Annotated in this window: 48 protein-coding genes and 2 tRNA genes; 26 read left to right on the forward strand and 24 right to left on the reverse strand. The window is 57.3% G+C overall.

All coding sequences use genetic code 11. The features are described 5' to 3' along the window. From AC2FH8_RS03160 to AC2FH8_RS03170, 3 genes are all read left to right on the forward strand, one after another. Nucleotides 1-75 (forward strand) — tRNA-Asn (locus tag AC2FH8_RS03160). Between the two features lie 127 nt (nt 76-202). Next, nucleotides 203-277, forward strand: a tRNA-Asn gene (locus AC2FH8_RS03165). Nucleotides 278-594: 317 nt separating this feature from the next. Next, nucleotides 595-2058: a flavin-containing monooxygenase gene (locus AC2FH8_RS03170; protein WP_496688232.1), complete on the forward strand. Its 1464-nt coding sequence runs from the start codon at nt 595-597 to the stop codon at nt 2056-2058. An 83-nt stretch (nt 2059-2141) separates the two neighbouring features. Here AC2FH8_RS03170 and AC2FH8_RS03175 read toward each other — a convergent pair whose 3' ends face one another. The 4 genes from AC2FH8_RS03175 to zwf all read right to left on the reverse strand — a co-directional run bounded on the left by AC2FH8_RS03175 (nt 2142) and on the right by zwf (nt 7647). Beyond that, nucleotides 2142-3761, reverse strand: coding sequence for a long-chain-fatty-acid--CoA ligase (locus AC2FH8_RS03175; RefSeq protein WP_496688234.1), 1620 nt, complete (start codon nt 3759-3761; stop codon nt 2142-2144). Nucleotides 3762-3912: 151 nt separating this feature from the next. After that, nucleotides 3913-5526, reverse strand: a complete 1614-nt coding sequence (gene pgi / locus AC2FH8_RS03180) for a glucose-6-phosphate isomerase (protein ID WP_496688236.1) — start codon at nt 5524-5526, stop codon at nt 3913-3915. A gap of 4 nt (nt 5527-5530) precedes the next feature. Further along, on the reverse strand, nt 5531-6202 hold the full coding sequence (gene pgl / locus AC2FH8_RS03185; protein ID WP_142633575.1) for a 6-phosphogluconolactonase: 672 nt from the start codon (nt 6200-6202) through the stop codon (nt 5531-5533). Continuing rightward, entirely contained in the window at nt 6199-7647 is a 1449-nt protein-coding gene (gene zwf, locus AC2FH8_RS03190; RefSeq protein WP_271947306.1) for a glucose-6-phosphate dehydrogenase, read from the reverse strand. Before zwf ends, pgl begins: the two co-directional genes overlap by 4 nt. A 163-nt stretch (nt 7648-7810) precedes the next feature. Here zwf and AC2FH8_RS03195 point away from each other — a divergent pair, with 163 nt between their 5' ends. After that, nucleotides 7811-8764 carry a radical SAM protein gene (locus AC2FH8_RS03195; protein WP_496688239.1) on the forward strand — a complete coding sequence of 318 codons (954 nt, stop codon included), beginning with the start codon at nt 7811-7813 and terminating at the stop codon, nt 8762-8764. Here AC2FH8_RS03195 and AC2FH8_RS03200 read toward each other — a convergent pair whose 3' ends face one another. Together AC2FH8_RS03200 and AC2FH8_RS03205 are read right to left on the reverse strand one after the other, a co-directional pair. Further along, a complete protein-coding gene (locus AC2FH8_RS03200) occupies nt 8765-9460 on the reverse strand; it encodes a lipid-binding SYLF domain-containing protein (RefSeq protein WP_221929471.1) in 696 nt (231 codons plus the stop codon). A 103-nt stretch (nt 9461-9563) separates the two neighbouring features. Next, nucleotides 9564-9833: an usg protein gene (locus AC2FH8_RS03205; RefSeq protein ID WP_142633572.1), complete on the reverse strand. Its 270-nt coding sequence runs from the start codon at nt 9831-9833 to the stop codon at nt 9564-9566. A 224-nt stretch (nt 9834-10057) separates the two neighbouring features. Between AC2FH8_RS03205 and gyrA the strand changes: the two genes are divergently transcribed. Continuing rightward, nucleotides 10058-12754, forward strand: a complete 2697-nt coding sequence (gene gyrA / locus AC2FH8_RS03210; RefSeq protein WP_496688656.1) for a DNA gyrase subunit A — start codon at nt 10058-10060, stop codon at nt 12752-12754. A 140-nt stretch (nt 12755-12894) separates the two neighbouring features. On the opposite strand, the gene AC2FH8_RS03215 is transcribed toward gyrA, so the two are convergent. The 4 genes from AC2FH8_RS03215 to AC2FH8_RS03230 form a co-directional block, all read right to left on the reverse strand. Beyond that, nucleotides 12895-13389: a hypothetical protein gene (locus tag AC2FH8_RS03215; RefSeq protein WP_271947312.1), complete on the reverse strand. Its 495-nt coding sequence runs from the start codon at nt 13387-13389 to the stop codon at nt 12895-12897. A gap of 196 nt (nt 13390-13585) precedes the next feature. Beyond that, on the reverse strand, nt 13586-15055 hold the full coding sequence (locus AC2FH8_RS03220; protein WP_496688241.1) for a carboxypeptidase M32: 1470 nt from the start codon (nt 15053-15055) through the stop codon (nt 13586-13588). A gap of 5 nt (nt 15056-15060) precedes the next feature. Then, entirely contained in the window at nt 15061-16206 is a 1146-nt protein-coding gene (gene ctaA / locus AC2FH8_RS03225; RefSeq protein WP_496688243.1) for a heme A synthase, read from the reverse strand. Between the two features lie 62 nt (nt 16207-16268). Beyond that, a complete protein-coding gene (locus tag AC2FH8_RS03230) occupies nt 16269-17012 on the reverse strand; it encodes an RNA methyltransferase (protein WP_496688246.1) in 744 nt (247 codons plus the stop codon). A gap of 153 nt (nt 17013-17165) precedes the next feature. Between AC2FH8_RS03230 and AC2FH8_RS03235 the strand changes: the two genes are divergently transcribed. From AC2FH8_RS03235 to AC2FH8_RS03250, 4 genes are all read left to right on the forward strand, one after another. Further along, complete coding sequence (locus AC2FH8_RS03235) at nt 17166-17786, forward strand: thiamine phosphate synthase (RefSeq protein WP_496688248.1); 621 nt, start codon at nt 17166-17168, stop codon at nt 17784-17786. 56 nt (nt 17787-17842) lie between these two features. Continuing rightward, nucleotides 17843-18736 (forward strand): PfkB family carbohydrate kinase, encoded by an 894-nt coding sequence (locus AC2FH8_RS03240; protein ID WP_281972023.1) that lies wholly within the window; start codon nt 17843-17845, stop codon nt 18734-18736. Then, complete coding sequence (locus tag AC2FH8_RS03245; RefSeq protein WP_271947324.1) at nt 18733-19647, forward strand: pseudouridine-5'-phosphate glycosidase; 915 nt, start codon at nt 18733-18735, stop codon at nt 19645-19647. The genes AC2FH8_RS03240 and AC2FH8_RS03245 overlap by 4 nt, the downstream gene beginning before the upstream one ends. A 64-nt stretch (nt 19648-19711) precedes the next feature. After that, entirely contained in the window at nt 19712-20389 is a 678-nt protein-coding gene (locus AC2FH8_RS03250; protein ID WP_142633557.1) for a DUF502 domain-containing protein, read from the forward strand. On the opposite strand, the gene AC2FH8_RS03255 is transcribed toward AC2FH8_RS03250, so the two are convergent. Both AC2FH8_RS03255 and AC2FH8_RS03260 read right to left on the reverse strand, forming a co-directional pair. Beyond that, the gene (locus AC2FH8_RS03255) at nt 20390-21415 is read right to left on the reverse strand and encodes a patatin-like phospholipase family protein (protein WP_496688251.1); all 1026 of its coding nucleotides are present in this window, start codon (nt 21413-21415) and stop codon (nt 20390-20392) included. An 18-nt stretch (nt 21416-21433) separates the two neighbouring features. Beyond that, nucleotides 21434-22207, reverse strand: coding sequence for a 3-hydroxybutyrate dehydrogenase (locus AC2FH8_RS03260; protein ID WP_496688253.1), 774 nt, complete (start codon nt 22205-22207; stop codon nt 21434-21436). Nucleotides 22208-22497: 290 nt separating this feature from the next. On the opposite strand from AC2FH8_RS03260, the gene AC2FH8_RS03265 reads away from it, so the two are divergent. Further along, complete coding sequence (locus AC2FH8_RS03265) at nt 22498-24324, forward strand: extracellular solute-binding protein (protein WP_281972021.1); 1827 nt, start codon at nt 22498-22500, stop codon at nt 24322-24324. 564 nt (nt 24325-24888) lie between these two features. Continuing rightward, on the forward strand, nt 24889-25125 hold the full coding sequence (locus AC2FH8_RS03270; protein ID WP_142633552.1) for a hypothetical protein: 237 nt from the start codon (nt 24889-24891) through the stop codon (nt 25123-25125). On the opposite strand, the gene AC2FH8_RS03275 is transcribed toward AC2FH8_RS03270, so the two are convergent. Further along, the gene (locus AC2FH8_RS03275) at nt 25114-25737 is read right to left on the reverse strand and encodes a helix-turn-helix domain-containing protein (RefSeq protein WP_142633550.1); all 624 of its coding nucleotides are present in this window, start codon (nt 25735-25737) and stop codon (nt 25114-25116) included. The two genes, AC2FH8_RS03270 and AC2FH8_RS03275, sit on opposite strands and share 12 nt — an antisense overlap. A gap of 65 nt (nt 25738-25802) precedes the next feature. On the opposite strand from AC2FH8_RS03275, the gene AC2FH8_RS03280 reads away from it, so the two are divergent. The 5 genes from AC2FH8_RS03280 to AC2FH8_RS03300 all read left to right on the forward strand — a co-directional run bounded on the left by AC2FH8_RS03280 (nt 25803) and on the right by AC2FH8_RS03300 (nt 31644). Beyond that, nucleotides 25803-27320 (forward strand): class I adenylate-forming enzyme family protein, encoded by a 1518-nt coding sequence (locus AC2FH8_RS03280; protein WP_281994554.1) that lies wholly within the window; start codon nt 25803-25805, stop codon nt 27318-27320. Continuing rightward, nucleotides 27317-27976 carry a DsbA family oxidoreductase gene (locus AC2FH8_RS03285; protein WP_281994553.1) on the forward strand — a complete coding sequence of 220 codons (660 nt, stop codon included), beginning with the start codon at nt 27317-27319 and terminating at the stop codon, nt 27974-27976. Before AC2FH8_RS03280 ends, AC2FH8_RS03285 begins: the two co-directional genes overlap by 4 nt. Nucleotides 27977-28051: 75 nt before the next feature. After that, nucleotides 28052-29260: a multidrug effflux MFS transporter gene (locus AC2FH8_RS03290; RefSeq protein WP_496688255.1), complete on the forward strand. Its 1209-nt coding sequence runs from the start codon at nt 28052-28054 to the stop codon at nt 29258-29260. Nucleotides 29261-29317: 57 nt separating this feature from the next. Continuing rightward, nucleotides 29318-30982, forward strand: a complete 1665-nt coding sequence (locus AC2FH8_RS03295; protein WP_496688257.1) for a tetratricopeptide repeat protein — start codon at nt 29318-29320, stop codon at nt 30980-30982. Beyond that, a complete protein-coding gene (locus tag AC2FH8_RS03300) occupies nt 30979-31644 on the forward strand; it encodes an SH3 domain-containing protein (protein WP_496688259.1) in 666 nt (221 codons plus the stop codon). Before AC2FH8_RS03295 ends, AC2FH8_RS03300 begins: the two co-directional genes overlap by 4 nt. Here the strand turns inward: AC2FH8_RS03300 and mfd are convergent. Together mfd and AC2FH8_RS03310 are read right to left on the reverse strand one after the other, a co-directional pair. Beyond that, on the reverse strand, nt 31641-35096 hold the full coding sequence (gene mfd, locus AC2FH8_RS03305) for a transcription-repair coupling factor (RefSeq protein ID WP_496688261.1): 3456 nt from the start codon (nt 35094-35096) through the stop codon (nt 31641-31643). The two genes, AC2FH8_RS03300 and mfd, sit on opposite strands and share 4 nt — an antisense overlap. A gap of 18 nt (nt 35097-35114) precedes the next feature. After that, nucleotides 35115-35642: a component of SufBCD complex gene (locus tag AC2FH8_RS03310; RefSeq protein ID WP_142633539.1), complete on the reverse strand. Its 528-nt coding sequence runs from the start codon at nt 35640-35642 to the stop codon at nt 35115-35117. Nucleotides 35643-35761: 119 nt separating this feature from the next. Here AC2FH8_RS03310 and hemB point away from each other — a divergent pair, with 119 nt between their 5' ends. The 4 genes from hemB (at nt 35762) to AC2FH8_RS03330 (ending at nt 40612) form a co-directional block, all read left to right on the forward strand. Continuing rightward, nucleotides 35762-36760, forward strand: coding sequence for a porphobilinogen synthase (gene hemB / locus AC2FH8_RS03315; protein ID WP_496688263.1), 999 nt, complete (start codon nt 35762-35764; stop codon nt 36758-36760). A 141-nt stretch (nt 36761-36901) separates the two neighbouring features. Next, nucleotides 36902-37477 carry a lipid-binding SYLF domain-containing protein gene (locus tag AC2FH8_RS03320; protein ID WP_142633534.1) on the forward strand — a complete coding sequence of 192 codons (576 nt, stop codon included), beginning with the start codon at nt 36902-36904 and terminating at the stop codon, nt 37475-37477. A 173-nt stretch (nt 37478-37650) separates the two neighbouring features. Beyond that, nucleotides 37651-40113, forward strand: a complete 2463-nt coding sequence (locus tag AC2FH8_RS03325) for a penicillin acylase family protein (protein ID WP_496688265.1) — start codon at nt 37651-37653, stop codon at nt 40111-40113. A gap of 106 nt (nt 40114-40219) precedes the next feature. Continuing rightward, the gene (locus AC2FH8_RS03330; protein WP_142633530.1) at nt 40220-40612 is read left to right on the forward strand and encodes a nuclear transport factor 2 family protein; all 393 of its coding nucleotides are present in this window, start codon (nt 40220-40222) and stop codon (nt 40610-40612) included. A gap of 52 nt (nt 40613-40664) precedes the next feature. On the opposite strand, the gene hflX is transcribed toward AC2FH8_RS03330, so the two are convergent. The 4 genes from hflX to trkA all read right to left on the reverse strand — a co-directional run bounded on the left by hflX (nt 40665) and on the right by trkA (nt 45216). Further along, complete coding sequence (gene hflX, locus AC2FH8_RS03335; RefSeq protein WP_496688268.1) at nt 40665-41936, reverse strand: GTPase HflX; 1272 nt, start codon at nt 41934-41936, stop codon at nt 40665-40667. After that, the gene (gene hfq, locus AC2FH8_RS03340) at nt 41936-42175 is read right to left on the reverse strand and encodes an RNA chaperone Hfq (protein ID WP_010440340.1); all 240 of its coding nucleotides are present in this window, start codon (nt 42173-42175) and stop codon (nt 41936-41938) included. The genes hflX and hfq overlap by 1 nt, the downstream gene beginning before the upstream one ends. A gap of 126 nt (nt 42176-42301) precedes the next feature. Continuing rightward, nucleotides 42302-43840, reverse strand: coding sequence for a TrkH family potassium uptake protein (locus AC2FH8_RS03345; protein ID WP_282021921.1), 1539 nt, complete (start codon nt 43838-43840; stop codon nt 42302-42304). After that, the gene (gene trkA, locus AC2FH8_RS03350) at nt 43840-45216 is read right to left on the reverse strand and encodes a Trk system potassium transporter TrkA (protein WP_142633524.1); all 1377 of its coding nucleotides are present in this window, start codon (nt 45214-45216) and stop codon (nt 43840-43842) included. The genes AC2FH8_RS03345 and trkA overlap by 1 nt, the downstream gene beginning before the upstream one ends. 96 nt (nt 45217-45312) lie before the next feature. On the opposite strand from trkA, the gene AC2FH8_RS03355 reads away from it, so the two are divergent. After that, on the forward strand, nt 45313-45792 hold the full coding sequence (locus tag AC2FH8_RS03355; RefSeq protein WP_142633522.1) for a hypothetical protein: 480 nt from the start codon (nt 45313-45315) through the stop codon (nt 45790-45792). Nucleotides 45793-45803: 11 nt separating this feature from the next. On the opposite strand, the gene ntrX is transcribed toward AC2FH8_RS03355, so the two are convergent. The 5 genes from ntrX to dusB form a co-directional block, all read right to left on the reverse strand. Continuing rightward, nucleotides 45804-47213, reverse strand: coding sequence for a nitrogen assimilation response regulator NtrX (gene ntrX, locus AC2FH8_RS03360; protein ID WP_142633520.1), 1410 nt, complete (start codon nt 47211-47213; stop codon nt 45804-45806). Next, entirely contained in the window at nt 47210-49498 is a 2289-nt protein-coding gene (locus tag AC2FH8_RS03365; RefSeq protein WP_496688272.1) for a sensor histidine kinase NtrY-like, read from the reverse strand. Before AC2FH8_RS03365 ends, ntrX begins: the two co-directional genes overlap by 4 nt. 99 nt (nt 49499-49597) lie before the next feature. Further along, nucleotides 49598-50965: a response regulator gene (locus AC2FH8_RS03370; RefSeq protein WP_281994544.1), complete on the reverse strand. Its 1368-nt coding sequence runs from the start codon at nt 50963-50965 to the stop codon at nt 49598-49600. A 42-nt stretch (nt 50966-51007) separates the two neighbouring features. Beyond that, nucleotides 51008-52075, reverse strand: coding sequence for a two-component system sensor histidine kinase NtrB (locus tag AC2FH8_RS03375; protein WP_496675865.1), 1068 nt, complete (start codon nt 52073-52075; stop codon nt 51008-51010). Continuing rightward, a complete protein-coding gene (gene dusB / locus AC2FH8_RS03380) occupies nt 52072-53055 on the reverse strand; it encodes a tRNA dihydrouridine synthase DusB (RefSeq protein WP_425596233.1) in 984 nt (327 codons plus the stop codon). The genes AC2FH8_RS03375 and dusB overlap by 4 nt, the downstream gene beginning before the upstream one ends. Before the next feature lie 184 nt (nt 53056-53239). Here dusB and AC2FH8_RS03385 point away from each other — a divergent pair, with 184 nt between their 5' ends. The 5 genes from AC2FH8_RS03385 (at nt 53240) to AC2FH8_RS03405 (ending at nt 57479) form a co-directional block, all read left to right on the forward strand. Then, complete coding sequence (locus tag AC2FH8_RS03385) at nt 53240-54370, forward strand: bifunctional 2-C-methyl-D-erythritol 4-phosphate cytidylyltransferase/2-C-methyl-D-erythritol 2,4-cyclodiphosphate synthase (protein WP_281994541.1); 1131 nt, start codon at nt 53240-53242, stop codon at nt 54368-54370. Then, nucleotides 54367-54864, forward strand: coding sequence for a phosphatidylglycerophosphatase A family protein (locus AC2FH8_RS03390; RefSeq protein WP_142633508.1), 498 nt, complete (start codon nt 54367-54369; stop codon nt 54862-54864). The genes AC2FH8_RS03385 and AC2FH8_RS03390 overlap by 4 nt, the downstream gene beginning before the upstream one ends. Then, nucleotides 54861-55340, forward strand: a complete 480-nt coding sequence (locus tag AC2FH8_RS03395; protein WP_496688274.1) for a CinA family protein — start codon at nt 54861-54863, stop codon at nt 55338-55340. Before AC2FH8_RS03390 ends, AC2FH8_RS03395 begins: the two co-directional genes overlap by 4 nt. Before the next feature lie 148 nt (nt 55341-55488). After that, nucleotides 55489-56670: an ammonium transporter gene (locus tag AC2FH8_RS03400; protein ID WP_282027374.1), complete on the forward strand. Its 1182-nt coding sequence runs from the start codon at nt 55489-55491 to the stop codon at nt 56668-56670. Between the two features lie 128 nt (nt 56671-56798). Then, nucleotides 56799-57479 (forward strand): orotate phosphoribosyltransferase, encoded by a 681-nt coding sequence (locus AC2FH8_RS03405; RefSeq protein ID WP_142633501.1) that lies wholly within the window; start codon nt 56799-56801, stop codon nt 57477-57479. The last annotated feature ends 192 nt before the right edge of the window (nt 57480-57671 follow it).

Raw genomic sequence — 57671 nt, forward strand, 5'->3', positions numbered from 1 at the left:
TCCGGCGTAGCTCAGCGGTAGAGCAGTTGACTGTTAATCAATTGGTCGTAGGTTCGATCCCTACCGCCGGAGCCAATTTCCCCAAAACACACCGCAAATTATCATGGATGCCCGCCTTCGCTGTGCGCATGTTTTTTCGACGAAAAAACTCACGCCCCCCTCTGGACGCCGAAGAGTCGGGTTGCTATACGGCGCGAACCGTTCCGGCGTAGCTCAGCGGTAGAGCAGTTGACTGTTAATCAATTGGTCGTAGGTTCGATCCCTACCGCCGGAGCCAATCTTCCAAAATTTTCACGACTATAGAAACACCCTGCCTCAGGCCGTGCGCCATAACTCAGGGCAGATGATAAACGGTTTCAAAGGTTCATCCTCTAATTTTTTCATTCCATTCAACTCAAAGTTGAGGGATAAGTTCCCAATTACATTTGCATTGAAGGACTTAGTCTGGGCCCAAGTTATTAGCAGGCTCAGGTGAACTTGAGATAGATTGAAAGAAGATTTTATGCCGGTCACGCTTGTCCCAAAGCCAAACCAGGCAGATCAGAAACGCCACTGGTAAGTCGCGAAACGGACATACGAGCATAAGGAAGTATCATGAAGCAGGTGAACTGTTTGATCATAGGTGCTGGCTTTGGCGGCATTGGTATGGGCTACCAGCTCAGACAAGCGGGAATCGACAGCTTCGCAATACTCGACAAAGCCACTGAATTTGGGGGCACTTGGCAGCATAACACCTATCCCGGTGCGGAATGCGATGTGCCCTCGCATTTGTATTCTTACTCTTTCAGCAAAACGCCGGACTGGAGCCGAAAATGGTCGGGACAGAAAGAGATTCTGGATTACATCCGGGATTGTGCGGAAACATTCGGAGTGATCGCGCATTTACGCCTTGGCTGCGCCGTCACTTCAGCAAGCTTCGATCCGACAAGTGAAATGTGGACTGTAACGACCAAGGGCAATGGAGATGAAACCTATCTCTGCCGCCACGTGGTTTGCTCGGTTGGTCAGTTGCACTTTCCCAACCGTATTGGGATACCGGGGATGAAACTCTTCGGGGGAACCATATTCCATTCTGCCGAATGGCGCCATGATATCGACCTGAAGGACAAATCAGTTGCCGTGATTGGAAATGCAGCCAGCGCGCTGCAGTTCATCCCAGAGATCGCCAAACAGGCACGCAGTTTGACAGTTTATCAACGCACGGCAAATTGGGTCATGCCCAAAGGCAACAAGACCTATGGCGAGAGCTTCAAGTCGCTGATGCGTTCGATGCCTTTCCTTCAAAAACTTTATCGCTTCCGCCTTTGGGCCGAGAATGAGTTCAAGATCTTTCCAGTCATGAAAGGATCGAAACTGCACGAGATGCTGATGCAGAACATACTGAACCGGCATCTGGAAAAGACGATATCGGACCCAAAACTCCGCGAGGAGCTTCGACCAAAATACCCGCCCGGCGCGCGTCGCCTTTTGGTCTCGGACAGCTACTATCAGACTTTAAACCAGGACAAGGTTGAGTTAGTGACGGACGGAATCGACTGTTTCACCAAAGACGGGATCAAGACCACAGACGGTACCGAACGCAACCATGATGTGGTCATTCTTGGCACTGGGTTCCAATCCAACCCCTTCCTGCAAGCTATTGATATCAAGGGACGTGATGGTATCTTGTTGCGCGATGTTTGGGATGAAGGTGGTGCGCGGGCCTATCTTGGCATCTCGGTTCCCAAATTCCCTAATCTGCACATTATTTACGGACCAAACACAAACCTTGGCCACACGACGGTACTGGCCATGATCGAAGCGCAAATCGGTTTTGTCATCCAACTTATCAAGGCGGCCGATCACGGCACGATCGAAGTAAAACCTGAGGCGGCATTGCGTTTCGATGACGAGATGCAACAGCGTCTTGCCAAAAGTCAGTGGGCGCGGATCGAGCGCAGCTATTACAAAGATGGCGAGCGGATAACCACCAACTGGCCCGGCAGTTCATTCGAGTATTTCAGGCGCACGAGGAAGCCCAAACTGGCAGATTTCAGGCGTGGAACTTCAGAAGGCTGAGGGGCTATAGATCTACGTTCGCCGCGAAGTCAGAAAACCCGGCAAACCATCTCGCTTGTGTCTGCCAGGCCAGTGATCTTGCGCTAGGTACTCAGCACATCTTTGAAGTCTTCCCGCAGGTTGCGTTTCAGGATCTTGCCAGTCGCGTTCAGTGGCAGCGCGTCCACAAAGACTACCCTGTCCGGGATCTGCCACTTGGCGATCTTACCACCAAAAAACGCCAGCAATTCTTCTTCGCTTGGGTTTGCCCCCTCGGCTTTCACCGCCACAAGAACGGGCCGTTCGTCCCATTTCGGATGCGGCACACCCACAACGGCTGCGCCTGCCAGCTTTGGATGTGCCACCGCGATATTTTCGAGCTCGACCGAACTGATCCATTCACCGCCGGATTTGATGATGTCCTTTGAGCGATCTCGGATCGTCATATACCCGTCCGGGTCCAGTGTCGCCACGTCGCCAGTGGCAAACCAACCGTCTTGCAGCAGACCCTGATCCTGCATCATGAAATAGCTGTCCAATACCCAGTATCCGCGCACCATCAGGTCTCCCTGTGTTTCACCGTCGCGCGGAAGCTCATTGCCCAGATCATCAACGATTTTCAATTCGACCCCATAACAAGGACGGCCCTGACTTTCCCGAAGCCCATACTGCTCTTCTTTGGGCAGTTTTCCATGTTTCGCCAAGGGCTGGTTCGCGGTTCCCAGCGGGCTCATCTCGCTCATCCCCCAGGCGTGGACTGTATCGACACCATAGGTTTCGCGGAACGTCTCGATCATCGACGGCGGACATGCGGCCCCACCAATAACCGTGCGCTCAAGGCTGGACAGTTGACTGCCCGACTTCTTGGCAGAGGCCAGCAGACCCTGCCAGATCGTCGGCACGCCCATGGCCAGTGTCACCCCATAGCTGTCAATCAAATTGACCAATGCCTCGCCATGCAAATCCGGTCCCGGTAATACCATCCGAGACCCCGACATCGCGCAAGCGTACGGCGATCCCCAAGCGTTCACATGGAACATCGGCACAACTGGGAGTACCACATCCATCGCCGAAAACCCGATCACGTCACGCGTGTTGGATCCAAAACTGTGCAAAACTGTCGAGCGATGGGAATAGAGCACCCCCTTGGGGTTTCCGGTTGTGCCCGAGGTGTAACAAAGGCTTGAGGCTGTGTTTTCGTCCAGTCTGGGCCATTGAAAGCCGGAATCACCGGTTTCGATCAGCTCATCATAGAACTGCACCCCTGGAAGCTGCGCGATTGCGTCATCATTCCGCGGACCCATTAACACGAAATGCTGCACCTCTGTCAGTTGGTCCTTCAAAGCGGCGACAAGCGGGATGAATGTGGCGTCGAAAAACAGAACCCGGTCCTGCGCATGATTGATGATATAAGTCAGCTGCTCTGGAAACAGCCTGGGGTTTACAGTGTGGCAAACGAATCCAGCACCCGAAGTGCCATAGTAGATTTCCAGATGGCGGCGGTTGTTCCATGCCAATGTCGCTATCCGAGCGTGCGGTTCCAGCCCAAGACCTAACAGTGCAGAACCCAATTTTCGCGCGTTCTCGGCGACTTGCGACCAGTTTGTTTCAGTCAAACTGCCGTCAGTTTCGACAGAATAAATCTCGGTTTGGCCATGATAGCGATCGGCATGCTCGATCAGTGACGAGATCAGCAACGGTTGCGTCATCATTTGTCCCAGCATGGACATTCTCCCTGTGTCGGGGCCGCTTTTTGCAGCACCTTCTTGTTTGCCACGCATCTTCTGCAATCGGCGCGGTCAAAAGAAATCCTGCCAAGCATTTAATTGTCTGACAATAGAAGAATGCGTCATGCCAGGGCGGCAGAGCTGGCTTTTATTCGGTTTCCCGGTGCAACATGGCATAGGCAACAAGGGCGGCGGTTGACCCGTCTTTGGTCTCGGTACCTTCTGCACCGTCCACGATTGGCCCCAGTGAAGTCGCCAGTTCCTTGCCCAGTTCAACGCCCCACTGGTCAAAAGAGTTGATCCCCAACAGGACCCCTTCGACGAATACGCGATGCTCATACAGGGCAATGATCTGACCCAGAACAAAAGGCGTTAGCTTGGGGTACATCAGCGTGGTCGAGGGACGATTGCCAGCAAACACCCGATGTCGCGCCTGACGTTCGCATTCTTCACCCGTCAACCCTTTGTCGGCCATGCGCTGCCGCGCCTCGTCCAGCGATCGGCCGCGCATCAGCGCCTCGGACTGGGCCAGACAGTTGGCCAGCAGCAGCCGGTGATGGTGGGTCAGCTCGGGTTCATGTCCCTCGGCAGCGACCATGAATTCGCAAGGGATAACGTCTGTGCCCTGATGGATCAGCTGATAAAACGCATGCTGACCATTGGTACCAGGCTCACCCCAGACCACCGGACCCGAAGGAATGGTCAGCGCGCTGCCATCCATGGCAACGGATTTGCCATTCGACTCCATCTCGAGCTGCTGAAAATATGCGGGCAAGCGAAGGAGACGCTGATCGTATGGCAGCACGGCCCGGCTGGCATATCCCAGAACCTGCCGATGCCAGATACCGGTCAAAGCCAACATCACAGGCATATTCTCGGACCAATCGGCGGCGCAAAAATGTACGTCCATTGCCTGTCCACCGCGCAAAAACGCATCAAAGGCCGTCGAGCCTACGGCAATCATCACCGGCAGGCCCACAGGCCCCCAAACCGAATAACGCCCGCCGACCCAATCGGCGAAACCAAACACGCGCTGTTCGGGAATGCCAAAGGCCTGAGTCTTGTCCAAAGCACTGGAAACCGCTGCAAACTGTCGGGCCGGCTCCCCGCCGCCATCGACCATCCAGGCGCGCGCGGTGCGGGCATTGGTCATGGTTTCAATGGTCGTGAACGTCTTGGACGCGACAATCACAAGTGTCCGCGTCGGATCCAGCTGCCGTAGAACATCGGCAATATGTGCCCCGTCTACATTCGAGACATAGTGCAGCCGCGGCCCATCGTGATACGGAGCCAGCGCATGCGTGGCCATAACCGGTCCCAGATCAGACCCACCAATTCCGATATTCACCACATCGGTAAAGCTGCCCCCTGCCCCGGCCACGGCGCCACCGCGCACCTCTTCGGCAAAGACACGCATCCTTTGCAGCGTTTCCAGAACGCCAGGCATGACATCCAGACCATCCACGTCGACCGGACCGCCATCCAGATTCCGCAATGCCGAATGCAGAACCGAGCGTTCTTCGGTTTCATTGATCTTGGCACCCGCAAACATCGCGTCGCGCCTGTCGGCAAGCCCCGCCTCGTCGCATAGGCGGATCAGGGCTGCGCGAATATCTGCGTCAATCTGCGTCTTTGAATAATCAAACAGCATATCGCCCGTCGAGGTCGAGAAAACCTGTGCCCGATCCACGTCTTGTTCGAACAAGTCCAAAATGGAACGACCGCCATCTGACGCAAATGCCTTGAGAGTATCCAGGTTCATAACTCTACTCCGCCCAATGGACCGTCATGCCGCCCAACACAGCAGCAATCGGCGCCTCTTTGGGATGCAGGGACATGGCCCGGTCCAGCGCCTTGCGTTTGGTTTCCCCAAAAATCACCAGATGCTTAGACAATGCGCCGTCCAAGACCGGAGCCGTTAATGTAATCCGCGCCTCGGGCTGAACTTCGGGTCGGGCCACGGCCAAAGGTGGCGCATGCCCGTCCAATGCGGCGGCCAACCCGTCCATCCCCGGAAACAGCGAGGCGGTGTGCATATCTTCGCCCATACCCAGCATGAGAACCGAAAGAGGCAGCACGGGCGCAATCAAGCTCTCAATTTCGGGCAGCACCGATTCCGGATCTTTGCCATCCAGATACAGAGGCACATATTGCGCGACTGAGGCGCGATTGGTCAGCAAACGCTCTTGGATCAGCCGCGCATTTGCGCGATCGCTGTCGCTGGGCACGCACCGTTCATCCGTTGGTAGAATTCGGACCCGATCCCAATCCAAATCAGCGGCGCACAATCCGTCAAAGACCGGCCCGGGTGTGGTACCGCCCGGCACAGCAAAAGAGACCAGATCGTGATGCAGCAGCGCCGCCTCAAGATCTCCGGCGATAGCATTGGCCACGTCGATGGCTAGCATATCCCGGTCGGCGTATTCCTGAATTTTCATGGGTTTATCCCTTGCCAACGGCGACCGTCCCGTTTCATCAGCAGCTCGGCGTCGCCCGGCCCAGTGCTGCCGCTCTCATAAGGTTTCGGCACGTCGCCACGCGCCTGCCATCCTGCGATGATCGGGTCTGTCCAGGCCCAGGCGGCCTCGACCTCATCACCGCGCATGAACAGCGTCTGATTGCCTCGGATCACATCCATCACCAGACGTTCATAGGCGTCTGGCGGGTCCTGGTTCTCGGCGCCCAATGCCTCGGCAAAGCTCATATCCAGGGGCACGTCGACCAAACGCATACCTCCTTGCCCGGGCTCTTTGATCGTCACTTTCAGCGTGATACCCTCATTTGGCTGCAGGCGGATCGACAGCGCATTCGCATGACGCCCGGCATCCGCTCCAAAGATCGAGTGCGGAGCGTCTTTGAACATCACGTTGATCACCGAAGACCGGGCCACAAGGCGCTTGCCTGTGCGCAAGTAGAACGGTGTTCCCGCCCATCGCCAGTTGCTGATATGCGCCCGCAGCGCCACATAGCTTTCCGTGGTCGAGCGCGGATTTCCAACCGCTTTGCGGTAACTTGAACTTTCGCCCTCAAACTGCCCCCGCACGATATGATGCGGCTTTACCGGGTCCAGAGCGCGAATAACCTTGAGCTTTTCATCACGCACCGCATCCGGGTCGAACTTGGCCGGAGGCTCCATGGCGATCAGGCACAAAAGCTGCATCAGGTGGTTCTGCATCATGTCGCGCATCGCGCCTGCGCGCTCGTAATACTCTTCACGGCCGTTAATTCCGACGGATTCGGCTACGGTGATCTGGATATGGTCGACATACTGGCTGTTCCAAAGAGGTTCGAACAACATGTTGCCGAACCGAACAGCCATCAGGTTTTGGACGGTTTCCTTGCCCAGATAGTGGTCGATTCGATAGATTTGACTTTCCCTGAAATGCGCGGCCAGCGTGGCATTCAAAGCCCGCGCACTTTCCAGATCATGGCCAAAGGGTTTCTCAACCACGATCCTCGTCTGCGGCGTTGTCAGATCATACGCCTCGATCCGTTCCGCCAGAGGGCCAAACAACCGCGGCCCCACCGAAAAATAGAACGCCCGAACCCGATTCGGCTGAAGTTTCCGCGCAAGCTCGGCCCAGCCATGATCCGCAACAGCATCCAATGTCACATAATCAACCCGCTGCAAAAACGCGTTCAACGCAGCAGTGTCCAGACTGTGTCGTCCGGCATGTGCCTCAAGCGAGTTGCGGACCAAATTGCGGAACTTGTCACGGTCGTAATCCGTTCTGGCCGCCCCGATTACTTGCGCGCCTTCAGCCCACTGGCCAGCACAAAACCGGCGAAACAGAGCGGGCAGGATTTTACCCTGCGCCAGATCGCCGGTTCCGCCAAAAATGACCAGATCAAAGGGGTCTACAGGTATGACGCGAGAAACCATGTGTTTTCCTTACCTTGCCCTATGCTCAATGTCCAATGTTAGCGCAACCATTTTTGCGGATTTCCGCGACATCAATTCTCTGTCAGTTCACCCATGTCTCACTTTGCGAAACGGTCTGAAACCTCTAATTCAAGGTGACAACAGAAAAGAACCGGAAACCGGAATGAAAGACAACGCCCCTCAGATCGTCAATATCGGCAAGTTTCAAAACAAATTGGTGACAGCGGATGGCCAGACTCGTGCCTCGGTGGCGTTGACCAACCCCGAGACGCTCTGGTTCAATACCGGGACTTTGTGCAACATCGAATGTGTGAACTGCTATATCGAAAGCAGCCCGACCAATGATGCGTTGGTCTATATCTCGGCGGATGAAGTGCGAGACTATCTGGACCAGATCGAAGACAGAAACTGGCCCGTGCGTGAGATTGGCTTTACCGGTGGTGAGCCGTTCATGAACCCCGACATGATCGAGATGGCGCGCGCTGCGCTGGAACGCGGCTATGAGGTGTTGATCCTGACCAACGCCATGCGGCCAATGATGCGCCAGAAGATGCGCGAGGGATTGACTGAACTTCAGCGCGACTACTCTGGGAAACTGACGCTGCGGGTATCGCTCGACCATTATCGTGCCGACCTGCACGATAAGGAACGTGGCAAAGGCAGTTTTGACAAAACCGTGGAAGGTATGAAGTGGCTACGCGATGGCGGATTCCGGATGGCTGTTGCCGGCAGAACCGTATGGGGCGAGGACGATGAAAAAAGCCGTCAGGGATATGCTACGTTATTCAACCACCACGGGTTTGGCATCGACGCGCATGACCCTGCGCGAACGGTCCTTTTCCCGGAAATGGACGAGACCGTGGAAGTGCCGGAAATCACCACCGCCTGCTGGGGTATCCTGAACAAATCTCCTGCATCCGTGATGTGTGCCAGCGCCCGGATGGTGGTCAAACGCAAACGCGCTGAAAAACCGGCTGTTCTGGCCTGCACGCTGCTGCCTTATGAGCCGGAATTCGAGATGGGCCATACGCTGGCCGAGGCGGAAGCGGACGTGCATCTGAACCATCCGCATTGCGCCAAATTCTGCGTCCTGGGCGGGGCCAGCTGTTCGGGGTGATCAGTTCAGTTCCGGCGATTTCCAGAACTTTGAGCCCGACGCGCCCGCTGCCACGCGCCACCCTTTCTTGGACAGTTCAAAAAAAGACCGGCCATCGGTGAAGCGCACGGTTTCCGTCGTGTTTTCATCGCCGTACATGGCGCGGGTTTCGGCCGTCGCGTCATAGCCCTGGGTGATGAACTTATCCAGATCAGCAGGGGTTTCGAACATGATCACAAACTTGGATTCAAAGCCGCCGATGCCGATCGCGCCACCCACGCCGCCTGTTCCCATGTTCATATATGTGTGCTGGCCGGTGTCCTTTGACACCGCCACACCCCGCCCATACCCAGCCGAGACTGGAAACACCGTAACCTTGCGCGAGTCGAACACGGCATAGCCGGCACAGACCTCGTACAGCGCATGCGCTTCGGGATTTTCGGCCAGCAACTGATCCAGAATCTGCGTGGCCAATGTGTCCAGCTTGGCGCGCGTCTCTTCCGGAGTGGCCTCATTGCTTAGCAATTCGGTGGTCGAGTCGACCGTACCCTCAACAGCTTTCGCGCCTTTATCGATTGTCTCGCCAACGGTTTCGGCCCCTTGCCCGACAACGTCAGCCGCGTTTGCCGCGCCTTTTTTGATCTTGTCCAAAACTCCCTCAGCGGCGACTGGCCCACCAAGCAAAACGGCGGCGACAAACAGCAACATTCTGGGCATGCGGCATTTCCTTAGCTGATCAATGGTTTGGACACGACCCTAGCCTAAGAAAATCAAATGGAACACGCCCTTTCGTTACACAGCCAATAATCTGCCAGGGTGGCTAATTCACCCGAAACTCGCCAACTTGGTTGCGCCACTCTCCGGGCGCGATCATCTTACGGTGCGTGAATTTTACAGAATGTAAGGGGCCTTCGATCTCTCGCTGCCAGAAATCAATGAACTCGAACAGTTTCGGATGATCCGGCGCCAGATCGTATTCCTGCCAGATGAAGGTGTTCAGAACATGGATATAGTCGGGCATGTGGTAGAATAATTCCGCCGTTGTCAGCCCATATCCTTTAAGCATCAATTCCGTTTCGCTGCGCTCCATTTCGACCTCAATATTAATTGCAAGGTCCCCCTATTGTATCACGAAAACACCCTAATCCTTAGTTAACAATATGTTACCGTGATGTTACCGGAGTTTCTCACTTGCAAAATGGTTGCTTGCTTGCACCTTATGTGCCGGGTCTGATAAGGTGTATCCACAAGATATAGAGTCTGCATACAGAACGGGCAGTTTACGTGAGCGATACGCCAGAAGTTCCTGAAAATATGGATGAAAACCCGCCAGAACGCCCCGTTTACGGTGGCCCGACGGTCTCCATCGAATCCGAAATGCGCACGTCCTATCTGGACTATGCGATGTCGGTCATTGTTAGCCGTGCGATTCCTGATCTGCGCGATGGGTTGAAACCGGTACATCGGCGCATCCTTTACGCGATGCACGAGACCGGAAACACCCATGACAAATCCTATCGCAAATCGGCCCGTCCGGTCGGCGACGTAATGGGTAAATACCACCCACACGGCGACAGCGCGATCTATGACGCGTTGGTGCGGATGGCTCAGGATTTCTCGATGTCGCTGCCGCTGCTGGATGGTCAGGGCAACTTTGGCTCGATGGACGGCGATAACCCGGCGGCCATGCGCTATACCGAAGTGCGGATGGACAAGCCCGCCGCCTCTCTGCTGGCGGATATCGAGAAAGACACCGTCGATTTTCAGGACAACTATGACGGCAAAGACAGAGAGCCGACAGTCTTGCCCGCACGGTTCCCGAACATGCTGGTCAACGGCGCTGGCGGCATTGCCGTGGGCATGGCGACCAATATCCCGCCGCATAATCTTGGTGAGGTGGTCGATGCCACCCTCGCCCTGATCGACGATCCCGATCTGACTTCCGAGCAGCTGATCGAGTATGTTCCAGGCCCCGACTTCCCGACCGGCGGCGTAATGCTGGGCCGGTCCGGCGCGCTCAAAGCCTATTTGGAAGGGCGCGGCAGCGTCATAATCCGCTCCAAGACCCGCGTCGAGGAAATTCGCAAAGACCGCTATGCCATCGTGGTTGATGAGATTCCATATCAGGTGAACAAGGCTTCGATGATCGAAAAGATCGCCGAGGCCGTGCGTGAGAAGAGGATTGAAGGCGTCAGCCACGTTCAGGACGAATCCGACCGTAACGGCGTACGCGTTGTGGTCGAACTGAAACGTGATGCCACGCCCGAAGTGGTTCTGAACCAACTGTTCCGGTTTTCGCCGATGCAAACCTCGTTTGGCTGCAATATGCTGGCTCTGAATGGTGGGCGACCCGAGCAACTGACTCTGCGCCGCTTCCTGACCAGCTTTATCGATTTCCGCGAAGACGTTGTTGCGCGCCGTACGGCTTACGACCTGCGCAAGGCCCGCGAACGCAGTCACATCCTGTGCGGTTTGGCCGTGGCAGTTTCGAATGTGGATGAGGTGGTTGCAACCATCCGGTCATCCGCTGACGCCGCGCAAGCGCGTGAAAAGCTGATGACCCGCCGCTGGCCCGCGGCTGAAATCGAAAGCTATCTGCGCCTGATCGACGACCCTCTGTCGATGATGAACGACGACGGCACCTATAACCTGACCGAAGTTCAGGCCCGCGCGATCCTCGACCTGCGCCTGCAGCGATTGACCCAGATCGGTGTCAAAGAGGTTACGGACGAACTGGAAGAACTGGCGGGTAAGATCCAGGAATACCTGGATATTCTGTCCTCGCGAGAGCGTATCATGTCGATCATCGGGGATGAGCTGCGCAGCGTGCGTGAACAGTTTGCCGTGCCCCGTCGCACCGAGATCGTCGATTGGTCCGGCGACATGGAAGACGAGGACCTGATCGAGCGTGAGGATATGGTCGTGACCGTCACGTCGGGCGGCTACATCAAACGTACTCCGCTGGCCGATTTCCGCGCGCAAAAGCGGGGCGGCAAGGGCCTGTCGGGAATGCAGACCAAGGAAGAGGACGTCGTTACCAACCTCTTCGTGGCGAACACGCATACACAGTTGTTGTTCTTCACCACTGACGGGATGGTCTACAAGCTCAAAACCTGGCGTCTGCCGCAATCCGGGCGCACTGGCAAGGGCAAGGCCATTGTCAACATCCTGCCGATTCCGACCGGGGTTTCCATCGCGGCGATCATGCCCGTGGATGTGCCGGACGAAGAATGGGAAAACCTACAGATCATCTTTGCCACCAGCGCAGGCGATGTGCGCCGGAACCGACTGTCGGATTTCACCAATGTCCGCCGCAACGGCAAGATTGCGATGAAATTGCCCGAAGGCATCGAACTGGTGAATGCACGCATCTGCTCTGAAGACGAAGATGTGATGCTGGTCACCAATTCGGGCCGCGCAATCCGGTTCCGCACCACTGATGTGCGCGTGTTCAACTCACGCGAATCTACCGGTGTTCGGGGTATAAGGCTGAGCGGTGGCGACCGTGTCGTCTCGATGTCGGTGATCCGCCACTTCGAAGCTGATCCGGATGAACGCGCCGCCTATCTCAAGATGCGCCGCGCAGTGGCAGGCATCGCCGATGACGGTGAGACGGATGAGGATGAAGCAACCCCCGGCACCATCACGCAGGAACGCTATGCCGAAATGTCCGCTGCCGAAAACATGATCCTGACGATCACCACGGGCGGTGCAGGCAAGCTGAGCTCCAGCCACGACTACCCGGTCCGCGGGCGCGGTGGCATGGGTGTTGCGGCGATGGATAAGGCGATGCGCGGCGGGGCACTTGTGGCCTCGTTCCCCGTCGATATCGAAGATCAGATCATGCTGGCCACGTCCAAAGGTCAGTCGATCCGGGTCCCGATCGAAGGCATCTCATTCCGCTCGCGGTCAGCAGGTGGCGTGAAGGTGTTCAACACCGGCAAAGGCGAAGAGGTCGTATCCGTTGCCTGGATCGCAGATCAGGGTGATGAGGACGAGACGGAAGAGTAAGCAATGAAAGCCGAGGCTCTCTGGCCTCGGCGATGTTTCTGGGTGTCTGGTGTGCGGACAAAACTGCCTATCAATGCATAGACCTAATGCCCGAATTAAGGCTAAGAACCGACCTGCATCGCGTGGTATTTTGATGCTCTTTATTTTACCTGAAGTTGGCGCATAAGGACCTCAACCATCTTTTGTGCCTCAGAAGCATCAAGCCGTCCGTGCTGCAACAAAAACTCTGCGACATCTCTGTCTGTGTACCGGCCCGTAACTATGTCATCGCGCAAGATCAACTTTTGGCGCGCAAATTCGGCGGCGTTGTCGTGGCAAATAATGCATTTTTCTTGGAATAGACGGCCAGATTCTTGGATGAACTCAAACTGTTCTATCAGCACATTGATTTCTTCGTCTGACAACTCGCCGTGTCCTGCCTTCAGATAATCAATGACGGGACGACCAGAAGCTTTTCCGACAATGCCGCTTTCTGACACAATCAATTTTTCGGAGACAAAATCTCCTGCATGCGGCAGGTGACAAGACGCGCAATTCTCTTCGTAGATCAAATGGGGATTCGCCCTCTGGGCAGTTGAGGGAACTGCCCAAACTATAATACTGATTGCTATACCAATTTGGATAAATCCGTTCATGTCGGAAGCGCCTAAGTAGTGGACAATCCATTGTCAGAGTAGGTGAACTAAAAGTCTCGATCCTTGACAAGTGTCAACTTATAAGCAGGTTGGCGCTTTCTCGGCAGGTTTGGGCTCAGAGCAAGCTTTCGTCTCCTATCACGAATTGGGTGTACGATTGAGTGCGTTGTCTGGTCAGGCCCAGTTAGGCCCACTATCACAACCCGTACAACGATCCAAACTTTTGCTCCAGATACTCCAACAGTGGTTCTGGACCCGGTTCCATGCCACTGGCGCGTTGGATGATCTCGCGTGGGGCGAAAAGGCCGCCGTGGCGTTGGAGGTTTTCGCGCAGCCAACCGGTGGCGCCCGACGTGTCACCCTTGGCCAGTTGAGTATCCAGATCGGGCAGCGCGGATCGCAGAGCCTGGTTCAGGCATCCGGCATAGACATTGCCCAGCGAGTAGGTCGGGAAATACCCGAACAGACCGACGGACCAATGGACATCCTGCAAGCATCCGTTCGACGGCCTATCGACCGCATAGCCGAAATCCGCCTTGAACCGGTCGTTCCATGCACCCTCAAGGTCTCTGACCTGCAGATCACCGCTCATCAACGCACGCTCAAGATCAAAGCGCAGCATGATGTGCAGGTTATACTGCACCTCATCCGCCTCGGTGCGGATATAGCCGTTATGGACCCGGTTGACCGTGGCATAGAACGCATCGGCATCGGCGACGCCGAAATTGCCAAAAGCCTCGACCATCTGGCCAAACAGCCAGCCAGTATAGGCGCGTGATCGACCCAGTTGGTTTTCGTACATCCGGCTCTGGCTTTCATGCACGCCCATCGACACGCCCTGCCCCAGCGGGGTCAAAAGGTAGGCTGGGTCGATGCCCTGTTCATAGGCGGCGTGGCCGACCTCGTGAATGGTTGAATAGAAACAGTTGAACGGATCGGTCTCGCTGGTGCGCGTGGTGATCCGCACGTCCAATCCGCTGCCCGAGCTGAACGGGTGAACGGCCTTGTCGACCCGGCCAGTGTTCAGGTCGTAACCGAATCCGGTGGCCAGCTTCTGTGACAGGCGCATCTGGGTCGCTGAGTCAAACGTCCCAGTCAGGGCGGCCGGTCCGGGCTGATCCAGTACGGCTGCTCGCAATGCCACCAGACGCGGACGCATCTGGTCAAAGATCGCAGCGATCTGAGTGCCGGTCGTATAGGGCTCGTAATCTTCGACCATGGCGTCATAGACATCACCGCCCTGTGCCAGGGCCTGACCTTCCTGACGTTTGAGCGCCACAACCTCTTCCAACACGGGCAAAAAGGCCGCCACATCCTCATCGGCGCGCGCCTGTGCCCATGTGCCCTGCGCGGCTGAGGTAACGCGTGCGATGGTCTTGGCCAAATCGGCGGGCACTTTCACGGTCCGCTCATAGGACCGGCGTATCTCGCGCAGTTGCGCGCGGGCGACATCGTCCTGCGGGTCGGCCTGCTCCAGCCACTCTGCCACACGCGGATCAGACCGTCGGGCATGCAAAACAGATTCGATCGCGGCCATTTCTTCTGCGCGCTGCGGCGCTGCGCCGCGCGGCATCACTGTTTCCTGATCCCATCCCAGACGCCCGGCAATCTGACCAAGTGCCGAGGTTTCACGTTGGAAGGCCATCAGTTCATCATAGGCAGTCATCTGGGTCAGGCTCCGCGGATCGAAGTTGCGATGGGATAGGCTGTCAGGAATCGCGCACGTAGGATCAGAGTCCACACGATCACGGCCATGAACTGATGGAAAATGGCGATCTGCCAGGGGGCCGCGTAGATCACGGTCATGATCCCGACAACCACCTGCAACGACAAGGCAGCGAACATCATGTTGAAGGCAAAGCGCGTTTGCGGATGCGCACTGGAATTGCCACGCCGCCAGACAACGATGGCAAAGATCAACAGCAGATAACCCGCGCAACGATGGATGAACTGCACAAGCCCGGGGCTTTCGAAAAAGTTCCGCCACATCGGTTCCAGTATCGCCGCGTCCGGCGGGAAAATCTGCCCGCCGATCAATGGCCAGTCGGTATAAGACCGCCCAGCGTCGATACCTGCGACAAGTGCACCGATGAGGATCTGCAGGAATGCGAAATGCATCAGGCCGGTAGACAGGGAAAACAGTTTGGCCTCTTTCGCGCGGCGGGCCTGCATCAGGTCACGCTCTTCCCGGCCAAGTTCGAACATATACCAGGCGAGGAAACCCAAGATCACAAAGGCCAGACCCAGATGGATTGCCAGGCGATAGCTGGCAACGGCGATCATCCCCTCGCCCTGTGTTACGCCGGACGCAACCATCCACCAGCCAACCGCTCCCTGAATCCCACCCAAAGCACCTGGGATCATCAGCTTGCCGGTCCAGCCTGTTGGTATCTTGCGGGCAATAAGGAACCCGAAGAACCCAAGAGCCCAGACCAGCCCGATCACGCGGCCCAGTTGCCGGTGGCCCCATTCCCACCAATAGATGGATTTGAAATCCGCCAGCTCCATCCACTGGTTCTGAATGCGCCACTGGTCGATTTGCTTGTACTTGTCGAACTCGGCCTGCCAGTCGACCTCGGTCATCGGCGGGACAGCCCCGGTAAGCGGTCGCCATTCGGTGATCGACAGCCCGCTATCGGTCAGGCGGGTCAGCCCGCCCACAGCGATCATCACAACCACAAGTGCAAACAGGATCATCAGCCAGGCCCGGATGGCCTTGCGCGCGCCGCCACGGCCCCGGTCAATCATACCAGGCTGAACCGCTTGTTGTTTTTCAGAGTCTGAGACCTCTTCGAAGATGCTGCGCTTGCCGCTCATGCGTTCCTCATGTGTCTTGAATTTCGTTGCAAGCTAGGGCCCCCTTAAGGGTAGGTCCAGCCTTACCCTTTGTCTTTCCAACGGACCATCTGACGCATGACCCCGTGCAACATCTGCACATCCGCCCGCGTCATCCGCATCCGCGACCACAGATTGCGCAGATTGGTCTTCATGCTTTCGGCTTTTTCGGGGGGGTAAAAGAACCCCGCCTCTTCCAACCGGTCCTCGTAATGTTCGACCAGCTTTTCAACCTCGATCCCCGTGGCCCAGTCGCCTTTGCCCAAATCGGTTGCCTCATGCACGACATCGCCGGTCTGGCGCATCCACTCATAGGCGGTCAGCAACACGCATTGCCCAAGGTTCAGCGAGGCATATTCGGGGTTCACCGGGACCGAGATGATGGCATTGGCCTTGGCGATATCCTCATTCTCAAGCCCTGCCCGTTCCGGGCCGAACAGCACGGCGACATTTTCACCCGCAGCGACCTTTTCAGCCGCTACCTGCATGGCGCGTTCAGGGCTGTAGACCGGCTTGGTCAACCCGCGCTGGCGGGCCGTAGTAGCAAAGACATAGGTACTGTCAGACAGCGCGCCAGCCAGATCGTCAAACAGCTGCGCCTCATCCAGCAGACGGCCCGCCCCACTGGACATGGCCACCGCCTTGGGGTTTGGCCAGCCATCACGTGGGGCCACGATCCGCATCCGGTCCAGCCCGAAATTCCACATCGCCCGCGCGGCGGCACCGATGTTTTCACCCATCTGCGGGCGCACGAGCACAAATGAGGGCTGGGATTTGTCGCTGGGCATGGTTGTCTCCGAAAACTGCGCCTGCTGTAATCGCCGCGCCAACGCAGGGCAAGCCATTGGCGGCGCCAATTCTGCCTGAAACAGGCATAAAAGTTTGCTTCCGGCCCGCAATCCGCTAAACCGCGCAAAAGACTTAAAGCTAAGGACGCGCCGATGGACACCCCCGAGCAGCCGCAGATTTACCTGATCACCCCGCCGACCATCACGTTGAGCACTTTCCCCGACCAACTGGCCCGCGTTCTGGACAGCACCGAAATCGCCTGTATCCGATTGGCCCTTGCGGGAAATGACGAGGATACGATTGCCCGTGCCGCTGATGCCTGCCGCGAGGTGGCACATACACGGGACGTGGCGCTGGTGATATCCAACCACGTCCTGCTGGCGCAGCGTCTGGGTCTGGATGGGGTGCATCTGGATGATGGCGCGCGCTCGGTCCGGTATGTGCGTAAGGAATTGGGTGCCGATGCCATTGTCGGCTGCTTCTGCGGCACCTCCAGCCATGACGGCATGTCGGCTGGTGAGGCCGGGACGGATTATGTGGCCTTTGGCCCGGTTGGCACGTCCTCCTTGGGTGACGGAACCGTGGCCGAGCACGATCTGTTCCAGTGGTGGTCCGAGATGATCGAAGTGCCGGTTGTGGCAGAAGGCGGCCTGACCCCCGAATTGATCCGCGACCTCAGCCCCTTCACCGATTTCTTTGGCATCGGGGATGAGATCTGGTCACAGGATGACCCGGCCGCTGGACTGAACGACTTGATCACTGCCATGGGCTGAGCAGGATGTGAGCGTTAACCCTTGCACCCACGCCGGGGCTGCGGCATGACGTCGACATGACTCAGAACAGCGAAATTCTTTGTATCGGTTCTGTCCTGTGGGACGTGATCGGACGTTCTGCCAGCGCCATGCGGCAGGGGTCGGATGTTCCCGGCAGGATCACCCGCCTGCCCGGAGGCGTGGCAATGAACATTGCCATGACGCTGGTGCGGTTTGGCATGACGCCCACCCTGTTGACCGCCATTGGCCGCGATCCCGAAGGGGATGAGCTGGTCAATGCCTGCGCCCGGCTAGGGATGGTAACGGATCACATCTATCGCTCGCAGGACCTGCCGACCGACCGATATATGGCTGTCGAGGGCGCCAATGGGTTGATTGCCGCGATTGCGGACGCCCATTCACTTGAGGCTGCAGGGGCAAAAATTCTGAAACCCCTGATGCAAGGCCCATTAGGCACAGAGACCATGCCATTTGATGGTCCTGTCGCTTTGGATGGCAACCTGACGCTGTCGCTTTTGGAAGAAATCGCGCAAAGCCCAGCCTTCGCCGGGGCCGACCTGCGCGTGGCACCGGCCTCACCCGGCAAGGCCGATCGCCTGCTGCCTTTCCTCAAGCATGCCCGCGCGACGCTTTATGTGAACCTCGAAGAGGCTGGCATCCTGTGCCAGCGCGAATTCGCGGATTCGGCAAGCGCCGCCAAGGGGCTGCTGGATCGCGGCGCGCTGCGCGTGCTGGTGACTGATGGCGGTAGTTCGGCAACCGTTGCCAGCGCTGAGGAAATCTTGACCCAAAAACCCCCATCCGTTCTGGTCACCCGTGTGACCGGCGCGGGTGATACATTCATGGCGGCGCATATCGCATCCGAGGCCACCGGTGCCCCAAGCGATGAGGCCCTGTCACGTGCCCTGCATGCCGCCGCAACTTACGTTTCCGGAGAAACCCCACTGTGATCAACATTCAATATTCTGCCGAGGTCCGCGCCGCCAAAGACGCAGGCCAACCCATCGTTGCGCTGGAAAGCACGATTATCACCCATGGTATGCCCTACCCGCAGAACATCGAGGTCGCGGCACAGGTTGAACAAGACATCCGAGAGGCGGGCGCGGTGCCAGCCACCATGGCGGTGATCAATGGTACGCTTCACGTCGGTCTGGAAACCGAAGAGTTGAAAGCACTGGGCCAAGCGCATGGGGTCGCCAAACTGTCCCGTGCCGATATGGCCGCCTGCATGGCAACCGGTGGGACCGGTGCAACAACGGTCGCCGCAACCATGATCGCCGCCCATCACGCCGGGATCGACGTTTTTGCCACCGGCGGTATTGGAGGCGTCCACCAAGGGGCTGAAACCTCGTTCGATATCTCTGCTGACCTGCACGAATTGGCCCATACCCCGGTCACGGTTGTTGCCGCAGGCGCCAAAGCCATCCTCGATCTGGCCAAGACGCTTGAGGTTCTGGAAACACTGGGCGTTCCGGTCATTGCCTATGGCCAGGACGAATTTCCGGCCTTCTGGTCGGCAAAATCCCCGCTGGCAGCCCCTCTGCGCATGGACAGTGCGGAAGACATCGCGCACGCACATGCGACCAGACGCGCGCTTGGCCTGCCCGGCGGCCAACTTGTCGCCAATCCGATCCCGGAGGCCGATCAGATCCCATCCGAGGAACTGGCCCCGATCATCGCCTCGGCACAGGCGGATGCAGATGTGCATCGGATCAGCGGTAAAGGGGTCACACCCTACCTGTTGCAACGGATTTATGAGCAGACCGAAGGTCGTTCTCTGACCGCCAATATCGCATTGGTCCGCAACAATGCCCGCCTGGCAGCCGGGATCGCCCGCGCCCTGTCCGCCAAGGCGGATTAACATATAGCTATTGTACCAAGGCCAAGGACTGCTTAACTAAATTCGCAAGCCACTCAGGACCGTAATGAACACTCCTTTTGACGAAGAACCCAACCGACAGCCCGGCCTGTTCTCACGGCTGCGCGCGTCCTTTCTGACGGGCATCGTCGTTATTGCGCCGGTGTGGTTGACGATCTGGCTGATCTGGTCTGTTGTCGGCTGGATCGACAGTGCGGTCCTGCCGCTGGTTCCCCACCAATTCCAGCCTGAACAATATGTTGGCATCAACCTGCGCGGTGTAGGTGTCATCTTTTTTCTGGTGTTCACCGTCGTGGTTGGCTGGGTTGCCAAGGGCATCCTGGGCCGGTCCTTTATCTCGTTCACCGAAAGCCTGGTGAACAGGATGCCGGTCATCCGGTCCATCTATTCAGGCATCAAGCAGATTTCCGAGACCGTCTTTGCCCAGACTGAACGGTCATTTGAAAAAGCCTGTCTGGTTCAATATCCGCGCCGTGGCATCTGGGCCATCGGGTTCGTCTCGACCACCGCCAAGGGAGAAGTCAACGAACGCGCAGAAGCGGGTGGCGATCTGTACAGCGTGTTCATTCCGACGACACCCAACCCGACATCGGGGTTCCTGCTGTTCTTTCCGATCGAGGACGTCATCCTTTTGGACATGTCGATCGAAGATGCCGCCAAGCTGGTGATTTCGGCCGGTCTTGTTTACCCGAACGACAAAGACCCGACCCAGCCACCAGAGTGACTATCCAAACATTTCCGGCAGATTGACCGTGCTGCGTGCACCCAGATCGGCCTTGTGATCTGTCAAAAACTGATCAGCTGCATTGCGGCCAGCTTCTTTGAGCTTATGCAGGACCACAGGGTTGGGCACTGTCTTGGTCGCGACCGAGAGGTCATTCATCAACGCGTCATCGGCAATCATGTGAACCAGAACACGGCTCATTTCGCCCGCTTTCAGCTTGCCATCTTCCAGCAAGCGCTGAACGAAGCTTATGGCCCTCAGTTCCCGAAACAGCGATGAGTTAAAGCCAATCTCATTGATCCGGTTCTGGATCTGCTGCGGCGTCTTGGGGATCTCTTCCCGTTCCAGAGGGTTGATGTTCAAGATCACCACGTCCTCGGGCAGATCGGAATTGAACAAGGGATACAGAGCTGGATTACCGGTATATCCGCCATCCCAGTAAGCCTCGGTCCGGCCCGATTTTGGATCGAATATCTCGACCGCCTGAAACAGGGTTGGCAAACAGGCAGAAGCAAGGATGGCCTCAGTCGACAGCTCATTCCCTGTGAACACCCGTATCTTTCCGCTGCGCACGCATGTCGCGCAGACATACAGACGCGGACCTTCGGCAGCGCATATTTCATCGAAATCAAAGCGCTCAACCACGGGCTGCAAGGGGTTACGGTAGAACGGCCCATAGGCATAAGGCGAAACCAATCGCGACCAGGCGTCGCCTACAGCAAACGGCAGCGAATTTTCGATGGACTGTGCGATATGTGAGGGCTCAAACGCACGCATCCAGTTGGTCAGGTTCGTATCGTCGACGGCCCCCATACGAGCCCAGAGCGCATCAAGATTGGCGCGCGCGCCCTCCCGGCCGCCCCGTACCATGCCAGACTTATAGGCCGCACCGTTCAGTGCACCTGCCGATGTTCCGGTGATCGCCGCGACTTCGATATCATCTTCGTCCAGCAGACGATCCAGCACACCCCAAGTGAACGCGCCGTGCGCGCCGCCGCCCTGCAAAGCCAGATTGATACGTATCACTGCCCTACTCCCCAAGGCTCAGAGCGCGGTCCACCCGCCATCAACTGAAATCGTCGTGCCGGTGATCTGCGCCGCCGCATCCGAGCACAGAAAGATCGTCGTACCGCCCAGTTGTTCGACCGTAGCGAATTCTTTCGAAGGTTGCCGCTTTAGCAGGACATTCTTCACGACATCCTCACGGCTCATATCGTATTCTTTCATCGTATTGGGTATCTGCTCTTCGACCAGCGGCGTCAGCACATATCCCGGGCAAATCGCATTACAGGTAATCGGCTCTTGTGCGGTCTCGAGGGCTACGGTTTTGGTCATCCCGACAACACCGTGCTTGGCCGCGATATAGGCGGCTTTGAAAGGCGATGCCGTCAACCCATGGGCCGATGCAATATTCACCACCCGTCCCCAGCCCGCCTTGCGCATCATCGGCAACGCGGCGGCAGTGGTGTGAAAGGCCGAGTTCATGTTGATCGCAATGATCGCGTCCCATTTGTCGGTTGGAAACTGATCAATCGGCGCCACATGCTGAATGCCGGCATTGTTGACCAGGATATCGCAGGCTCCAGCCTTTTCGATCAGCGCCCGACACTCGTCACCCTTGGACATGTCCGCTTTGAAATAGCGCGCGTTGGTTCCGGTTTCCTGCCCGATCTCTGCGGCCAGAGCATGATCTTCGTCGCGGTCAGTAAACGAATTCAGCACCACATCCGCCCCGGCTTTGGCCAGCTCGCGGGCGATGCCCAGCCCGATGCCCGAATTCGATCCTGTGATGATTGCTGTTTTGCCTGAAAGACTCATGGGTGCTCTCCGTCAGATTCCGTGTTGACGGCACAGTGCCATGCTGCACCTGCAAAGAAAACGGGGAAAGATTGGGGGCGCTGTATCAGCGAAAATCGCACAAAAAAACGCCCGCACGAAGCGGGCGTTAAGTTATTGAGGCAGGTTTCATACAGGCAAGAAACCTATCGAGCAGTACGCCCTTTATAAGCAATTCTACGCCTTCGTCCAAGCTAAAAGTTTGATAATATGAAAAATCATGGCTACGGTGAATCCCAACAAAATAAGGCCAGAGCAGGATTGTTTCCAAAATGAGCCCCGATTTCCTTCGCCCCGTTCGCCCTATGATCGCGGGAATCGTTAGTGTTTTTGCCGTTGCAGCAGCCCATGCAGAATCGACCCATGGCATAGCTATGTATGGCGACCCTGCCCTACCACCGGATTTTGTGTCGCTACCCTATGTCAACGCTGATGCACCCAAAGGCGGCAAAGTCGTATTTGGAAATACCGGCGGCTATAACAGCCTTAACCCGTTTGTGCAAAAAGGCACGTCACCCTGGCAGTTGCGATTTTGGACCCATGAAAGCCTGATGGGGCGTTCCTGGGACGAACCTTTCACTCTTTACGGGTTGTTAGCCGAATCAGTTGAGACGGCTCCAGACCGATCCTGGGTCGAATTTACCCTGCGAGAGAATGCCCGATTCTCGGATGGGTCACCAGTCACTGTCGAGGATGTCATATGGTCATATGAGACTTTGGGAACCGAAGGGCATCTGAGATATCGCGGCCTTTGGGGAAAGATCGACAGTATCGAACAAACCGGACCGCGTTCCGTCCGCATCACGTTTAACGACCCCGACCGCGAGCTTGCGTTGATCGCCGGGATGCGCCCGATCCTTCAGAAGGCACAGTGGGAGGGTAAAGACTTTGCCGACGCGCCGCTGCAAGACATCCCCTTGGGGTCTGGACCATATGTCATCGACGGGTACGAAGCCGGACGGTATGTGAACCTGCGTCGCAATCCGGATTACTGGGGCGCTGACATTCCGTTTCGGCGCGGCACCATGAATCTGGATGAGATGCGGATCGAGTTCTACGGGGATGGCACAGTCGCATTCGAGGCCTTCAAAGCAGGCGAGCTCTCAGCCGTGCGCGAGTTTAACGCCGATAAGTGGAACAACCAGTATGACTTCCCCGCGGTACAGCGCGGCGATGTGCTGAAAACCGAAATCCCGCATCGCAAGCCTTCGGGCATGACCGGATTTGTCATGAATACGCGCAAGCCACCCTTCGATGATTGGCGCGTGCGCGAGGCTCTGACTCTGGCTTTCAATTTCGAATTCATCAACGACACCGTCACCGGAAGCGCGCAACCGCGGATAACCTCGTATTTCTCGGGCTCGGATCTGGCGATGCAACCCGGTACTGCCACCGGTCAGGTGGCTGAACTGCTGCAGCCGTACGCCGATACACTGTTGCCCGGTACGCTGGAAGGTTACGAGCTGCCGGTAGGTGACGGTTCGGAACGCAACAGGGCCAATCTGCGCAAGGCAACCAAGCTTCTGCAAGAGGCTGGCTGGACAGTTCAGGATGGCGTGTTGCGAAACGCAGATGGCGAAGCGTTCATCGTTGACATGGTCATCAGCCAGGGCAGCCTCAACGTTGTCCAGAATGTCGGAACGATCGCCGAAATCTATGCGCGTACGCTTGAACGGCTTGGCATCGAGCTTACAGTCGAAAAAATCGACGACGCACAATACACCTCTCGGATGGATGCGCATGATTTTGACATGACCCCATTTCGCCGGGCTCTTTCCCTGTCGCCGGGTAACGAACAACGCCTGTATTGGGGCAGTGAAAATGCTGACACGGCAGGAACACGTAACCTGATGGGGGTTCAGTCGCCAGCAGTGGACGGTTTGATCGATACGATGCTGGCCTCTGAAAGCCACGAAGATTTCGTGTCTGCGACCCGCGCGCTGGATCGCGTTCTAACCGCTGGCCGGTATGTCATCCCGATCTGGAGCTTTGACGTCGGCCGGATTGCACATGCGCGTGAGCTGAAACAGCCGGAAACCCTGCCCATATACGGTGACGGGCCGGAATACATGCCGCAGGTCTGGTGGTACGAGGAATAGCAGCGCCTCAAAAGAGGCGGCCCCGTCCTTTCCTAATTGCTAACTGTCCGTGCCAATCTCGTTCCAGAGGATCGCAACCGCTGCAGATGTGATGCAATAAGACCCGTTCGGCGTTTGCTGTGTGGGTCTCATACCCTTCGGCGGATTCTGGCACAGACCCGCAGTACCACGACATGCAGGTAAAGGCTGTGGGCATTCCGCTATAAATTGATGCGATCCCTAGTTTCAGACAAATTTGAAAAATTTCAACAAGGGGCTTTACGTAACGGGTTCGAAAGATATAGCCTGCGACTAGTGCAAATGTATCCAATTTGAATTACGCCAAACATTACCGACACATAGCTGTGTTACAACGTCAGGAACAGTATTTTCGGACCAGCCTCCACTCACTCAAAACTATTTGGTCCGTAGGCCCGTCTCAGATTTCCTGTGGCGGGCCTAACTGATTTAAACTTCGCACGCTCAAGGTGCGACATTTTGCCATAGCCCTACCTGCAAACACCATTCGTACCCTGAATTCAGGGCCGAGCAGATCTGTAGCCAGACAAACAGAAAGCCCAATTGATGTTTAAGTGGAACGATCTGACGCAAGATTGGAATGAAATGTACGCCCGTGCAAAACGGCGTTTTCCCAATTTGCGCGACCGAGACATGGATGCGGTCGGGCGCGACCGTGCGCAATTCGAGGCTTATCTGGCCGAACGCCATCATCTGACGGTGAACGAGGCACATGAAGAGCTTGAGGATTTCCTGTTCACCGAAGCGCTAACCCGTGAAGTCACCAAACATCTAGGTAAGTGACGTCACCCACAGGATCATCGCGTCTTCTTCACTGACCGAAACGACATTATGCCCCATGCTGCCGTCGTAATAGGCGCTGTCACCGCGGCGCATTTCGACGGGTTCGTAGAACTCGGTATACAGGCGAACGACACCCGTCAGCACGTACAGGAATTCTTCGCCATCGTGGCGGACCCACCCGTCAAACTCATCCATCGACCGGGCACGTACACGGGCGCGATAGGGCAGCATCTGCTTTTTCGTAAGCGTCTCAGCCAGCAGTTCGTGCTCGTATGTTGTGGTTGCGTGGCTGGTGCCTTGCCCCATCCGGGTCACGGCCATACGCCCGATCACCTGCTCGCGCTGTGGCGGCGTGAACAGCTGCGGAACAGAGATTTCCAGCCCGATCGCCAGTTTCTTCAGCGCATCGTATGTAGGCGACATCTGCCCGTTTTCGATTTTGCTGAGCGTTGAACGCGCCAATCCCGCCTGATTGGCCGCTTGTTCCAAAGTCCAGTTTCGCGCCTTGCGCAATTCACGCACACGGACGCCAAGGTCCAGCGGTTCAACCTCTGTATGCTCGCCCGAGTTTCGGGCAATTCGGATCAGAGATGTCTGCTCTTTGGTTCTCATGGGCCACTCTATAGGGCCAGCCTGTCCCGCTTGCAACGCAGCAGTTGCCGCGTTAGCCAGACGCCATGCTTTCCCTGTTCGATCAAGGCCCGCCCAAGGCCTGCCCCACCCCCTTCAATCTGGCCGCGCATGTGTTGCGTCAAGCAGATCGCAATGGCGACAAGATTGCCTTGTCCGTACTTGGCGCAACATCGGCACAGAACTGGAGCTTTGCTGCGTTGAAACGCGCGATCCTTGCAACCGGTACAGGTCTGCTGCGGGCCGGTTTGAAACCGGGCGATCTGGTCTTGATGCGTTTGGGGAACACGGTTGATTTCCCAATAACCTATCTGGGTGCAATCGCGGTCGGCATTGTACCCGTGCCGACATCGTCACAGCTGACACAGCCAGAAACGGCAAAGATCATCCAAGATCTGAAGCCCGCCGCCATATTGCGCGATCCCGATATCGCCAGCGCGGATCACCCGAACCAAATATCTTTGAGCCAACTGCGCGAGATGCGCGATCTACCTCTGGCCGAGTTTCGGATGGGCGACCCCGAAGACATGGCTTATGTGGTCTATACGTCTGGCACCTCGGGCAAGCCACGGGCCGTTGCACATGCCCATCGTGCAATTTGGGCGCGGCAGATGATGGTGGATGGGTGGTACGGCCTGCAGGAAACGGATCGATTGTGCCATGCAGGTGCGTTCAACTGGACCTATACGTTGGGGACAGGACTGATGGATCCCTGGACCATTGGCGCGACAGCGCTGATACCGGAGCCCGGCACCGATCTGTCGACCCTACCCGATATGCTGCGCAATCACCGTGCCACGATTTTTGCTGCAGCTCCTGGCGTGTTTCGGAAAATTTTGAACGAAGCAAACGATCTGCACCTTCCCGATCTGAGGCACGGCCTTTGCGCTGGTGAAAAACTCTCACGGCATCTGCACCAGAAATGGACACGGATCACCGGGCGCGAGTTGTATGAAGCTTTTGGAATGTCCGAATGCTCGACCTTCATCTCTTCAAGCCCGGCCTATCCGGCACGTGGCGATGCACTGGGGCAACCACAACCGGGGCGGCGTGTGGCAATTCTGGGTCCAGACGGGCCGGTTCCACAGGGGAAAGAAGGGACCATCGCCATCCACCGATCAGACCCCGGCCTAATGCTGACCTATCTCAACGCGCCGGACGAAGCGCAGGCCAGGATGCAGGGCGAGTGGTTTCTGACCGGCGATCAGGGTGTAATGGCAGTTGATGGTCAGATCACCTATCTTGGCCGAGACGATGATATGATGAATGCAGGCGGCTACCGGGTCTCACCGATCGAGGTCGAGGCCACATTGTCCCGATATCCCGGCATCACGCAGGTCGGCGCGGCCACAGTTGAGGTCAAGCAGGACAGTTTTGTCATAGTGGCATTCTATACCGGGCCGGAAAAGCTGGACGAGGACGCCCTGCGCGCCTATGTCGAGACAAATCTGGCGCGCTATAAGCAACCGCGCGCCTTTATCCATCTGCCTCAGCTGCCAACAGGCGGCAATAGCAAACTTTTGCGCCGGGCGCTGCCGGCCTATTTCAAGGCGACCAATACATGACCCAGACCGTCAAGCTCGACATCATGTCTGACCCGATCTGCCCCTGGTGCTATATTGGCAAGACTCATCTGGACAAGGCGTTGGCCGCAACTCCGGATCATCCATTCATCATTGAATGGCACCCCTTTCAGCTGAACCCCGATATGCCGGTCGAAGGCATGGATCGGCGCGAATACTTGGAGCGCAAATTCGGCGGAAAAGACGGAGCCATCCGTGCGTATGCCCCGGTGGTCGAGCATGCCGAAAATGCAGGGTTGGGCATCGACTTTGAGGGGATGAAGCGCACCCCGAACACGCTGGATGCTCATCGGCTGATCCACTGGGCCGGAATCGAAAACAAGCAGAACGCTATAGTTGATGCCCTGTTTCAGGCCTATTTTGTACAGGGTCGCGATATCGGCGACCACGAGGTTCTGGCGGATATTGCCGACAGTCAGGGGATGGACGCCGCCGTCGTCATGAAGCTGCTGAAATCCGATGCCGACCGCTCCGACATCGGCAACCGTGACGCGCATTCCCGGCAGATGGGTGTGACGTCGGTACCGACTTTTATCGTTGCCAACCAACATGCTGTCCCCGGCGCGCAACCACCGGAAATGTGGGAACGCGTGATCGGTGAAATCATGTCTCAAATCGAGGCTTCTCCTGCAAAATAGCACAGCCTCCTGTGCATTCTGATCACTGGCCGTGCCCAATCCGCTGTGATAGCGCGAACGGGTCAGGAGAGCCCCATGAGTAATCGAATGCCGCGCGGAGAATTTGTCGCTTTGATCGCAATGATGTTTGCGACAATCGCGTTTTCTATCGACTCGATGCTGCCCGCCCTGCCGCAGATCAGCGCGCAACTCAGCCCAGGTGATGCAAACAAGGCGCAGTTGATCCTGACCTCATTTGTGCTGGGCATGGGGATCGGCACCTTTTTCACCGGCCCTCTGTCGGATGCATTCGGGCGCAAGCCGGTAATTTACGTCGGCTCTGCGCTGTATATCCTGTCTGCCGCAGTTGCCTGGGCCACCTCCTCGCTTGAGATGCTGTTGATTGCGCGCATCTTTCAAGGCATTGGCAGCGCGGCCCCACGCGTGGTGGCCATGGCCATTATCCGTGACCTCTATTCCGGCCGTGAGATGGCCCGCATCGTCTCGATTGCCATGATGATCTTTACGCTGGTTCCCGCCATCGCGCCTATGATGGGTGCCGGGGTGATCGCTCTGGCCGGGTGGCGCGGCATCTTCGCTTCGTTCATGTTGTTCTCTTTGATCACCATCACGTGGATGGGCCTGCGTCTGAGCGAACCTCTGGCACCCGAGAATCGCCGCCCCCTGCGCCTGCCGCTTATGATTGATGCCGCGCGGCAGATGTTTGCACACCCGACTGTGCGGGTTTCGATCATGGTGCAAACGCTTTGCCTTGGGATGCTGTTCACCATGCTGACGATGGTACAACCTGTTTATGACATCATCTACGACAGAGCCGACAGTTTCCCCTTCTGGTTTGGTTTCGTTGCTCTGATGGCTGGCTCGGCCAGTTTGTTGAACGCGACTTTGGTCATCCGATTGGGGATGCGCCGGATTGTAACCTGGACTTTGGGCGCACAGATCGTCTTTACGTGTTTTGTCATGGTAATGAATGGTCTGGACCTTTCTGATGGCGCCTCATTTGCGCTTTTCGTCAGTTGGCAGACTGCCGTGTTCTTCATGGCCGGTATGACGATGGGCAACCTGAATGCCATCGCGATGGAGCCGATGGGCCATATTGCGGGCATGGCAGCGTCAGTCATAGGCGCGGTATCAACCGTTCTGGCCGCTGCAGTGGCAGCCCCCTTGGGACAGTTGTTTGACGGATCGATCCTACCCTTGGCAATAGGTGTCCTGACCATGTGCACGATGGGGTTCGGCCTGATGCTGTATATGGGCCGGATAGAAGACAGATTGCCCGCCTGATCTGTGCAGAGCGCGTGAAACACGTTATCCTCCCCTTGTTTCGAGGGGAGATTTTCAATGAGCGATTACTACGATCTGGGCACGCATTCCTGTCCGGTAAGCACCTCTTCGCCCGATGCGCAACTGTGGTTCGACCGGGGGCTGGTCTGGACCTATAGCTATAACCACGAAGAGGCCGTCGTCTGTTTTCAGCGCGCGCTAGAGCATGACCCGAACTGCGCCATGGCCCATTGGGGCGTCGCCTATGCGGCGGGGCCGAATTACAACATGCCCTGGGACCTGCACGATGACGCGGGCCGGCAAAAGGCGCTGACGCTGGCCTATGATGCGACGCAGCTGGCCATGTCTCTTGCGGGCGAATGTACGCCGGTTGAACAAGCGTTGATCCGCGCGCTTCCCGCCCGCTATCCCCAGCGCGAAGCCATTGACGACATGCACAACTGGGATCACGATTTTGCCGATGCCATGCGCGCAGCGTTTGCATCGCAGCCCGCTCATCTGGACCTGCGCACGATCTATCTCGAAGCGCTTTTGAACCTCACTCCCTGGCAAATGTGGGATTTGACGACCGGCCAGCCCGCCGAAGGGGCCGCCACGGTCGAGGCGCAAAAAGCGCTGGAGGAGGCGATGGCTGATGATCCAGCAGCGATGTCTCATCCCGGGTTACTGCATCTTTATGTCCACCTGATGGAGATGTCTCCGACCCCGGAAAAAGCGCTGAAAGCGGGGGATGTTCTGCGGACGCTGGTTCCCGATGCGGGCCATTTGGTGCATATGCCCACCCATATCGATGTGCTGTGCGGCCATTACCAGAACGTCGTCCACTGGAACCAAAAAGCCGTTGAGGCCGACCTGAAATATTACGAACGCGAAGGCGCGTTCAACATCTACACCGGCTACCGCCAGCACAATTATCATTTTGTCATATATGGCGCCCTATTTCTGGGACAGATGGAACCTGCTCTGCGGGCCAATCAGGGATTGTGGGACACCACCCCCGAAGACATGCTGCGCATAGAAAGCCCCCCCATGGCGGATTTCTTCGAAAGTTACATGTCAATGGGGCCGCATATCCTCATCCGGTTTGGCCGTTGGGAAGAGGCAATGGCGCTTGAGCTGCCCTCGGACCCCGATCTGTACTGCACTCTCACGGCAACCACGCTTTATGCCCGGGCCATTGCTTTTGCCGCCACTGGGCAGGTCAGCGAAGCCGAAGCCGAAGAGCAGTTGTTCCTCGCTGCCAAGGCCCGCGTGCCAGAATCGCGATTGCTGCACAATAACCGCGTGATCGACCTGCTGGACATTGCCCGCGAAATGCTGCGTGGCGAAATCGAGTATCGCATGGAAAACTACGATGCGGCCTACGCCCATCTGCGCCGCTCGGTCGAACTGGACGACACCTTGCCCTATGACGAGCCATGGGGATGGATGCAGCCCACTCGTCACGCGTTGGGTGCATTGCTGTTCGAACAAGGGCATACCGCCGAAGCCGAGGCCATATACCGCGAGGATTTGGGGTTGGGCGGTACGCTCAGCCGTGCCTCTGTCCATCCTGACAATGTCTGGAGCCTCAAGGGCCTGCATGACTGCCTGAAGGCGCGCGGTGAGACGGTTGAGATCGTGCAGATCAAACAACGGCTCGATCTGGCTCTGGCCCGTGCGGACCGGGCTGTTGGGGCGTCCTGTTTCTGTGCCCAAGCCGCCATGAGGGCCGCCGAATGAGATACGCCCTGCTATTCGCTTTGCTCTGCAGCCCGGCGCTGGCGGATCGACAATCCTTTCCGCCGGTCGACGAAGCTGAGCGGGATTCAACCCTTACCGAATTCCGCAGCGAGCTGCTGAACATGGTAGCGGCGCACGACGTCGATGGCCTGCTGTCCGTTGCCTGCCCGGACATCTACCTGAGCCACGGCGGCGATGGCGGCCCGAACGAGCTGCGCGAATATCTTACCCCAGGCCCTGCCACGTCCGAACAAGATTATGAAAGGGATAAGGACGTTGAAACCTATTGGTCCGATCTGGAAAACACCCTGTCTCAGCCCGGCTATTTCAACGAAGACGGCGAGTTCTGGATGCCCCACCAATGGCAGCTCACCCTACCCGCTTCGCTGGATCCGGCGTTGGCCTATTTTGTGACCGCTCAGGATGTAACTCTGCGCAGGGCACCGAACCGAGGTGCGGCGATACTGGACCTCATCAGCTATGAGGTTGTCATCATCCGCGACTTCTCCCCCATCGCGCAATACCAGAGGGTTCTGCTGACTGATGGGGGTCAGGGCTATATGCACAGCGATTTCCTGTGGCCCATGACTGGTTACCGGGCAGCATTGGCAAAATCCGAAACTGGCGAATGGCAGTTGTGCACCTTTGTCAGCGGTGACTAGGCTTTGGCCTTTTTCTTTTCGGCCACAAGTTTTTCCGCCAGATCGCGGGCGATGGCAAATGCCCCCTTGATCTTGTCGCTATCCTTCTTCCAATCGCGGCGCACGACGATCTTGTTATCCTTGACCTTGGCCAACCCGCGCTGGTTCTGGATGAACTCGACCAGCCCCTGAGGCGAGGCAAATTTGTCGTTGTGAAACTGGATCGTCGCGCCTTTGGGCCCGCCATCTAGCTTTGCAATCCCCGCCCGTTTGCACATCGCCTTGATGCGCACGACCAGCATCAGGGTGTTGACCTCTTTCGGCAGCGTGCCAAAGCGGTCGATCAATTCAGCGGCGAAGCCTTCCAATTCCACCTTGGTCGACAGCGACGACAAACGGCGATACAGGCCCAGGCGGACATCCAGATCGGGCACATAATCCTCTGGGATCAGGACAGGGACGCCAAGATTGATCTGCGGCGCCCATTGGTCATCTGCATCCGACAGGCCTTCCATCTCACCGGCTTTGATCTTGGCAATCGCCTCTTCCAGCATCGACTGGTAGAGTTCATAACCCACATCGCGCATTTGGCCCGACTGCTCCTCGCCCAACAGGTTACCCGCCCCTCGAATATCAAGGTCCTGAGACGCCAACGTGAACCCCGCCCCCAGCGTGTCGAGCGAGCCCAGAACGCGCAGGCGTTTTTCGGCCGTGGCAGTCAGACGGGCGCGCGGTTTTGTTGTCAGATAGGCATAGGCGCGGGTTTTCGACCGCCCGACCCTGCCGCGGATCTGATAGAGCTGCGCCAGCCCGAACATATCCGCCCGGTGCACAACCATCGTATTTGCAGTCGGGATATCCAGCCCGCTTTCCACAATCGTGGTGGCCAGCAAGACATCGTATTTCCCGTCGTAGAACGCATTCATCCGATCGTCGAGTTCCCCCGCCGCCATCTGCCCATGCGCCACCATATAAGTCAGCTCGGGCAGTTGCTCTTTCAGGAATTCCTCTATCTCGGGTAGGTCCGAGATGCGCGGGACGACATAGAAACTCTGCCCACCACGGTAATGTTCACGCAGCAGGGCTTCGCGGATCGTGACCGCGTCGAACTCACTGACATAGGTGCGGATCGCCAGCCGGTCGATGGGAGGTGTGCCGATGATCGACAGGTCACGCACGCCGGTCAGGGACAGTTGCAGCGTTCGTGGAATCGGCGTCGCGGTCAGGGTCAGGACGTGGATATCGCTACGCAGCTGTTTCAGACGCTCCTTGTGGCCAACACCGAAATGCTGTTCCTCGTCGATGATCAGCAGACCCAGATTGTTGAACCGAATCCCTTTTGCAAGCAAGGCATGGGTGCCGATCACAATATCCACCGTGCCGCGCGCCAACCCGTCACGGGTCTGTTGCGCCTCTTTGGCCGAGATGAAGCGGGACAGCTGCCGCACCTCAAGCGGGAAGCCCCGGAAGCGATCCTTGAAGCTGGCCGCGTGCTGACGCGCCAACAGCGTTGTCGGTGCGATCACCGCCACTTGCACGCCCGACATTGCGGCAACGAAAGCGGCACGCATTGCGACCTCGGTCTTGCCAAAGCCCACGTCGCCACAAATCAGACGATCCATCGGCGCGCCGGAATGCATGTCTTCCATGACCTCACCGATTGCGCGCAGCTGATCGTCAGTTTCCTGATAGGGAAAGCGCGCACTGAACTCCTCCCACGCGTGCGGAGGCGGGTCCATGATCGGGGCCTTGCGCAAGGCCCGTTCGGCAGCGATGCGGATCAGCTTATCCGCCATCTCGCGAATGCGCTCTTTCAGCTTGGCCTTCTTGGCCTGCCACGCGCCGCCACCCAATCGGTCCAGCAGACCCTCATCATGACCGTATCGCGACAGCAGTTCGATATTTTCGACTGGCAGGTACAGTTTGGATTGTTCTGCGTATTCCAGCAGCAGACATTCATGGGCGGCACCGGCCGCCGTCACGACTTCCATCCCCAGATAACGCCCGATGCCATGATCCACATGGACCACCAAATCACCCGGGCTAAGGGATTGAGTTTCGGTCAGGAAATTCTCGGCCTTGCGGCGCTTTTTGGGTTGCCGGATCAGCCGATCGCCCAGCACATCCTGTTCGGCGATCACGGTCAGGTCGGGCGTTTCGAACCCGTGCTCCAGCGCCCAGACGGCCAGATGCAGCCCGCGTTTGCCGATGCGCGTACCGTCGGGCACGGGGATCGCCTCGGCAAGGCCTTCATCCTCGATCAGCCCAGTCAGACGTTCGCGGGCCCCTTCGGAATAAGAGGCAATCAGAACCGGCCCCTTGGCCATTTTGTCGGTGATATGGCTGGCCAGTGCTCCGAACAAGCTGATGCTTTCCTGCTGGCGTTCCGGGGCAAAGTTGCGCCCGATCCGACCACCAGCATCGATCACCCCGGGCCCAAGGGCCTGAGGCAATGCATTGAATTGCAGAACGCGCCTATCGCCGACAGCTTGTTCCCAAGCAGTGTCATCCAGATACAGTAGGCCCGGTGGTGTCGGTTTATACACCGTGTCCATGCGCAACCGGTTCTCCAGTGCGAGCCGCCGCGTTTCGTATTGATCGGCAATGGTTTCCCAACGTGCCAAACGGGCAGGCGTGACCTGATCATCCAGCGAGATTGTGGCACCAGGCAGATAATCAAACAGCGTTTCAAGCTTTTCGTGAAAGAACGGCAACCAATGCTCGATGCCTTGATGCTTGCGGCCTGCGCTGACGGCCTCGTACAGGGGATCATCGGTGCCCGCCGCACCAAACTCGATGCGATAATTCTGCCGAAACCGGGTGATGGCGGCGTCATCTAGAATGACCTCGGACACTGGCGCCAGCTCCACAACAGCCAGCTTTTCGGTCGTACGTTGCGACACCGGATCAAACCGACGTGCTCCATCCAGAACATCCCCGAACAGGTCCAGCCGCACCGGCCCGGATTCGCCGGGCGGGAAAATGTCGATGATGCCCCCTCGAACGGCATAGTCGCCGGGCTCCATCACCGTGGGGCTTTGCGTGAAGCCCATGCGCACAAGGAAATTCCGCAACGCGGTTTCATCAATGCGGTGATCGACACGGGCGGTAAACGCCGCCTCTCGCAGCACTGCACGGGCGGGCACGCGTTGGGTTGCGGCGTTCAGAGTTGTCAACAGCACGTATTGCTGCGGCATCTGGTGCACAAGTGCGGCAAGGGTGGCCACACGCGCTGCCGAGATATCCGCATTGGGCGATACCCGATCATATGGCAGACAATCCCAACCTGGGAACACAAATACCGGCATGTCAGGCGCAAAAAAGGCAAGCGCCGCGCGCATCGCCTCTAGCCGTTTGTCATCACGCGCAACATGGCACACCGGCCCGCCCGAGCGCGCCAGCTCATTCAGGACAAGCTGTGCGTCAAACCCTTCGGGGGCGCCGCCAACGATTACTTGGTTCGGACCCGTCATCGCCAAGCCTTTCTGATTTTACCAACCCGGGACGCCGATGGAAAAATTCTGGTACATACCCCAAAGCGAAGTGATCAAGATCGAAATCATACCAACTATCTGGGTATAGATCCGGCAGCGCGTAAGAATCTTGGAAATATACTCCAGACTGGGTGTTTCCCGGCGCAGTTTCCGTGCGGCTGATACATTGATCAGCACGACAAGACAAATCGGAAACAGCAACAAAAACACGGCCTGCGCGAATTCGACACCGTAATAGAACCCCAAAGTGGCGAGGCCCGTGAACAGAAAACAACTAAACGCTAATATCGCGAGGCCGGATACATCCAATATATAGAGCAATCGGTTTCCGTTAATGCGGACGATATCCATCAAATCCTGTTCCGATTGCCCACCTACCCGTCTTGCGCGCACAACAAGGTCATACGGCACGCCCATGGCCCAGTGGCTGGCCGATGACCACAACACCGCAAGCCCGATCCAATACCAGAGATTCGAAAAGCTGCGCATGTCGATGAGTTCAAAAATCGAAGAGTATAAGTCCACGCGTCAGCCCTTAATTTCCGTCTTCAGGGACCTTCTTCGCAAAGACGCGTCCATCGTTACCCTTGAGACTACACGGAATTCATGCCACCCAATGCTGGAATTTACAAGGAGAGCGCGTCATGAAACCGACCATTGCCCCCTATCCTCTGGCCCGTTTTCGTCGAACACGCCAATCACAGGCGGTGCGGGCGCTGGTCCGCGAGAATACACTGACCACCGATGATCTGATCTGGCCGGTTTTCGTCCGAGACGGCGAAGGTATTGAAGAGCCTGTCCCCTCGATGCCTGGTGTCATGCGCCGCTCGGTCGATCTGATCGCACAGGCTGCGGTCGAAGCGCAGGCCCTGGGTATCCCGGCAATCTGCATCTTTCCCTACACCGACGCCTCCCTAAAGACCGAAGATTGCGCCGAAGCGTGGAACCCCGATAACCTGTCCAACCGAGCCATTCGCGCCATCAAGAAAGCCGCACCCAATATCGCGGTGATGACGGACGTGGCGCTGGACCCATACAATATCAACGGCCACGACGGTTATGTGGTCGATGGTGAGATAATAAACGATCAAACGATCGAGGCGCTGGTAAAGATGACGCTGGCGCAAGCAGATGCGGGCGCCGACATCATCGGACCGTCAGATATGATGGATGGCCGGATCGGTGAAATGCGGCGCGCCCTGGAAGGCGCAGACCATCACAACGTGATGATCCTCAGCTATGCGGCCAAATATGCGAGTGCGTTCTACGGACCGTTCCGAGATGCAGTGGGCGCCTCGGGCGCGCTGACGGGGGACAAAAAGACCTATCAGATGGACCCCGGAAACTCGGACGAGGCGCTGCGCATGATCGAGCGTGACCTGACCGAAGGCGCAGACATGGTCATGATCAAACCCGGCATGCCCTATTTGGACATCTGCCGCCGGGTCAAGGACACGTACGGTGCGCCAACCTATGCCTATCAAGTCTCGGGCGAATACGCGATGATACAAGCCGCGGCTCAGAACGGCTGGATCGACGGAGAGAAGGTCATGCTCGAAAGTCTGCTGGCGTTCAAACGCGCGGGATGCGACGGGATCCTGACCTATTTCGCGCCTCAGGCCGCCCGGATCCTGCAGGGCTAATCCCCCGCGTTTCCGCGATTTTTCGCCGACTATCTTTGGTCACCCGGCAGCTTTCCCGTGACACGAGGCGACAATCGGCGTATTCTTGCGGACAAGATCGGGAGCACCCGACAATCAGGCATTTATACAGAGATAAAAAACATGAGCAGTTCCAAACCTACTCGATTAAGCCGTCGTGGCTTTGCTTTTGGCATGGCCGGTCTGTCAGTGACCGCCGCCTGCGGCAATGGCGTCGGCAGTTCCAACGCAGCGACGATTGACGCCCGTGTGGATGCGACATTGAACCAGATGTACGCCACCTACCCCAACACGCTCGAAATCGCGAACAAGGCCAACGGCATGCTGGTCATGCCTCTGATAACCGATGCCGGACTAATCGTCTTTGGCGGTGCCTACGGCACAGGCGCGCTACGCATTCAGGGCGCGACAGTTGATTACTATTCCGCAATTTCGGGAACCGCGGGCCTGCAAATCGGTGCCCAGCAATATGCGCATGTCCTGTTCTTCATGACACAGGATGCGTTGAACGATTTCCGCCGTTCCAGCGGATGGACCGCCGGGGCCGAAGTCGGCTACGTGGTCGATGCGACGGGCGACTCTCTGTCGACCGACACCACCACCCTGCGTTCGCCGGTTCTGGCGGCGGTCTTCGGACAGGCAGGGCTAAAGTTCGGCGCGACGGTCGAAGGCACGAAATACACCCGCATCATTCCCTGATACCGGACTACCCTCCCCCTTCAAGAAACCCCGCTTTCGGCCTTTGGACCGAGGCGGGGTTTTTCATTCAAACTGCGGTAAACACGCATGTTCTCATGCGGTTCCTCTTTCGATCCGTCCAGCCATCCTCTAGTGTCTGCACAATCATAGAGTGAACGGAAATGTGACCGCTGATGGGAATTGTCTTTCGCTGGCTAGTGCGTATCGCCTCGGGTCTTGTTCTGCTGACATTGGCGGCTGTGATGCTGGTGTATTTTCTGGCCAGTCAATCCCTGCCGGATTACGATCAGACCGTTAAAGTTGATGGCCTGACTGCGCCGGTTGAGGTTGTCAGGGATACTGCGAATGTTCCCCATATTCTGGGCGCATCAGACCCGGATGTCTTCTTTGGGCTTGGCTATGCCCATGCACAGGATCGCCTCTGGCAGATGACCGTTCTGCGCCGGACAGCGCAGGGACGATTGTCCGAAGTCTTTGGCGCTCGCACTGTTCATATCGACAAGCTGTTGCGACGGTTTGATCTGTACGGGCTTGCACACCGGTCGGTACAAGCCCAGGACGACTATACCAAAGAGGCCCTGCGCGCTTATGCTGCCGGGGTGAATGCACGACTGGCCGAGATTAACGAAAACGCATTGGGCCGTGGTGCGCCAGAGATGTTTTTGTTCAACGCGCCTGTATCGCCCTGGCAACCGGGCGACAGCCTGGCGGTCATCAAACTCATGAGCCTGCAACTTTCTGGCCATCTTGAGGATGAAGTGCTGCGCGCGCGCACATCGCTTATGCTGGATGACCAGACCCGACTGGCGGATATTCTGCCTGATGTTCCCGGGCCGGGAATCGCCGCTCTGCCCGAATACGCCGCCCTGTTTCCCAACCTGCCCAGATATGCGGCCGGATCGTCGATGCCGGACACGCCCATCTCGCCCTTTCCAAAGCGCGGATTGGCCGGAGCATCGAACGCATGGTCTGCGGCGCCAACAAGATCGGCCAGCGGCGGGACGCTTTTGGCCAATGACCCGCATCTGGGTTTCACAGCGCCGGGTATCTGGTATCTGGCCCGTCTGGAACTGGCCAAAGGCGGCGTGATCGGCGCCACGATCCCGGGTATTCCGGCGGTGATGACTGGACGCAGTGATCGACTGGGCTGGGGGCTGACCTCATCCTATCTGGATGATCAGGACATCCATATCGAGCAGCTGAACCCGGAAAACCCCGAGGAATACCTGACCCCCGACGGATACAAGACCTTTCGCAACCGCCCCTCGATCATCGAGATCAAAGACGAAGCCCCCATCACCCTGACCCTGCGCTGGACCGAGAACGGACCGGTTCTGCCGGGCACCCATTACGATCTTGGGACGATCACGCCGCCGGGTCATGTCGCCTCGCTGTCCTGGACAGCCCTGAGCGCACAGGACACATCCATGTCAGCCTCGATGGCGCTGATGAATGCGGACACTGTCCGACAAGCCATCACCGCAGCCGAGCTGTTCATGGCGCCATCTCAGAACCTGTCATTGGTCGACAAGGACACCATCGGCATGAAGCTGATCGGTGCAATGCCGCACCGTGCCGCAAAGAACCAAAGCCGGGGGCGTATTCCGACGCCTGGCTGGCTGGCCGAAAACCGGTGGCAAGGCCGCCTGCCCTATGCTGACAACCCCGAATTCGTCGCACCTGCGGGCGGCATTCTGGGCAACACAAACAACAAGATCATCGACCGGCCATTTCCTGAACATGTCTCATATGAATGGGGGGATACGCAGCGCATCCATCGCTGGGAACGGCTAATGCAATCGCGCGAGGTACACACGCGCGACAGCTTTATCGAGGCACAGCTGGACACTGTCAGCTTTACCGCCCGCTCTCTACTTCCGCTGATCGGGGCTGATCTGTGGTACACCGGCGCCTCTGCCCCCGAAGGCACCCAGGAACGCCAGCGCCAGATCGCGCTGAACCTTTTGGCCGAGTGGAATGGCGAGATGAATGAACACCTGCCAGAACCCCTGATCTACGCTGCTTGGGTTCGGGCGCTGCAAATCCGGTTGATCGCAGATGAGCTTGGCCCCCTGGCGGCTGAATACAAACATGTCGAACCACTGTTCATCGAACGTGTCTATCGCGACATCGACGGAGCTTCGGCCTGGTGTAATGTGCGTCAGAGCGCGCCGACAGAGACCTGCACCGATATGGCGCGCATGGCACTGGACGATGCGCTGATCTGGATTTCCGAAAAATACGGAGGATCGCTGGAATCCCTGCGCTGGGGTGACGCGCACCAGGCGACGCATGACCACCCGGTTCTGGGATCGGTTCCGGTGCTGCGATTCTTTGTGAATATCCGACAGTCCACCAGTGGTGGCGACAACACCCTGCTGCGTGGCAGAACATCGGGCGAAGGCCCTGATCCGTTTCAGAACGTGCACGGTGCAGGCTATCGCGGCGTATATGATTTTGCGGATCCCGACAGCTCGGTCTTTATCACGGCTACGGGCCAGTCGGGTCACTTCCTGTCACGCTACTATGACGATCAGGCCCAGCTTTGGCGTCGGGGTGAATACATCCCGATGTCCCTGGACCTTGACCTGGCACATGCAGCCGCTGTCGGAGTGACCACCCTTATCCCCCGCTAAGGTCCGTGCTTCGGCAAGACCTCGCCCGTTTATTTTCCATCGCGTGGACGCTGAATGGCGTTTGGCATACGATCCAAAGGCCTAGGATTTGTGTGCGGGGGACCAAATGGCCAGTATCCGGGATAAGCTGAACAATCTCGCGCGGGATTATGCGATCGCCTGGAGCTCGGGCGACCCCGAGGCTGTCGCCGGTTTCTTTGCGCCCGACGGGCAGATCACGATCAACCGTGGAGAACCGATCATAGGCCGCGCCGCGGTGGCGGAAATGGCGCGCGGGTTTTACACTGATTTCCCCGATCTTGAGGTCCGCTGCGACATGTTTCGCTGGGCGGGAAGCCACGCAATATTTGTCTGGACCCTTGAAGGGCAGCATTCCAAGACCGGCAACGACGTCGTGACGCGGGGTTGGGAAGAATGGGAAATGACCGACACCAATCAGGTCCAGACCTCTCTGGTTTGGTTCGATGCCGAGGATTTTCAGCGCCAGATTGACGGCTGATCACGGACCACTTTGTTCGATGGGTATAGGAAAGTTCTTCCCCAGTCAGGGTTCAAAGCGCTGCGTATTGCGAAGCTTGTTTCTCTGTCCACAGCACGTCGATCACAAAGCCATCTTCGGTCTGCTTTTCGGACCGCACGACCTCCTGGCGGAACAACCACGCGCGCTTGTTGCCTTCGGCAAATCCCAGTTCCAGCGTTGCCTCAGAACGTACGCCCTGTAGCGTGACGGCAATTTCCGCCAAAAGCGGGGCGATCCCTTCGCCGGTGACGGCTGAAATCGCGAAAATCCCCTGATCCCGCTCTGCCCGCGCCGTCGCTGCTTCGCGCTCATCCGGGGACAGCAGGTCGATCTTGTTCCAGACCTCAATCCGGGGCCGCGTATCGTCAATACCCAGTGAAGTCAGGATAGTTTCGACATCCTTCGCCTGCGCCTCAGATTCATCGTGGCTGATATCGCGTACGTGAACCACGATATCAGCGCCCAACACTTCCTCCAGCGTGGCCCGGAATGAGGCGACCAACTCGGTGGGCAGGTTCGAAATGAACCCCACCGTGTCCGACAGGATCACTTCGGGACCGTCAGGCAGTTCGACCCGGCGCATGGTGGGGTCCAAGGTGGCAAACAACATGTCCTTGGCCATGACATCGGCCCCGGTCAGGCGGTTGAACAGGGTTGATTTGCCCGCGTTGGTATAACCTACCAACGCCACAATCGGATATGGCACCTTGGCCCGCGCGGCGCGATGCAGCGTGCGGGTCTTGACCACCTTCTGCAACTGACGACGCAAGCGCACCAGTTGTTCATCAATGGCCCGGCGGTCCGCTTCGATCTGGGTCTCACCCGGGCCACCCACAAAGCCCAATCCGCCCCGCTGCCGTTCCAAGTGGGTCCAGGCACGCACCAGCCGGGTCCGCTGGTAACTCAGCGCGGCCATTTCCACCTGCAATACGCCCTCACGGGTGCGCGCGCGGTCGCTGAATATTTCGAGGATCAGCCCGGTCCGGTCGAGGATCTTGACCTTCCACGCCTTTTCAAGATTGCGTTGCTGAACGGGCGTAACCGATCCGTCGATCAAAACCAGCTCGACTTCGTTCTCGTGCAACCGTTCGGCCAGTTCCTCGATCTTGCCGCTACCGAACAGAAAACCGGCCTGCGCCCGAGGTAAGCGCACAACTTCGGATCCGATCACATCAAGGTCGGGCAATGCAGCGGCCAGCGCCACCGCTTCTGCCAGCGCCGGTCCTGGAACGCGGCGCTGTTCATCTGATTTGATTTCCGGATGCAGCACCCACGCTCGGGTGCGCACCCTTTCATGTTCCATCAAGAGGCGTCTTCGCCCTCATACAGGCTGATCGGCTGCGATGGCATGATGGTCGAAATCGCGTGTTTGTAGACCAGCTGCGACTGTCCGTCGCGGCGCAACAATACGCAGAAGTTGTCGAACCAGGTGATCACACCCTGCAATTTCACACCGTTGATCAGGAAAATTGTGACCGGGACTTTTGCTTTCCGTACATTATTCAGGAACGCGTCCTGCAGATTCTGTCTGTCCGAAGCCATATTCTTATAATCTCGCCATTGTTCTTGCTACGCGCTGCGGACCAACGCGCTCCCTCCGGCGGAGTATGGAGTGTCGTTAACTGATATTCCAGATGAAAAATCAGTCACTAGCATGGTTATTGTTTCTTAACCCCTCAATAGAGCGGGTGTGATCAAGGCAATAATCGCCAGCGTTTCCAATCTGCCGATCACCATAGCGGCACACATGGTCAGCTTGGCACCGCCCGAAAGGTCGATCAATCGGATAGGAACATCGGTTGCCAATTCGATCAACGGCCCTGTCGTACTCAGCGCGGCAACGCTAAGCACCATAGCGTGTTCGAACCCCGTACCCATGGCAGCAAGCAACACATTGAACACAGCAGCTGTCAGGGCAAACATCATGAAAAATATCCAAGCGATAAAGGCCCCATCGCTTTGGATGCGACGGTTTCCGCCACCTACTCCGCTGACCGAAGACGGGTAAATCAAACGGTCAATTTCGCGCGCGCCGTTAAGGTACAGAGCGAAAACCCGCAACAGCTTTACCCCGCCCGCCGTTGTTGCAACTCCACCGCCGATCAGCGCAAGCCCCATCAGGATCAATCCCGGGGTGCCCAGACCGGAAATTTGCTGGGCATCATCCCAGTTTGCACTTTCGAACCCTGCGGTTGTCAGAAATGACAAGACCGTAAAAATCATGCCCCAAATTACGCTCAACGCCTGAAGAGGCTCCATCTGGCCGCCAATTTCGCTGACGCCGGCAAGAACCCTGAAGAAAAGCAGCGCCGCTACGCCTGCAACGATCATGAGCCCGATCCGGAACTCGGGGTCCTTATCCAGCCGCGAATATCCGGAGGTAGCTGTGTCCGAGGAAAAGGTAAGACGCGACAAAGCGAAGAACAGGAACAGAAACAGGATGGCCTCACCGGTTACCCCGGCCTGCGCTCCCTCAAGCCCACCAACCGGTGAGATACCCGATGTGGCCATGGTTGACATCGCATGACAGATGGCGGTCAGACCCTGCTCTCCTGCGATCACGAGCAACAGCCAAATGACAGCGGTCAGCCCGACATAAACCGGCGTCAAAGTCAGCGTGACACGGATTAGACGCCCGCGAGGGTCTACCATCTCGCTTTGCGCCACGCCTGAAACCGGGCGACCGGGTTGACCGCGGGCTGTCACCTCGAACCCGCCCAGCGACAACGGCGCGAGAATCGCAGCCGCTGAAATCCACATCAAAAGCCCGCCCATCCATCCGACCTGAGCCCGCCAAAGGTGTAACGGCGCCGACAACCGGTCTGGATCTGGAAACAAATCAGCCCCGGTAGTGGTCAATGCGCTGACCATGTCGAAATAGGCGTTCAGAAAGCTCGTATTGCCCAACGCATCATGCAGAGGGATCGCAAGAAACAAGGGCAATACGGTGAAGCAGCCTAACAAGACCGCCAACTGGCCCAATGTCCCTCGACGCGGCATTCTGTTGGATGTTGCCAGCGAGATGATCCCGACCACGAACAACCCCAGCAACCCAGAATAGAAGAACGACCGGGACGTGTCGTGATCATCCAGCACCAGCGCAAATATGGCAGGCATCCACATAGCGGCGGCAAAAATACCCCAGATCAGAAGAAACAGCGGCAATCGCCGTATAAGGCTAACCTGTTTTTTCCGTGCATGCGCCATCAGAAGAAATCGATCGAGACCTGCATCAGCCGTTCCACCTCGGGGACGTCTTTGGCCAAGGCAAAAATCGCCACCACATCCTTTTCTTCAATCCTGAGACTACCGGTGGGGCGCAACATCTCATCGCCCTTACGCACGGCGCCAACCAGCACACCTTCGGGGAAATCAATGTCGCGCAGCCTCTGCCCGGCCATGGGCGAGGTTGAAAGTACTTCGGCCTCGATCACTTCGGCCTCTGCATCTCCGATGGAGTAGACCTGCCGCACGCGTCCGTGCCGAATATGGCGCAGAATCGAACTGACGGTGGTGGCGCGGGGGTTGATATAGGCGTCGATACCCAGCGGCCCCATCAGGGCAACCATGCTGGGATCATTGATCAGTGCAATCGCCAGAGCACAACCTTCGGCCTTGGCACGCACGGCAACCAACATATTTACACGGTCATCATCCGTGACGGCCAACATTGCATCCGCGCGTTCGATGCCAGCTTCGCGCAGCAGCGCCGCGTCCAGACCATCACCGTGAAGGACAATCGTTCGCTCAAGCGCTTCGGCTGCCACTTCCGCACAGTGGCGGTCTCGTTCAATTATCTTGGCACGAACGCGGCTTTCACGTTCTTCCAATGTCCGAGCAACTTCAAGACCGACATTACCACCGCCGACAATCACCACCCGGTCCTGCCGTTTTTGCGCCTTGCCGAAAACCTCCATCGTGCGGTCCACGTCTTTGACATTGCTAAAGACATAGCATTCGTCACCGACAAACAGCTGGTCCTCGGATTCCGGGGCAAACAGCGTACCCTCGCGCCGGACACCCACCACGATAGAGCTGAGCGTCGAAAACAGATCGGTCAGTTGCCGCAATGGCGTGTTCACGATCGGGCAATCCTCGGCGATGCGAATGCCAAGCAACTGCGCTTTGCCATCCATGAACATCTCGGTGTCAAAGGCGGATGGGGCAGACAACCGGCGCATCGCCGCTGCGGCAACCTCGCGCTCGGGGCTGATCACCACATCAATCGGCAGGTGATCGCGGCGATACAGATCTGAATGAATCGCCTCGAGATAGGATTTCGACCGAAGCCGGGCGATTTTGCGCTGAATGGAGAAAACCGAATGTGCCATCTGACAGGTGACCATGTTCACCTCGTCCGAATGGGTGGCAGCAATAATCATATCCGCATCGCGCGCGCCCGCTCGGTTCAGAACATCCGGATAGCTTGCAAATCCCGCAATCCCCTGAACATCCAAGGTTTCGGTCGCCCGTCGCACCAGATCAGGATTGTTGTCAACCACAGTAACGTCGTTCAACTCGCCCGAAAGATGCCGTGCAATCTGCCAGCCAACCTGACCCGCACCACAAATGATGACCTTCATGCTATTGGCCCTTCTGCCTGAAATCTTTGAATGACAGATGCCCCCCAGACGGTCAATTAGTTTGTAACACAAGCAAAGCTGAGGCAAGGTAAGCGTATGAAAACAATAGCTCTCACGATTTCTTTGACTCTGTTGCTAACTGCGTGTGGGCCGCTTTCCCTGTATTATCAAGAGGGCGAGACAGTTTCGCAAATGCAGTCGGAAACGACCGGATGTCAGGTTCAGTCCCTCAAAGACGCCCCCGTTGCCAATCAGGTGCGACAAGGGGCACCAACCTATTGGCCAGGTCGCACCTACTGCGATGGTCGGGGAAGGTGTCATCGCACCGGAGGCTGGTGGCAGCCCGGTCAGATCTATACGGTCGATGTGAACAAAGGGCTGCGCAACAAGCTGGAAGCACAATGCATGGCGCAGAAAGGCTATCGCCCGGTCAGCCTTCCGCCTTGCAAGCAGGGCGTAAAGTCGCGTGTTGCTGCGGTCCCAACAACACAGCTGCCACCGCTCAGCACAGATTCATGTTTCGTCAAATTCGACAACGGAACGTTTCAGATAATTACCCCAGGTCAGGCAGGGTAAAGGCCGGCGGATCACTCCGCCGGTTCAGCCTCGTCCAGTTGTGCAACTCGCGCCCCCGATTTGTTCGAGGTCACAACGCCCAGAGATTTAAGCTTACGATGAAGCGCGCTGCGTTCCATGCCGACAAAGCTGGCAGTGCGGCTGATATTGCCCCCGAACCGGTTGATCTGGGTCAGCAGATATTCACGCTCGAACGCCTCGCGAGCTTCGCGCAACGGCAAGGTCGCCAATGCCCCGGACAGAACGACGCGACCTGATTCATCGGCTTTTTCTTCTTCGTTTGGCAGCTCACGCGCTTCGATCGGGCCCGTACCGTCACCCAGAATGAGCACCCGTTCGATCAGGTTCTTAAGCTGACGCACATTGCCCGGCCAGGTCATGGTCTGCAGCAACGCGACAGCTTCGTCTGAAATCTCGCGCACCGGCAGGCCCTGGGATTCATTGCACATTTCAATAAAAAACTCGGCAAGAACCGGAATATCCTCGCGCCGATCTTCTAGCGAAGGCACCGAAATAGGCACAACATTCAGACGATGGTAAAGTTCTTCCCGAAAACGATCAGCGGCGATTTCTGCATCAAGGTCACGATTGGTCGAAGAGATCACCCGCAGGTCGACCCGAACCTTGTCGGTACCTCCAACCCGTTGAAACTGTTGATCAACCAGAACCCGCAGGATTTTTGACTGGGTTCCCATGGGCATATCTGCCACTTCATCAAAGTAGACGACGCCACCATGGGCCTCTTCCAACAGGCCTGCCTCAACCCCGCGTTCGGTAGTTTCACGGCCGAACAGAACCTCTTCAACGCGCTCCGGCTCGATCCCGGCACAGTTCACGGTTACGAAGGGCGCATTTGCCCGGTTCGATTCTGCATGGATATAGCGCGCGGCGATTTCCTTTCCTGAACCGGCAGGTCCTGTCAGCATCACACGCCCGTTGGACTTGGTAACCTTGTCCAGTTGGCTCTGCATTGCCCGGAACGAGGCCGATTTGCCGATCATATCCGAGCTTGTGACCTCTTTCCGCTTTAGCGAGGCGTTTTCGCGGCGCAGGCGCGAGGTTTCCATCGCGCGGCGGATCACAACCATCAGCTGGTCGATGTTAAAGGGCTTTTCGATAAAGTCATACGCCCCCTGCTTGATCGCAGCGACAGCGATTTCGATATTCCCGTGGCCCGAAATGATCACCACCGGAATGTCTGGGTTGTCGCGCTTTACAGTCTTCAGAATATCAATCCCGTCCATCCGGCTGTCTTTCAGCCAGATATCCAGGATCAAAAGCCCCGGGGGTTCGGAATTGATGGCTGCCATACACTCGTCCGAGTTGCCAGCCAGCCGGGTGGAATAGCCTTCGTCCTCGAGAATATCGGACACAAGCTCGCGAATATCACGCTCGTCATCTACAATCAGAATGTCGCTCATCTTTGGCCTGCTTTCAGTTTGTTTGTATCAATTGCCTGCTTTTTCGGCGCTGAATTTGAGGAAATATTGCTCACGGGCAAACGGATCACGGCCATTGCGCCAAAATGGTCCTGTCCGTCAAATACGGGGGCGTCCTCAAGTGTCAGCACCCCGCCATGTTCTTCGATAATCTTTTTGACGATCGGCAGCCCCAGCCCAGTGCCCTCGTCGCGTGTGGTCACGTAAGGCTCAAACAGCCGCGCACGATCTTCCGGCAAGCCGATACCGTTGTCGGCAATGGTAATTACTGTGCCCGCATCGTCACCGATCACAGTAACCTTGATCTGAGGCTTGAGGTTCTCAGGCGCCCCTTTTTGTTTCAGCGTTTCAATCGCTTCGCCTGCATTCTTGATCAGGTTGGTAAGCGCCTGATTCAGCATTGTTGCGTCTACATCACCTGAAATCGGCTGATCTGGAAGCATCGCTTCGATTTCGACATCCGGCTGACCGGCTTGCTGCAAAAGAACAGCCTCGCGCACCAACCCCACCAGATTCTCTTCGTGCCGATCCGGTTCCGGCATGCGCGCAAACTTTGAAAATTCATCCACGATCCGCCGCAGGTCATTCGTCTGGCGAACGATCACATCAGTCATGGATACAAGGATATCGCAATCATCCTCATCCAGTTTGGACGAAAACTTTCGTTTGATCCGCTCGGCGCTCAGTTGGATCGGGGTCAAGGGGTTCTTGATCTCATGTGCGATGCGGCGCGCCACATCACCCCAGGCTGCCATTCGCTGTGCACTGACCAGATCGGTCACGTCGTCAAAGGCAACCACATATCCTTCAAGCCCGCCATCTTCGCCGCGGCGGATCGCCATGCGGACCAAAAGGTTTTCCAAATGGCCTTTTCGCGTGACTTTGATTTCACCCTGCACAGCCTCTTGCCCGCTGTCCTTGAGACTTTCGAACAAAGGCATGAATTCGGGCACCGCAATTCCAATGGCAAGATGTTCCTCTCCACGGGACCAATCCAACAGGCGTTCGGCGGATCGATTCACAAACGTCACGCAACCATCGGGGTCGACACCAACAACACCAGATGTGACCGAGGTCAAAACCGAATCGAACAGCCGACGCCGGCGTTCGATCTGCCGTGTGTTCTCCAAAAGGGTATCGCGCTGCCCTTTCAACTGTCGGGTCATCTGATTGAAATAACGGCCCAGCATCGCAATTTCGTCATCGGTGGCTTCTTCGATAACCTGAACGCCCAGATCGCCTGCCCCGACACGCTGCGCAGCGGTGGTCAGGCGTCCAACCGGGCGCGAGAGACGCTCGGCGAACCACATTCCCAGCGACACTGCAGCCAGGATCAGGATCACGGCAAAACCCAGATAAAGCAGGCCGAATTCAAACAATACCCGTCCGCGTTCACTTTCAAGCTGTTGATAGAACTGGACTGTTTCCTTGGTATCGTCCAGCAGCGTCAGCAACTGCCCGTCCACTTCCCGGCTGACATAGAGATACCGATCAAGATAAGCCTTCAAAGGCACAAGCGCCCGAAATTCACTGTTTTGCCAATCGGCAATGATCAGCAATTCATTCTCAGTCGCCTGGGCCATCTGTTCGGAGGTCGGCTTTTCGAAGTTGAAAAGATAAGAGCGATCCCCCCGGGATCGGATTTCGCCATTTCCATCAATGACATAGGCCTCACGCAGACCGCGCTGGATTTGCGCCTGCCCTTGCGCCAGAACCTCTCGCAGTTCAGCATCGGAAATATAGAAATCGCGCGTCCGGGCATTGTCCAGAAAAAGCGCCAATACGACGGCGTCTTGCGTCAGGCCCTCTCGGTGTTCCTGTTCATAAGCTTCCGCAGCAGTAAGCGAGGATCCGACAACCTGCCTTACGCGGTCGGAAAACCAGCCCTCAAGACCAATATTCACCGTCAGACCGGCAAAGATTGCAACCGTGACAGTCGGCACCAGAGCCAACAGCGTGAAAGCTCCGATCAGTCGCAGGTGCAAACGGGACCCCGCGGATTTGGCCCGGCGCGCTGCAATCAGGTTGCCTACCTGACCCAGAACCAGCGCCGCAACCACGAGAACATAGACCAGATCCGCAAGCAGGATCAGGCGCAATGAGGGCGCGGTTGCCCCCAGATCGAATGGACCAATGACCAGATAAGTGGTCAAAGCCAGCACCGGGCCCAGCAAAACCAGACCCAAAGTTCCAAAATTGCGCAGCCTTCGGGATTTTCGCCACCGATTGACTGATAAAATCAGCCCGCTCTGTGCTCGGGTTGCCACCGTCTGCCCTCATCCTGATGTGCCGCTTGCGCGACTTACCGCCATATGTCGTGGTCGTTGCCCGGTCGAAACCCGGATGCCACGCTTTGTGTGGCGATATTACATCAGTTTGCGCCGCCGTGTCACCTGAATATCGAGCTCTGTTATCTTTTTGCGCAGCGTATTCCGGTTAATCCCTAGAAGATCAGCACATTTTGCCTGATTTCCCCCGGTCGCATCCAGGGCCAGTTCAATCAAAGGCGCCTCAACCTCACGCAAAATACGCTGATATAGACCCGGAGGTGGCAACATATTTCCATGTAGATCGAAATAGCGGCGCAGGTGGCGTTCGACCGAAGCCGAGAGCTTTTCGCGTTCTCCATTGCCCAGCACCGGCTCGGCTTCGGGTTGGCTGCCCAGCACCGACTCGACCTCGGTTTTGGAGATTTCATCGGCGCGGCTGGTCAAGCTCAAACGACGGACCGCATTTTCAAGCTGCCGTACATTTCCGGGCCAGGAATAGCGCCGTACCAGCTCGACCGCATCCGGACTGAACCAGCGTTTCGCGCCATGTTCGCGTTCTTCACGCGCCAGGAAATGATCCGCAAGCAAGGTGATATCATCGACCCTTTCGCGAAGGGCCGGAACATGCACTGTCGCACCGCAAAGGCGATAATACAGGTCTTGCCGGACGCGCCCGTTCTCCATGGCTTCGGTCAGGTCCGATTGGCTCGTAGCCATGAACCGAGGAACATGATCGCCTGGAGTGTCCATCATCCGAACGAGACGCGCCTGCAATTCGTCATCAATATCCGCGATCTCGTCGATAAGCAGCGTACCGCCCCGCACCCGTGCCATGACGCGCGCCGGGCCTTCAAGATCCCGCAGGTCGGCGGCAGTGGCCGTTACAAAGGGCAGCGTCCTGCGATCGGAAAAATCATGTATCGCTTTGGCGATCAACGACTTGCCCGTTCCACTCTCGCCCGAAATCATGACCGACAGATCGGTATTCATCACCCGCGCCACCAAGCGATACAGCGCCTGCATCACTGGTGTCCGCCCCACCAGAGGCAGCTCTTCCGGACGCTCTTGGGACGTGTTACCGGCATCTGACGGCGTGCGCTGTTTCTGTTCCAGCGCGCGCGCGGTACGCTTCATCAAATCCGGCAGGTCGAAGGGTTTCGGCAGATAGTCATAAGCTTCCGCCTCGGCTGCCTGGATGGCCGTCATGATCGTGTTTTGCGCCGAAATCACGATGACCGGTAATCCCGGTCGGTCCTGTGCGATTTTTGGCAACATCTCGAGCCCATTGCCATCCGGCATAACTACATCGGATATGACCACGTCGCCTTTGCCCTCGGCCACCCAACGCATCAAAGTGGTCAACGACGAGGTTGCATGCACCTTACACCCAGCGCGTGTCAGGGCCTGTGTCAGAACGGTCCGAATTGTGCGGTCGTCATCTGCAACCAGTACTGTTCCATCCATCAGGTGCTTTCCTTATTCTTGCTCTTTCCGGCGATTTATTGACTATTTCGCGTCACGCGGCGCGCGCCTCAGAGAGATGCGAAATTCCGTTCGTCCCGGAACCGACTCAGCCGAAATCCAGCCGTCGTGGTCCGAAATGATCTTGCTGACCAGCGCCAGCCCCAGGCCGGTGCCGTTTTCCTTGCCCGACACAAACGGGTCGAATATCTCGCCCCGAATCTTCTCCGGCAGACCGGGGCCGTCATCGGTCACTTCGATTTGCAGTGGCAGAGAATGACCTGACCCGTCGCTGCGCCGCAGGCGGAAAGAATGTTCAAAATACGTCCTTAACCGAATGGTTCCCCCTTTAGGATCAGCGGCTTCCGAGGCATTCTTTAACAAATTCAAGATGACCTGCAGAAACTGATCCGGGTCGCCATAAGCAAGTGGCAACGACGGGTCGTAATCTTCGATGATCGTCATATGGGCACCGAAACCCAACAGGGCCGACCGCCGTGCCCGATCCAGCACGTCATGTATGTTGACCGGTTTGAAATCGGGCTCAGAGAGATTTCCGAATTGTTCAACCTGCTCCAACAGTTTTACGATACGGCGACTCTCTTCGACAATAAGATCTGTTAATTCAAGGTCTTGCTGCGAGATATTCATGCTGAGAAGCTGCGCCGCGCCAGTAATTCCTGCCAGAGGGTTCTTAATTTCATGCGCAAGCATCTCGGCCATGCCTATCGCCGATTGCGCAGCAGATTTCACCGTGTTTCCACGGGTCATACGCCCAGCAAGTTCACGCGGCGTGATGATCATGATCATTGACCCCGGGTGTCCGACAAGCGGTGCGATCTGAAGCGCACATTGCAACGGCGCGCGGTTGCCTGACCCTACATCCACATCGTTCACAAATAGTGGCGTACCTTGCTGACGCGCTCTCAGAAACGCTTCTTCTAATGGAGCGTCCACGGCAATCTGATCCCAGACGGGATGCCCGATCACGGATTTGCGCGAGGCGTTCAGGAACCCTTCACCGGCGGAGTTTATGTCTGCGATCCGGTCACCTGCATCTATGACAAAGGCAGGAACCGGTAGCGAGGTCCAGATGCTGTGATCCGAGGTCATGCCGCCACCTCTGCATCACTGCCAAGTGCAGCACTCAACAGGTGCATCACCTCGTCCGTGTTGCGCGAAGTCAGCACCGCCCGGCGCAACGGGGCCGGTGTTCCAGCCTCATCCATATACCAGCCGAGATGCTTGCGAGCGACGCGTAGGCCCAGATCCAAACCATAAAACCCCAGCATGGCCTGATAATGGGCACGAACCATGTCGATCAGATCACTACCAGCGGGAATGAATGGCGCCTCTGCCCCGTATAGCTCATGTCCCATCTGCGCCAGTAGCCACGGTTTACCCTGCGCCCCACGCCCAACCATGACCCCATCGGCGGCGGACTGATCCAGCGCTATGCGTGCAGCGCCAGAATCAACAATGTCACCATTCGCAATCACCGGAATCGAGACCGCTTCTTTGACCGCCCGGATTGCGCTCCAATCGGCATGCCCTTTGTAGAACTGGCAACGTGTGCGGCCATGGATCGTGACCATTCGTATCCCAGCATCCTGCGCCCGCCTTGCCACATCGGGCGCGTTCAGCAATTTGTCATCCCATCCCAACCGGGTTTTCAGCGTCACGGGCACGTCCACGGCGCTGACAACGGCGTCGATCAATGTCAGCGCGTGGTCAGGTGTCTTCAGTAGGGCCGAGCCCGAATATCCATTTGTCACCTTCTTGGCCGGGCAGCCCATATTGATATCAATCACGCGCGCACCCCGATCAGCGACCTGGCGGGCCGCCTCGGCCATCCAATACGCCTCGCGTCCGGCAAGCTGGACAGCAGTGTTTTCCACATCCGCAGACAGCTCGGCCCGTTCGCGCACACCGGGTTTGGCCTGCACCATTTCCTGGCTGGCCACCATCTCACTGACGACCATCCCGGCCCCAAAGCGCATCACCAGATCGCGAAACGGACGATCAGTGATTCCGGCCATGGGCGCCAGTAGTACGGGCGGGTTCAAATCTTTGTCGGCAAGTCGCAGAGTCAACGTGCTTAATCCTTGAGCAGTTGCAGCTTTGATATCGAATTGAGTGCATATGAACAACAAAACCGCCATGAACAAGCATGCAAAATCATCGTTTGCCTATTTTTTAAGCAGATGAAACCGAGTGATTGCCTCTGCTTTCACCGCACCCTAAACATTGCCCTTAACTCGTCGGAGAGCACGACACATGACGACCGCAGCTATCATTGTCGCCGCAGGACGCGGTCAACGCGCCGGAGGCGGCACGCCAAAACAGTGGCGCCATCTGGCAGGTCGTCGGGTGGCCGACTGGACCATCGACCGATTCCGCGGGCAAGTCGATCACATCGTCCTTGTGCTGTCGAAGGAGGATGCCCCCGCCTGGGAAGAATTTGAAAGCGCCGATCTGATCCTCGCGGAAGGCGAGTCAGACAGAGCAGGATCGGTGCGCAGCGGGTTGTCGGCGTTGAACGGCATGAATGTGACCCGCGTCTTGATCCACGATGTCGCACGTCCTTGTGTCAGCACCGAGATCATTGATGCCGTTCTGGCCGCTCTGGACAATTTCCCCGGTGCCGCACCTGGCCTTGCGGTGACGGACGCCTTGTGGACAGCAAGCGACACTATGGTCACTGGCACGCAGGATCGATCCGGGTTGCATGCAGCGCAAACCCCGCAGGGCTTTCACTATGACGCAATCGTCGCTGCCCACACCGCGCATCCCGGAGGTTCAGCGGATGACGTGGAAGTCGCGCGCGCCGCCGGGCTGGACGTCTGCATCGTGCCGGGCGATACGGACAACCTGAAAATCACCCGACCCGAGGATTTTGCCAGGGCGGAACGCATATTGGGAACGGATATGGATGTAAGGCTGGGGAACGGCTACGACGTGCATCGTTTTGGTGACGGGGATCACGTATTCCTGTGCGGTATCAAAGTTCCGCATAACCGATCGCTTCAGGGGCATTCTGATGCGGATGTCGGTATGCACGCAGTCACCGATGCGATTTACGGAGCATTGGCACAAGGGGATATCGGACAGCACTTTCCGCCCTCAGATCCCCAATGGAAAGGCGCGGCAAGCGAAATTTTCCTGCGCCATGCGGTCGAGTTGGCCGGGCAGATGGGATATCGTATCTCGAATGTCGACTGCACGCTGGTCTGCGAATACCCCAAGGTCGGGCCTCACGCCGCGGCCATGCGGGCAGAGATGGCGAAGATCATGGAATTGCGCCAGGATCAGATTTCGGTCAAGGCCACAACCTCCGAGCGTTTGGGCTTTACCGGGCGTGCTGAAGGAATTGCTTCTATTGCAACAGCTTGTTTGGTGAAATCATGACCGTTGCACAACTGATTGGCACTGTTTGTGGCGTCGGATATCTGCGACCCGCCCCCGGCACCTGGGGGTCTTTGGTAGCCCTGCCCTTGGTATGGGTTCTGCATACTCTGGGCGGCTTCCCCTTACTGGCGGTCGCGACAGTCGCGGTGTTTTTCGGCGGTCTGTGGGCCACGCGGGTGATGACCGCCGGGCAAGAAGACCATGACCCTTCCGAGATTGTGATTGACGAGGTCGCAGGTCAGTTCCTCGCACTTTGGGCGATATCCTATCCCAGTTGGGCGCACGGGATCGACATTACAGCGCTGTGGCCAGGTTGGGTAACTGGGTTTGTACTGTTCCGCCTGTTCGACATCCTGAAACCCGGCCCCGTGGGTTGGGCTGACCGGCGCGGCGATCCCATGGGCGTTATGCTGGACGATGTGATTGCCGGGGTATTCGCGGCCATAGGCATCATGTTGGCCGCCGGGTTCAGCCACGGAGTTCTGGGGTTGTGACCGTTTCCGACCTGCTAGAAAGCGCCAAAGCGAAAGGGGTGATGATCACCACCGCCGAAAGCTGCACTGGCGGGATGGTCGCTGCGGCTCTGACCGACATCCCCGGCAGCTCTGCGGTCGTTGAGCGCGGTTTTGTGACCTACACAAATACTGCCAAACAGCAAATGTTGGGTGTCCGCAAGGAATCATTGGATGCCTATGGCGCGGTTTCTGAACAGGTCGCGCGCGAAATGGCCGAGGGTGCCTTGCGGAATTCACAGGCGCAACTGGCAGTGTCGGTTACCGGCATTGCAGGCCCGGGCGGATCCGAGTTTAAACCCGAAGGCCGGGTATGTTTTGGTGTGGCCGGTGACGGCATACCACCCATGACAGAAACCGTCGAATTCGGCGCATTGGGCCGCGATCGGGTGCGTCGAGCCGCGCGGGATCACGCGCTGGCATTGCTGTCAAAGGCACTTTTCAGCACTGCCCAATAATCGGGCATGTTCGACAATTTGACGCCCAATTAATCAACTCTTCAAAAAAGGCCCCTGAAATAGGCTGCTTTTTTGGGCTCTGCCTCTTTTTTCCCCAGTCGCAATCCGCTTCAAGCCCCGCCACGCATTCTGTAAAGGAGAGTGGCTGATGAATGGAGCCGATACCGCCTGGATCATAGTAGCAACTGCACTGGTCCTGTTCATGACACTTCCGGGCCTGGCCCTCTTCTATGGCGGCCTTGTACGCGCCCGCAACGTGCTGAGCGTGTTCATGCACTGCTTTAGCATCGCCTGCTTGATGAGCATTCTCTGGCTGGTCGCAGGATATTCCATCGCCTTTGGCCCCGGTGAAAGCGGGATTTGGGGCGGGTTGGACAAGGCCTTTCTGAATGGTGTTGATGCCGACAGCCTGGCCGGCACCCTGCCCGAAATTCTGTTCTTTGCCTTCCAGATGACCTTTGCCATTATCACCCCCGCCCTGATCGTCGGTGCTTATGTCGAACGGGTCGGCTTTGGCTTTGTTCTGACCTTCTCTGCCCTGTGGATGCTGCTGTGTTATGCGCCCGTGGTCCATTGGATATGGGGCGGCGGAATGCTGAGCGATGGCGGCATTTTTGGCGAGATTGGTGTGCGAGATTTCGCCGGTGGCATCGTGGTGCATGAAACGGCAGGTCTGGCCGCTTTGATCATTGCCGTTGCACTCGGCCCGCGCCTTCACCGCACAACGCCCCCGCATAATCCAGGCTATGTCATGATCGGCGCTGCGATGCTGTGGGTCGGCTGGTTCGGCTTCAACGGCGGCTCGCAACTGGCTGCAGATGGCGGTGCCGCGATGGCGATGACCGTGACGCATCTTTCGGCGGCCACTGCATCCCTGACCTGGGCCTTGTGGGAGAAAATTCGCTTTGGCAAAGCCTCGATGGTGGGTCTTGTGACCGGAACCATCGCCGGTCTCGCCTCGATTACCCCAGCATCGGGTTTCGTCGGCCCGGTTCAGGCGCTGATCATCGGCGGAGTCGCAGGTATCCTGTGTCAGGAAGCGGTCTATGTAATGCGCAACATTTTGAAAATCGACGACACGCTGGACGTGTTTGCGGTGCATGGCGTTGGCGGCATCTTTGGCACGATCATGATCGCCTTGTTCGGTCTGGGTACCTGGACCGCGCAGCTTGGCGGGTTGGCAATCGTGGGCGTCTTTACCGCTGTGGTGACCTTTGTGCTGATCAAGCTGGTCTCAGCCGTCACGCCGCTGCGTGTGGATGCCGAGACTGAGACCAATGGCCTTGACTTGTCGGTGCATGGCGAACGTGCCTACGACATGTCAAGCTAATCACCAAGCCATTATGAAAGCTTACAGCGGGCCCCATTCGGGCCCGCTTTTCTTTTGCCTGCCCTCTCGACTCTGACGGCAGCAGCAGGCTATCAGCCCCGAAGGTTTTTCAGCTCAGAGGTCCCGCCATGATCCCCAGTTCCTTTCCCGACAGCACCGAAATCGCCCGTCTGACCGCGCGGATGCTACTGGAAATCAAGGCCGTTCACTTCAATTCGCGCGAGCCATTCACATTGGCCAGCGGACTGCCCAGCCCGACCTATATCGACTGCCGAAAGCTGATCTCGTACCCGCGCATCCGGTCTACTCTGATGGATTTCCTGACCGTTACAGTGATGCGGGATGCGGGCTTTGAAGCGTTCGACAATATCGCTGGCGGCGAAACTGCGGGCATTCCCTTTGCCGCGATGGTCGCTGAACGCATGGCCCTGCCGATGACATATGTGCGTAAAAAGCCCAAAGGCTATGGCCGCAACGCCCGGATCGAAGGCGCGATGAACGAGGGCGAGCGTGTGTTGCTGGTTGAGGATCTGACCACCGATGGCGGATCCAAACTGTCCTTCGTTGATGCGATCCGCGAAACCGGCGCGACCTGCGGGCATACGGCGGTGATCTTCTATTATGGCATCTTTCCGGAAACCGAGAAAACTCTGGGCGATCATGGGGTGAAACTGCATTCGCTGTGCACCTGGTGGGATGTTTTGGCCGAGGCCAAAGCACAGAAAGCCTTTGATACGGAAACACTTGACGGTGTCGAAGCCTTCCTGAACGACCCGCGCGGCTGGCAAGAGGCCAATAAACCCTCCTAAACCTGTTGTGGATGGATTGGGGATAAGCGTCAAAGAATCGGCTGAGCATATACGATATCTGGTGACTTTTCCCCGCTTTCCTACATAATAGGCCAAGCACACCATAGCGTCCAAACTGTCTGGAAAGTTATCCCTAGGCCTTACCCCCAGTTAGCCACAGGTATTTCCAGATAGCTTGCAATGGCGTTTCGC

This window comes from Ruegeria sp. CDSC025, assembly GCF_059610805.1.

Coding starts and splice junctions, on each gene's coding strand:
- AC2FH8_RS03170 (WP_496688232.1), top strand. CDS start 595: ATGAAGCAGGTGAACTGTTTGATCATAGGTGCTGGCTTTGGCGGCATT.
- AC2FH8_RS03175 (WP_496688234.1), bottom strand. CDS start 3,761: ATGCTGGGACAAATGATGACGCAACCGTTGCTGATCTCGTCACTGATC.
- pgi (WP_496688236.1), bottom strand. CDS start 5,526: ATGAACCTGGATACTCTCAAGGCATTTGCGTCAGATGGCGGTCGTTCC.
- pgl (WP_142633575.1), bottom strand. CDS start 6,202: ATGAAAATTCAGGAATACGCCGACCGGGATATGCTAGCCATCGACGTG.
- zwf (WP_271947306.1), bottom strand. CDS start 7,647: ATGGTTTCTCGCGTCATACCTGTAGACCCCTTTGATCTGGTCATTTTT.
- AC2FH8_RS03195 (WP_496688239.1), top strand. CDS start 7,811: ATGAAAGACAACGCCCCTCAGATCGTCAATATCGGCAAGTTTCAAAAC.
- AC2FH8_RS03200 (WP_221929471.1), bottom strand. CDS start 9,460: ATGCCCAGAATGTTGCTGTTTGTCGCCGCCGTTTTGCTTGGTGGGCCA.
- AC2FH8_RS03205 (WP_142633572.1), bottom strand. CDS start 9,833: ATGGAGCGCAGCGAAACGGAATTGATGCTTAAAGGATATGGGCTGACA.
- gyrA (WP_496688656.1), top strand. CDS start 10,058: ATGGATGAAAACCCGCCAGAACGCCCCGTTTACGGTGGCCCGACGGTC.
- AC2FH8_RS03215 (WP_271947312.1), bottom strand. CDS start 13,389: ATGAACGGATTTATCCAAATTGGTATAGCAATCAGTATTATAGTTTGG.
- AC2FH8_RS03220 (WP_496688241.1), bottom strand. CDS start 15,055: ATGACTGCCTATGATGAACTGATGGCCTTCCAACGTGAAACCTCGGCA.
- ctaA (WP_496688243.1), bottom strand. CDS start 16,206: ATGAGCGGCAAGCGCAGCATCTTCGAAGAGGTCTCAGACTCTGAAAAA.
- AC2FH8_RS03230 (WP_496688246.1), bottom strand. CDS start 17,012: ATGCCCAGCGACAAATCCCAGCCCTCATTTGTGCTCGTGCGCCCGCAG.
- AC2FH8_RS03235 (WP_496688248.1), top strand. CDS start 17,166: ATGGACACCCCCGAGCAGCCGCAGATTTACCTGATCACCCCGCCGACC.
- AC2FH8_RS03240 (WP_281972023.1), top strand. CDS start 17,843: ATGACTCAGAACAGCGAAATTCTTTGTATCGGTTCTGTCCTGTGGGAC.
- AC2FH8_RS03250 (WP_142633557.1), top strand. CDS start 19,712: ATGAACACTCCTTTTGACGAAGAACCCAACCGACAGCCCGGCCTGTTC.
- AC2FH8_RS03260 (WP_496688253.1), bottom strand. CDS start 22,207: ATGAGTCTTTCAGGCAAAACAGCAATCATCACAGGATCGAATTCGGGC.
- AC2FH8_RS03265 (WP_281972021.1), top strand. CDS start 22,498: ATGAGCCCCGATTTCCTTCGCCCCGTTCGCCCTATGATCGCGGGAATC.
- AC2FH8_RS03270 (WP_142633552.1), top strand. CDS start 24,889: ATGTTTAAGTGGAACGATCTGACGCAAGATTGGAATGAAATGTACGCC.
- AC2FH8_RS03275 (WP_142633550.1), bottom strand. CDS start 25,737: ATGAGAACCAAAGAGCAGACATCTCTGATCCGAATTGCCCGAAACTCG.
- AC2FH8_RS03280 (WP_281994554.1), top strand. CDS start 25,803: ATGCTTTCCCTGTTCGATCAAGGCCCGCCCAAGGCCTGCCCCACCCCC.
- AC2FH8_RS03285 (WP_281994553.1), top strand. CDS start 27,317: ATGACCCAGACCGTCAAGCTCGACATCATGTCTGACCCGATCTGCCCC.
- AC2FH8_RS03290 (WP_496688255.1), top strand. CDS start 28,052: ATGAGTAATCGAATGCCGCGCGGAGAATTTGTCGCTTTGATCGCAATG.
- AC2FH8_RS03295 (WP_496688257.1), top strand. CDS start 29,318: ATGAGCGATTACTACGATCTGGGCACGCATTCCTGTCCGGTAAGCACC.
- AC2FH8_RS03300 (WP_496688259.1), top strand. CDS start 30,979: ATGAGATACGCCCTGCTATTCGCTTTGCTCTGCAGCCCGGCGCTGGCG.
- mfd (WP_496688261.1), bottom strand. CDS start 35,096: ATGACGGGTCCGAACCAAGTAATCGTTGGCGGCGCCCCCGAAGGGTTT.
- hemB (WP_496688263.1), top strand. CDS start 35,762: ATGAAACCGACCATTGCCCCCTATCCTCTGGCCCGTTTTCGTCGAACA.
- AC2FH8_RS03320 (WP_142633534.1), top strand. CDS start 36,902: ATGAGCAGTTCCAAACCTACTCGATTAAGCCGTCGTGGCTTTGCTTTT.
- AC2FH8_RS03325 (WP_496688265.1), top strand. CDS start 37,651: ATGGGAATTGTCTTTCGCTGGCTAGTGCGTATCGCCTCGGGTCTTGTT.
- AC2FH8_RS03330 (WP_142633530.1), top strand. CDS start 40,220: ATGGCCAGTATCCGGGATAAGCTGAACAATCTCGCGCGGGATTATGCG.
- hflX (WP_496688268.1), bottom strand. CDS start 41,936: ATGGAACATGAAAGGGTGCGCACCCGAGCGTGGGTGCTGCATCCGGAA.
- hfq (WP_010440340.1), bottom strand. CDS start 42,175: ATGGCTTCGGACAGACAGAATCTGCAGGACGCGTTCCTGAATAATGTA.
- AC2FH8_RS03345 (WP_282021921.1), bottom strand. CDS start 43,840: ATGGCGCATGCACGGAAAAAACAGGTTAGCCTTATACGGCGATTGCCG.
- trkA (WP_142633524.1), bottom strand. CDS start 45,216: ATGAAGGTCATCATTTGTGGTGCGGGTCAGGTTGGCTGGCAGATTGCA.
- AC2FH8_RS03355 (WP_142633522.1), top strand. CDS start 45,313: ATGAAAACAATAGCTCTCACGATTTCTTTGACTCTGTTGCTAACTGCG.
- ntrX (WP_142633520.1), bottom strand. CDS start 47,213: ATGAGCGACATTCTGATTGTAGATGACGAGCGTGATATTCGCGAGCTT.
- AC2FH8_RS03370 (WP_281994544.1), bottom strand. CDS start 50,965: ATGGATGGAACAGTACTGGTTGCAGATGACGACCGCACAATTCGGACC.
- AC2FH8_RS03375 (WP_496675865.1), bottom strand. CDS start 52,075: ATGACCTCGGATCACAGCATCTGGACCTCGCTACCGGTTCCTGCCTTT.
- AC2FH8_RS03385 (WP_281994541.1), top strand. CDS start 53,240: ATGACGACCGCAGCTATCATTGTCGCCGCAGGACGCGGTCAACGCGCC.
- AC2FH8_RS03390 (WP_142633508.1), top strand. CDS start 54,367: ATGACCGTTGCACAACTGATTGGCACTGTTTGTGGCGTCGGATATCTG.
- AC2FH8_RS03400 (WP_282027374.1), top strand. CDS start 55,489: ATGAATGGAGCCGATACCGCCTGGATCATAGTAGCAACTGCACTGGTC.
- AC2FH8_RS03405 (WP_142633501.1), top strand. CDS start 56,799: ATGATCCCCAGTTCCTTTCCCGACAGCACCGAAATCGCCCGTCTGACC.